Below are 55,893 nucleotides of genomic sequence, written 5' to 3'. Positions count from 1 at the left end.
GGCGGCAAGCACAACGACCTCGACAATGTCGGCTATACGGCCCGCCATCACACCTTCTTCGAAATGCTCGGCAATTTCTCCTTTGGTGATTATTTCAAGGAGCGGGCCATCGAGCTTGCCTGGAACCTGATCACCAAGGAATTCGGGCTCGACGCCAAGCGCCTGCTGGTCACGGTCTATCACACCGATGACGACGCCTTTAACCTCTGGAAGAAGATCGCCGGCCTTTCGGACGACAAGATCATCCGTATTCCCACCAGCGACAATTTCTGGGCGATGGGCGATACCGGTCCTTGCGGTCCCTGTTCGGAAATCTTCTACGATCACGGCGATCATATCTGGGGTGGCCCTCCGGGCTCTCCGGAAGAAGACGGCGACCGTTTCATCGAGATCTGGAATCTCGTCTTCATGCAGTTCGAGCAGATCACCAAGCAGGAGCGGGTCGACCTGCCGCGTCCGTCGATCGATACCGGCATGGGTCTCGAGCGCGTTGCCGCAGTTTTGCAGGGCAAGCACGACAATTACGATATCGACCTGTTCCGCGCGTTGATTGAGGCCTCTGAAGAGGCGACAGGCGTCAAGGCCGAGGGCGAGCATCGCGCCAGCCATCGTGTCATCGCCGACCACCTGCGCTCCTCCGCTTTCCTGATTGCCGATGGCGTTCTGCCGTCGAATGAGGGTCGCGGCTACGTGCTTCGCCGCATCATGCGCCGCGCCATGCGTCACGCGCAGCTGCTCGGCGCCAAGGAGCCGTTGATGTGGCGGCTGCTGCCGGCGCTGGTCCAGCAGATGGGCCGCGCCTATCCCGAGCTGGTGCGCGCCGAGGCGCTGACTTCCGAGACGCTGAAGCTGGAAGAGACCCGTTTCCGCAAGACGCTGGAGCGCGGCCTGTCGTTGCTGAACGACGCTACCTCGGAGCTGCACAAGGGCGATAGCCTGGACGGCGAAACCGCTTTCAAGCTTTACGACACCTATGGATTCCCGCTTGACCTGACGCAGGACGCCTTGCGCGCCCGCGGCATCGGCGTCGATATCTCTAGCTTCACCGATGCGATGGAGCGGCAGAAGGCCGAGGCGCGCTCGCACTGGACCGGCTCCGGTGACAAGGCGACCGAAACCATCTGGTTCGAGCTCAAGGAAAAGAACGGTGCGACCGAATTCCTCGGCTACGACACGGAATCAGCCGAAGGCGTTATCCAGGCGATCGTTAAGGATGGTGCCGCTGTCGGTAGCGCTTCGGCTGGCGACAAGGTGCAGATCATCGTGAACCAGACACCATTCTATGGCGAATCCGGCGGTCAGATGGGCGATACCGGCGTCATCTCCGGCGAGAACGGCAAGCTGACGGTGGGCGACACCCAGAAGAAGGGTGAAGGCCTGTTCGTTCATATTGCCGAGGTTTCGGAAGGTAAGATCAAGGTTGGCGACGCCGTGGTGCTGACGGTCGATCACGCAAGACGCTCGCGTCTGCGTGCCAACCATTCGGCCACCCATCTGCTGCATGAAGCTCTGCGCGAAGTGCTGGGTACCCATGTCGCGCAGAAGGGCTCGCTGGTTGCGCCTGAGCGCCTGCGCTTCGACGTTTCCCATCCCAAGCCGATGACGGCCGAGGAGCTGAAGGTCGTCGAAGAGATGGCCAATGAGATCGTGCTGCAGAATTCGCCGGTTACGACCCGCTTGATGAGCGTCGACGACGCGATTGCTGAAGGCGCGATGGCGCTGTTCGGCGAGAAGTATGGCGACGAGGTGCGCGTGGTGTCCATGGGGCAGGGCGTGCATGGCAGCAAGGCCGGCAAGCCCTACTCCATCGAGCTTTGCGGCGGCACGCATGTGTCCGCTACCGGCCAGATCGGCCTCGTCCGCATCCTTGGCGATAGCGCCGTTGGCGCCGGCGTGCGCCGTATCGAAGCCGTCACCGGCGAATCCGCGCGTAGCTATCTTGCCGAGCAGGACGAGCGCGTGAAGAACCTCGCCTCGACGCTGAAAGTACAGCCGGCTGATGTCGTTTCCCGCGTCGAAGCCCTGATGGACGAGCGCCGCAAGCTGGAGCGTGAATTGGCCGATGCCAAGCGCAAACTCGCCATGGGCGGCGGCCAGGCCGGTTCTGCCGATGCGGTTCGCGAGGTCAATGGCGTCAAGTTCCTCGGCAAGGCCATTTCCGGCGTCGATCCCAAGGATCTCAAGGGTCTGGCGGATGAAGCCAAGGCAAGCCTCGGCTCGGGCGTCGTGGCGTTGATCGGCGTCTCGGAAGACGGCAAGGCCAGCGCGGTCGTGGCCGTCACCGAAGACCTGATCGGCCGTGTAAGCGCTGTCGATCTCGTGCGCGTCGCGTCAGCTGCCCTCGGCGGCAAGGGCGGCGGTGGCCGTCCCGACATGGCGCAGGCCGGCGGCCCCGATGGCGCCAAGGCCGACGAGGCGCTTGAGGCGGTTGCGGCAGCTCTCGCCGGCTAATACGCCAATTTCCCATTTATAATCAAAAGTGGCGGATGCTTTGGTATCCGCCATTTTCTTTTGTGCACGCAACTCCGCAGGATTTGTCAAATCGGGTTATGGTCTTGTCGGGCCGATCGGTTTGCAAGAGGTTTGACATGAATGGTGGGACGGCGTGGAGGCTTTACGAGACCCGGTTGCGGCGGGTTTCGGCCTATATCCATGGGCATCTGGATGAAGAGCTCGATATGGAAAAGCTCGCCGAAATCGCCTGCATGTCCAGCTATCACTGGCACAGGATCTATCGGGCGATCTATGGCGAGACGGCGGCGGCCACGGTCAAGCGGCTGCGGCTGCATCGTGCCGCCGGCGATCTCGTCAACACCCGTCTATCCATCAGCGACATTTCAAAGCGGTCGGGCTATCCCAACCTCCAATCGTTCAACCGTATCTTCAGATCCGTCTACGGCATGCCGCCGGCGCGATATCGGAATGAGGGAAGCCATACGATCTTCGAACCCAGCACCCAAGGAAGGATCACTGTTATGTTCGACGTTACGCTTCGCACCATTTCGCCTATGTCACTCGTCGGTGTCGCCCATCGCGGCTCCTACATGCAGATCGGCCAGGCTTTCGAAACCCTGTTCGGCACCATCTTTGCCCGCGGCCTTGCCGGGCCGGACATGCGCATGATCGGCGTCTATCTCGACGATCCCGATGTCGTCGAGGCGGACAAGCTGCGCTCCGTCGCCTGCGTCACCGCCAGCGAGGGAATGGCGGCCGAGGCGCCGCTTGAGCGCCGCTCGCTCGATGGCGGCGAATATGCCGTGCTGCGCCACAAGGGACCCTACGCAGACATGCACAAGGCCTATCAGTGGCTCTATGCGCAATGGCTGCCGGCATCGGGCCGACAGCTGCGCGATACGGTCATGTTCGAGGAATATATCAACAATCCGCGCGACGTGCCGCCGACGGAGCTGTTGACCGACATCTACATGCCGCTGCAATAGCAGGATTCGTCCTTTATGAGGAAGTTGGCATAAACTATTGTCTTCTTAAGGGTTCGGCTTCTTTGGCATCGCTGCATTGTCGATGTCGTTGCCACGGCGGTAGGCGTCGCGGTCGCTCACACGGCTCCAATAGTCGATGAAGGCCGGGCGCTTTTCGATCGTCCCGAAATTCAGCGCGAAGCCTACATGCGAGCCGACATAAACGTCGGCGGCCGTGAAGCGGTCGCCGGCGATGAAGGGCGAGGTTGTGATCGCGTGCTCGATGGTATCGAGCACGTTTGTGAAGCTGCCGCAGCCGGCCATGCGCAGGCGTTCCGGCGGCACTTCGAAGCCAAGCGCACGGTTGGTGACCGCCATCTCGAATGGACCGGCTGCAAAGAACATCCAGCGGAAATAGCGGCCGCGTTCGGCTGCCGTCGGCGCAAGGCCCGCTTGCGGAAAGGTTTCAGCCAGATAGGCACAGATGGCCGCACCTTCGGTGACGATCGTATCGCCATGCTTGATGGCCGGTACCTTGCCCATGGGGTTCACCGAGAGATATTCGGGCGCCTTCATGGTCGTGCCGTAGTCGAGATATTCGGTGCGATAGGGCTGGCCGGTCTCCTCCAACATCCAGCGGGCGATGCGTCCGCGCGACATGGGATTGGTATAGAAAACGAGTTCTTCGGCCATTTCTCTCTCCCTTTGTTGGTCGCATTCTTGCCACTGCACGACCCCGGCGGCAAGATTTCCGGCAAAAGAAAACCCGGCGCTGAGGCCGGGTTTTCGCTAGTTCCAATCTTGGCGAGGCTTAGGCAGCCATTGCCTTCTGGAGATTTTCGTCGATCTTGTCGAGGAAAGCGGTGGTCGAGAGCCAAGGTTGGTCCGGACCGATGAGCAGGGCCAGATCCTTGGTCATGAAGCCGGCTTCGACGGTATCGACGCAGACGGTTTCAAGCGTGGCGGCGAACTTGGCCAGTTCGGCATTGTCGTCGAGCTTGGCGCGATGGGCGAGACCACGGGTCCAGGCGAAGATCGAAGCGATCGAGTTCGTCGAGGTTTCCTGGCCCTTCTGGTGCTGGCGGTAGTGACGGGTCACCGTGCCGTGTGCGGCTTCGGCTTCGACCGTCTTGCCATCTGGCGTGAGCAGAACCGAGGTCATCAGGCCGAGCGAGCCGAAGCCCTGGGCAACCGTGTCGGACTGGACGTCGCCGTCATAGTTCTTGCAGGCCCAGACGTAACCGCCGGACCACTTCAGCGCGGAAGCGACCATGTCGTCGATCAGGCGGTGTTCGTAGGTGATGCCGACTTCGTCGAACTTCGCCTTGAATTCGCTCTGATATACTTCTTCGAAGATGTCCTTGAAGCGGCCGTCATAGGCCTTGAGGATGGTGTTCTTCGTCGACAGGTAAACCGGCCACTTGCGCATCAGGCCGTACATCATCGAAGCGCGCGCGAATTCGCGGATCGATTCGTCGAGGTTGTACATAGCCATGGCAACGCCGGCGCCAGGAGCGTCGAAGACGTCCTTTTCAATGACCGTGCCGTCTTCGCCGACGAACTTGATGGTCAGCTTGCCCTTGCCGGGGAACTTGAAATCGGTCGCGCGGTACTGGTCGCCGAAAGCGTGACGGCCGACGACGATCGGCTTGGTCCAGCCCGGAACCAGGCGCGGCACGTTCTTGCAGATGATCGGCTCGCGGAAGATGACGCCGCCGAGGATGTTGCGGATCGTGCCATTCGGGCTCTTCCACATCTGCTTGAGGTTGAATTCCTTGACGCGGTCTTCGTCCGGCGTGATCGTCGCGCACTTGATGCCGACGCCGTGCTTCTTGATGGCGTTGGCGGCATCGACGGTGACCTGGTCGTTGGTCGCATCGCGGTTCTCGACCGAAAGGTCATAATAGTCGATATCGATATCGAGGTAGGGGTAGATCAGTTTGTCTTTGATAAACTGCCAGATGATGCGAGTCATTTCGTCGCCATCGAGATCGGCAACGGGGTTAGCGACCTTGATCTTCTTCATACTTCTGCCTCGTTTAAGCTGATGGGACCGGATGGTCCTGTGGTGAATGTGAAGTCCCGAGCGCTATAACACCGCAAGCCCGGAACGCAAAGCCGATAGAGCCCTCGACATCGCGTTTTTGATCATTCGCCGAATCACCTGCTTTTTACGATCGGGCCATTGCCAAAGCATTCGATGGGTCTAATGTCGCCGATGTTTTGCCTGCCGCAACGGAATCATATCATGCAGAAATTTGCTGTCTCCGCTCTCGCCTTCACGCTCTTTCACTTTTCCCTGGGCGCCCAGATGGCGCTGGCGGCCGATGCGACGGTCCCCGTCAAGGTCATCATGGATGCGACGGTCTCCAACTGGGCCGGCGGCGACAGCGACTGGCAGGATATTTTCGACGAAAGCAAGCTCAAGGAAGACTACAGCAAGGATTTCGCTGCGAAATATCAGGCTGCAGCCCAGTTTCCCGCAGCCGACGAGGATGGCATTTCGCCGTTCGACTATGACGTCATCGTCAATGCCCAGGACGCCTGTCCGCTGGAAGAGGTGAAGCTGGCTGCCCAGCCGCCAAAGGGCAATGTGACCGAGGTGCTGGCGACCTTCAAGAAATCCACCTGCATGGGCACCGATGCCGATTATCAGAAGACGACTACTGTGCGTTTCGAAGTCATCCAGGAAGCGGGAAAGCCCGTCATCGACGACATCGTCACGAACGACGACAATGGCAGCCCGAGTTCGCTGAAATCGGTCATGCAGGATCTCGTCAAGCAGCAACAACAACCTTCCGATCAGCAGAAGCCGGCCAACCCGCAATAGTTGGCGAGGTTTCATCGCGGCGCTTGCACTCAAAAACCTTGCCCATCGGCTGCTCTCTCGTTATTCCGACCGTGATTTGCGCGATTAAGGTTCGCGCGCGGAGATAAAGCGTCATGGCAGGCACGAATAGCGAGCGTCAACTTCTGGCCGAAGGGCCGGCCGTCATTCTGGTCGAGCCGCAGATGGGCGAGAATATCGGCATGGTGGCGCGGGCCATGGCGAATTTCGGCCTCGCTGAATTGCGCCTCGTCAATCCGCGCGACGGCTGGCCGAACGAGCGGGCGCAGGCGACTGCCTCCAAGGCCGATCACATCATCGAGGCGACGAAGGTCTACGATACGCTGGAAGAGGCAATCGCCGATCTGAATTTCGTCTATGCGACGACGGCGCGGGAGCGCGATGGCTACAAGCCGGTCCGCTCGCCTGTGGTGGCTGCGGAGACGCTTCGTGCGCGGTTCAAGGCGGGCGAGGGTACCGGCATCCTCTTCGGGCGCGAGCGCTGGGGCCTGACGAATGAGGAAGTGGCGCTGGCAGATGAGATCGTGACTTTTCCGGTCAATCCGGCCTTCGCGTCCCTGAATATCGCCCAGGCCGTGCTGTTGATGTCCTATGAGTGGATGAAGTCGGGCATGGAGGATGTTGCCGAAGTGCCTTTCCAGGCGATCGAGCAGCGGCCTTCCACGAAGGATCAGCTCTTTGGCCTGTTCGACCAGCTCGAGGAGGCTTTGGATGCCCGTAATTATTTCCATCCCGCCGGGAAAAAGCCGAAAATGGTCGACAATCTCCGGGCTGTCCTGTCGCGCAGGGCGTTTACCGAACAGGAAATCAGCGTGCTGCGTGGCGTGATCTCGTCCCTCGACCGTTTTACGCGGAATGCTCCTCGCGGCAGCGGCTCGCATCCCCGGCCCTCCAAAACGCCCAAGGAAACCACGAACGATGACAGCAGCGGCGAATGAGCTGAAACCGGTTCTGGTCTTTGACTCCGGTATTGGCGGGCTTACCGTTTTGCGTGAGGCGCGGGTACTGATGCCGGAGCGCGGTTTCATCTATGTCGCCGACGATGCCGGCTTTCCCTATGGTGGCTGGGAGGAGCAGGCGCTGAAGGAACGCATCGTCGGTCTCTTCGAAAAGCTGCTTGTGCAGTACGATCCGGAAGTCTGCATCATCGCTTGCAACACGGCCTTTACGCTTGTCGGCGCCGATCTGAGGGCTGCCTTTCCAACGATGACGTTTGTCGGAACGGTCCCCGCGATCAAGCCGGCGGCGGAGCGCACCCGCTCCGGTCTGGTCTCTGTGCTGGCGACACCGGGCACCGTGAAGCGTGCCTACACCCGCGACCTGATCCAGTCCTTCGCCACCCAATGCCATGTCCGGCTTGTGGGATCGGAGAATCTGGCTCGTCTGGCGGAAGCGTATATTCGCGGCGATGCGGTTTCCGACGAGGCAGTGCTCACCGAGATCGATCAATGCTTCGTCGAGATGGATGGGCGCAAGACCGACATCGTTGTGCTGGCCTGCACGCATTATCCGTTCATGGCGAATATCTTCCGCCGGCTGGCGCCATGGCCGGTCGACTGGCTGGATCCCGCTGAGGCGATCGCAAGGCGTGCGCGTAGCCTGGTTCCACAGGTGGCCGACGCCGTTCATCCCGACAATTTCGACTTTGCAATGTTCACCTCCGGCGCGCCGGATTTCCCGACCCGGCGGTTGATGCAGGGTTTTGGACTGAAGGCTTGATGATGACGGACAGAATATCGTTGCGTAAACTCGATCGCGTGGACATGCCGGCGGCAGCAGCAGTTCATCGCGCTTCCTTCGACGAGCGCCTCCCGACGCTCTCCGGACTGCACACACCGGAGGAGGATGTCGGCTTCTGGAGTGCAGTTGTGTTCAAGGACTGTCAGATCTGGGGCGCGGAAGAGGATGGCCGGCTCGTGGGCGTTATCGCCTTTCTGGAGGATTGGATCGATCAGCTCTACGTTCTGCCTGAAGCGCAGGGGCGTGGCATCGGTAGCCGATTGCTCGATGTCGCCAAATCGGCCTATCCGATGCTCTCGCTCTGGACATTCCAGAGAAACGAGCCTGCGCGCCATTTTTACGAAAAGCACGGCTTCTTCGTGGTTGACGAGTCGGACGGGGCGGGCAATGAGGAGAGGGAGCCGGATGTGCTTTACAAATGGGAAGCACGATTGCATCGGTTGTAAGTCGGATTGCGCGGCGGGATATTGGGAGATCGATATTTGATGTCTTTTGAAAATGGTTGCAGTTTCATCGTCGAGGCAAGCCATGCGCCTGCGTGACTGCCATAATTTCCATGATTTTCGCGCTCTGGCGAAGGGCCGTCTGCCTGGTCCTATCTTCAATTACATCGATGGTGCTGCCGACGACGAAGTGACGCTTCGGCGCAATACTGCGAGTTTCGAGAGCTGCGATCTCGTGCCGAACGTTCTTCGCGGCGTCAGCGAGATCGACATGTCTGTCACCGTCATGGGGCAAAAGCTCGCGACGCCCTTCTATTGCTCGCCGACGGCTCTGCAGCGACTTTTCCATCACCAGGGCGAGAATGCGGTTGCGGCGGCAGCGGCTTCGCTCGGCACCATGTTCGGCGTCTCTTCGCTTGGCACGGTCAGTCTTGAGGAAATCCGCAAGAGGCATGCGGGACCGCAGGTGTACCAGTTCTATTTCCATAAGGATCGTGGGCTGAACCGGGCGATGATGGAGCGGGCGAAGGAAGCGGGCGTCAACGTCATGATGCTGACGGTCGACAGTATTACCGGCGGCAATCGTGAGCGCGACCTTCGCACCGGCTTCTCCATTCCCTTCAAGCTCAATCTCGCCGGCATCGCACAATTCGCCATCAAACCGGCCTGGGCGTTGAATTATGTCACCCACGAGAAATTCCGCTTGCCGCAGCTCGACGAGCATGTGGACATGAGCGGCGGCGCGATGTCGATCGGCAAATACTTCACCGAGATGCTCGATCCGTCGATGAACTGGAACGATGTCGCCGAAATGGTGAAGCATTGGGACGGGCAGTTCTGCTTGAAGGGCATCATGTCGGTCGAGGACGCCAAGCGCGCCGTCGATATCGGATGCACCGGCATCGTGCTTTCGAACCATGGTGGCCGGCAATTGGACGGCTCGCGGTCGGCATTCGATCAACTGGCCGAGATCGTCGATGCCGTCGGTCACCGTATCGATGTCATGATGGATGGCGGCATCCAGCGTGGTACACACGTGCTGAAGGCCCTGTCGCTCGGCGCCAAGGCGGTTGGTCTCGGCCGCTTCTACCTCTATCCGCTGGCCGCTGCCGGTCAGGCGGGCGTCGAACGGGCGCTTCGGCATTTGCGCACCGAGATCGAGCGGGACATGAAGCTGATGGGCTGCACTTCCGTCAGCCAGTTGTCGCGGGCAAATCTGCGGTTTCGCTGACATCGCGATTGCCTGTGGGTTTTTTCAATCCACGGGCGCGAAGCTTGGAAATCTTTGCTAGACGGAGGCGCGTCCTTTCAGAAAGATAGGACGAATGCGCATTTGATTCTTGATCATAGGGGAAGTGCATTGCAGGTCGGCATCGACATGGGAACGGCGTCCGGCGGGACCAGCGCCCAGCTCGATATCGAGGAGCTGCTGGCGACCCGTTTGCTCGTACAGGGCAATTCCGGCTCCGGAAAATCGCATCTGCTGCGCCGCCTGCTGGAGCAGTCGGCGCAATGGGTGCAGCAGGTCATCATCGATCCTGAAGGCGACTTCGTCACGCTGGCCGACAAGTTCGGGCATGTGGTCGTCGATGGAGAGCGCACCGAGGCAGAGCTTGCCGGCATCGCTAACCGTATCCGCCAGCATCGTGTGTCCTGCGTATTGACGCTCGAAGGGCTCGATATCGAGCAGCAGATGCGTGCCGCGGCCGCCTTCCTTAATGGCATGTTCGATGCCGATCGCGAATTCTGGTATCCGGTGCTTGTCGTGGTCGACGAGGCCCAGATGTTTGCGCCGTCCGTGGGCGGCGACGTCTCCGAAGACGCACGCAAGATGTCGCTGGGTGCCATGACCAACTTGATGTGCCGCGGCCGAAAGCGCGGTCTTGCCGGCGTCATCGCCACGCAGCGACTGGCAAAGCTTGCCAAGAACGTTGCGGCAGAGGCTTCCAACTTCCTGATGGGCCGCACCTTCCTCGATATCGACATGGCGCGTGCCGCCGACCTGCTCGGCATGGATCGCCGTCAGGCCGAAATGTTCCGCGATCTGAAGCGCGGCAATTTCGTAGCGCTCGGCCCGGCGCTGTCGCGGCGGCCATTGCCGATCACCATCGGTTCCGTCGAAACCTCGGCGCGTTCATCGAGCCCGAAGCTGATGCCGTTGCCGGATGCGCCGCAGGATGTGGAAGATCTGATCTTCACGCCGGACCCGGAAGAGTTTTCCAAGGCCATCGTGCGTCGCACAGCGCCTGCGCCGCGTCCGACGACCGACATTCTGGCCGAGCTTTCCCGCTCCGTGCCGGCGGCAAGTTCGGCTCCGGCCGAGCCGAGGGTCAGCCAGCCGGAACTATCGAGCGAAGATCGTGAGGCGAGGGTGGGCACCGTGCTCTCCGAAATCCTGGACGATCCGGCTTCGGGTTTTCGCACGGATTCGGTGCTCTATCAGGAGTTCCTCGTCCGGTTGCGCATGCGCCGCGTTCCCGGTGCGCCGATGAGCCTCTCGGAGTTCCGTCGCCGCGTGGCGATCGTACGTTCCGGCGCCGACGAAGCGATCATGGCGACCGATCAGTGGGCAACGGCTCTTTCGCTCTCCACGAGCGTCACTGATGATCTGCAGGGTGTCTTTTTGATGCTGGCCAAGGCGGCGATCGGCAGCGAGCCATGTCCATCCGACGCCCGTATCGCCCGCGCCTACGGCACGCATTCGGCCCGTCGCGCCCGGCGTCTGCTCAGTTATTTCGAGGAGCAGGGCAGCGTTGTCGTCCACACGGACTTCTCCGGCAAGCGCATCGTCGCTTTCCCGGATATGGGATGCCAGACTGTGCCGGGCGACGCCAATGCGCCTGATCTTGATGACGGCGAGCAAGCGGCGGCGGAATAGCGGCCGTATTCTTGCTGAAGAGCGCCAGGCGCTGTTGACATTTTCATGACGACCCCTTAGAGACCGCCCCAACGCCGGGCAGAAATGTCCGGTGTTTCATTTGACATGTCCCGTGGCTTTCTCCGTTCGCTAATGTGAGAAGCCTGTCAGAGCTCGAAAACGGAGTTCAGAGGAGGGCGTGTTTCCTTCGCGGTTCGGCAACGGGCCGCGGCAACGTTTGAAAGGAAATGCGATGAGCAAGCGCGAATCGTCCAAGTACAAAATTGACCGCCGTATGGGCGAGAACATCTGGGGTCGTCCGAAGTCCCCGGTAAACCGTCGCGAATACGGCCCGGGCCAGCACGGCCAGCGCCGCAAGGGCAAGCTTTCGGACTTCGGCGTGCAGCTGCGCGCCAAGCAGAAGCTGAAGGGCTACTACGGCGACCTGCGCGAGAAGCAGTTCCGCGCCATCTTCGCTGAAGCTGACCGCCGCAAGGGCGATACCTCGGAAAACCTGATCGGCCTGCTCGAATCGCGCCTCGACGCGATCGTGTACCGCGCCAAGTTCGTTCCGACCGTCTTCGCAGCGCGTCAGTTCGTCAACCATGGCCACGTCACGGTCAACGGCGTTCGCGTCAACATCGGTTCGTTCCGCTGCAAGGCTGGTGACGTCATCGAAGTTCGCGAAAAGTCCAAGCAGCTGGTTACCGTTCTGGAAGCGGTTTCTCTCGCTGAACGCGACGTTCCGGACTACATCGAAGCCGACCACAACAAGATGGTTGCGACCTTCGCTCGCGTTCCGGCTCTTGCCGACGTGCCGTATGCCGTCGTCATGGAACCGCATCTGGTCGTCGAATTCTATTCGCGTTAATAAGCGGATATTCTTCTTGATGAATGGAAAAGCCGCTCCCTTCGAGCGGCTTTTTTGTCTTGGAGCGCTCTATGACCGATTTGCAGGCAGTTCTTGACAGCATCCATGCTGAGCTTTCGCCGCGCATCGGCGAAGGCAAGGTCGCCGATTATATTCCGGAGCTCGCCAAGGTCGATCCGAAGCAGTTCGGTATGGCGATCGCGACGGTCGACGGAGAGGTTCATAGTGTCGGCGATGCCGATGTAGCCTTTTCCATCCAGAGCATTTCCAAGGTGTTCATGCTGACGCTGGCGCTTGGCAAGGTCGGCGAAAGCCTGTGGAAGCGCGTCGGACGCGAGCCGTCAGGCACAGCTTTCAACTCGATCGTCCAGCTCGAGCGTGAAGAAGGCATTCCCCGCAATCCTTTCGTCAATGCCGGCGCCATTGCCGTCAGCGATGTGGTGTTGTCAGGTCATGCGCCGCGCGAGGCGATCGGCGAACTCCTGCGCTTCGTGCGCTATGTGGCCGATGACGAAACGATCACCATCGACGACAGGGTGGCGCGGTCGGAGACACAAACGGGTTTCCGCAATTTCGCGCTCGCCAATTTCATGCGTGCCTATGGCAATCTCGACCATCCGGTCGAGCACACGCTCGGCGTCTATTTCCATCAATGCGCTCTTTCGATGAGTTGCCAACAGCTTGCCAAGGCGGGGCTCTATCTCGCCGCACGCGGCAGCAATCCGATCGCGGGCCATTCGGTCGTCTCGCCGAAGCGGGCGCGACGCATCAATGCCTTGATGCTGACCTGCGGCCACTATGATGGCTCGGGCGACTTCGCCTATCACGTCGGCCTTCCCGGCAAGAGCGGCGTCGGCGGCGGCATTCTGGCCGTAGCGCCGGGCATCGGCTCCATCGCCGTGTGGTCGCCGGGCCTGAACAAGGTTGGCAATTCTCAGCTCGGCGCGGTGGCGCTGGAAATGCTGGCAGCACGCACGGGCTGGTCGGTATTCGGCGATTGATGCGGTGTCTTCTTGCCGTGCTTTCTGCTATCAGCGTGGCAAGATACTGAGGACTATGGAATGAATATCGCAACGACGGTGATGGACGAAATCGATATCGAGGCTGAAGACGCCAGCTCCGGCGTGCATCCGATGTTTTTCGACGCGCCTCGGTCCGTCTCCTTCAACAAGCTCCGCAAGCGGCTTTTGCGGCAGGTGCGTCAGGCTCTGGAGGATTTCCAGATGCTGAAGGGGCAGAAGCGCTGGCTGATCGGCATTTCCGGCGGCAAGGATTCCTATGGGCTGCTGTCGCTGCTGCTCGACCTGAAATGGCGCGGTCTGCTGCCGGTGGATCTGATCGCCTGCAATCTCGATCAAGGCCAGCCGAACTTTCCGAAACATGTCCTGCCGGAATATCTGGCCAAGATCGGCGTCGAGCATCGTATCGAATATCGTGACACCTATTCCATCGTGAAGGAAAAGGTGCCTGAGGGTGCCACCTATTGTTCGCTCTGTTCGCGTCTGCGCCGCGGCAATCTCTATCGCATCGCACGCGAAGAGGGCTGCGATGCACTGGTGCTCGGACATCACCGCGAGGATATCCTCGAAACCTTCTTCATGAACTTCTTCCATGGTGGTCGTCTGGCCTCGATGCCGGCAAAGCTTCTGAACGACGAGGGTGACCTGATGCTGCTGCGTCCGCTCGCCTATGCCGCCGAAGACGACCTCGCCAAGTTTGCCGCCGCCATGCAGTTTCCGATCATCCCCTGCGATCTCTGTGGTTCGCAGGATGGTCTGCAACGCAACGCGATGAAGGACATGCTTGCCGATATCGAGCGGCGGATGCCGGGCCGCAAGGATACGATGCTGCGCGCGCTGGCGCATGTGAATCCTTCGCATCTGCTCGATCCCAAGCTCTTTGATTTTGCTGGTCTGATGACCGGGCAAACAGATACCAATTAGGCAGTTTTGCCACACCAGCGTCATCGAATCGGTCATAAGAGGAAGCCCTTTCAAAACAGAGGCCTCCGATGACTTTCTCCGATACGGACTTCGACTATCTGATGACGATCGTTGCCGAGGCGGCGGCGCAGGAAATCCTGCCGCGGTTCCGCAATCTGGATGACGCCGACATATCGGAAAAAACCTCGGCCATCGATCTGGTGACGGAGGCCGATCTCCTTGCCGAGAAGCATATCACCGCGGCGCTGAAGGCGCGCTTTCCAGGCGCTCTTATCGTTGGCGAGGAGGCCTATGAGGCCGATAAGTCGGTGGTACCGGCGTTAGCACATGCGGATTTGGCCTTTACCATCGATCCTGTGGACGGCACGTTCAATTTCGCGGCGGGACTGCCGGTGTTCGGCACGATCGTCGCCGTTGTCGCCAAGGGCGAGACCATTGCCAGCCTCATCTACGATCCAGTCCTTGGAGATAGCGTCACAGCCATGCGTGGTGCCGGTACCTTCCTGCGTCGGCAAACGGGACAGGCTAGGCGGCTTTCGGTTGCGACACCTGCTCCGCTCAGCGCCATGACCGGCGCGATATCCTGGGGGCATATGGATGAGCCGGAAAGGTCGCGCATCTGCGCCAATCTCGCAAAGACACGCATGACGTTCTCGCTCAATTGTTCGGCTCATGAATATTGGATGGTGGCTTCAGGCAAATGGCATTTCATCGGCCATTCCAAGCTGATGCCCTGGGATCATCTCGCCGGCGTGCTGGCGCATCAGGAGGCCGGCGGCTATACGGCCAAATTCGACGGCTCACCCTATCGTCCCGGTGAAACGACGGGCGGCATTATCTCTGCGCCGGATAGGGATAGCTGGCAAACGATCCGCCGGGACATTATCGGCGACTGAAAGGAAGGACCATATCATGACATCGCTCGTTGACATCACCACCCTCGCTCATGTGTTGCGCCGCGCCGCGCAGATGGAAATCTTGCCGCGCTTCCGCAGGCTTGGCAGCGATGATGTCCGCGTCAAGAGCGAAGCGACGGATCTGGTGACCGAGGCCGACGAACGCGCCGAGCGGATGGTGAAGGCCGAGGTATCACGCCTCTGGCCCGAGGCGCTCTTCATCGGTGAGGAATCGGTGGCGGCCGATCCGACCCTGCTGGACAAGCTGTCCGGCGCGGATCTGGCCATCATCGTCGATCCCGTGGATGGCACGTTCAATTTCGCCTCCGGCATCCCGGCCTTCGGCGTCATGGCTTCGGTGATCTCCAAGGGCGAAACGGTTGCCGGGGTCATCTTCGATCCGATGGGCGATGACTGGGTGCTGGCGGAACGCGGCAGTGGCGCCTGGTTGCGCCGGCCGGATGGCGAGACGTTGCGCCTGAAGGTCGCCCCACCGGTTGCGCTGGAGGACATGATCGGCATGGCATCGACCGGCTTCCTGCCGAAGGGCAAGCGGGCGGAGATCATGGGTAATCTCGCCAAGGTGCGTTATTCCACCAACTATCGCTGTGCTGCGCACGAATATCGCACGCTCGCCGGCGGCCACGTCCATTATCTCATGTACAACAAGCTGATGCCCTGGGATCATCTGGCCGGCACGCTCATCTCGCAGGAATCCGGCGCTTATGCCCGTCGCTTTGACGGTTCGCCCTATCTGCCGCAGCATCTCGATGGCGGACTGTTGATCGCAGTCGACAAGGATTCCTGGGAGCTGCTGAGGCGCGAGGTTTTCACCGTATAGCCGGCCGCATCGTTCGGCTCGGCGACCGGCGTGACCACTTGGAAAGTCACGCCGGGAAGGCTATCTTCTTGGTAGAGGCAAGCGCCACGGTCGGCGCCTGCCGAGAGGATGAGGCAGATGTCCGAGACGAGCCGCAAGCTGACCACCATCTTCTGCGCTGACGTGCAGGATTACACGCGTCTGATGGGCAGGGATGAGGAGGGAACGCTTGCGACCCTTCGCCGATATCGCGATGCCATGACGCGGTTGATCGAGGCGCATGGCGGCCGGGTGATCAATACCTGGGGTGACGGCGTCTTTGCCGAGTTTCCAAGCGTCGTGGAAGCCGTGCGGGCAGCCGTTGACGTCCAGAACGAGCTTGCCGGCTACAATGCTGCGATAGATACTGAAAAGCAGATGCTGTTTCGCATCGGTCTCAACCTTGGCGATGTGATCGCCGATGGCAGTGATCTCTATGGTGACGGTGTCAATATCGCAGCGCGACTTCAGTCGCGGGCCGCTCCCGGCGGCATCGTTATCTCCAATACCGTCTACGATCAGGTCCGCAACAAGGTCGCTGTCGGCTTCGATTTCCTCGGTCAGCTCGAGGTCAAGAATATCGAGGGTGGCGTGCCAAGCTATGCGGTACGCGTCGGTGGCGTGCAGGTGGTTGATACCACGACCACCGAATATCGGCCCAACCCGCAGCCAGCTCCGTCGCGGGCGCCGGATATGGCAGCGAGAACACCGCTGCTGCAGGATTGGCGGCTTAATTACGGGACGCCGCTGATCATCTGCGTCGGTCTTGCCGTACTCAATGGACTGACCTGGAGCGGTGAGTTCTGGGCGAAATGGCCGATACTCATCATTCTCTGGGTCAACGCTTACCGCTTCGTTCGCAGCAACAAGCAGGTCGACATGGCGATTGCCAGCCTTGTGATCACCGGTATCGGCATCGTCGCAATCAATCTGTTCACATGGCACGGTACGCCATGGGCGGTCTGGCCGCTGTTCGGGCTGGCGATCGCCGCTGCGGTGCGCTGGGTCAGCCGTCCGCGCAGCGGCGTTTGAGGAAGGTCACGTCGATCAGACGTGACCCATGCCGGGCTCCAGCGCCGGCGTATCGCCGGGATGGGTGAAGAGCTTGCCGCGCTCGGCCCATAGGGTTGCTAGGATCGTGAGCGCACCGAATATGGTGAAGCCGGCGATCAGCGGCTGGGCAGTTCCATCGAACATCTGGCCGACGATACCACCAAGGAGAACGCCGACCGTCGTGGAAATCGAGCTGGTGATGGCAGCTGCCGTGCCCGCCAGATGTCCCATCGGCTCCAGGCTGATGGCCATGCAGTTGGTGGTGATGACTGCGAACATCATCAACATGATCGAGATCAGCACATAGATGAAGGTGAAGCTTGGCTGGCCGAACATGCCGACGATGTAGCCGACAGCGCCGAGAAGGGTGAAGACGATCATGGCTGCATGGGAAATGCGGCGCATGCCGAAGCTGCGGACGAAATAGCCGTTGGCGAACTGCGCCACCGCTGTACCGGCGGCCGTTGCCGCAAAGGCGATCGGGAATGTGTCTCCGAGACCATAGACTTCGCCGAAGACCTGCTGCACCGAGACGATGTAAGCGCAGATCACGCCGGTGTAGAGCGTCAGGCCGATCATGTAGCCGCAGGTGATGCGGTTGGTCAGGACCGTCTTGAAACCGGAGATCACGGATGCGACCGAAAGCGGCAGGCGCTCTTCGACAGGAAGCGTTTCCTTCATGCGGAAATAGGCGACGAGGAACAGGCCGGCGCTGACGATGCCGATCAGGATGAAGATCCATTGCCAGTTGGAATAGGCAACGATCAACTGGCCGACGAAGGGTGCAACCATCGGCATGATCATGAAGACGATCATGACGTAGGACATGACGCGCGCCATTTCACGGCCACCGAAGCAATCGCGGACGATGGCGAGCGTGGTGATGCGCACGGCTGCAGCGCCGACGCCTTGGGCGAAGCGCAGAGCAAGCAGGGCGAAGAGACTGCCGCTCCAGGCTGCTGCGAACAGCGTCACCGTGTAGAAGGCGAGGCCCCCGAGCAGAATGCGACGCCGGCCATAGGTATCCGACAGGCTGCCGAAGAAGAGCTGGCAGATGCCGAAGCCGAGGAAATAGACGCCGATGACAAGCTGCGTATCATTGGGGTTGGCGACATTGAGGGATTGGCCAATGTTCGGAAGCGCCGGCAGCATGCTGTCGATGCCCATCGAAATGCTCGCCGTCATCAATGCGATGATGAAGATGAATTCGACTATGCCGAGGCCGATGCGGTTGGAGCCGGATTGGGCCGGCGTATGGTCTTGAGGCGGGGTCATGTGAATGTGCCTGTCAATGCAATGCGAGGGATTGGTCGGCCGGTGGCGGCGCGTTGTGCGGGCGGAACAGCCGCCCTTTTTCGGCAATCAGCACGAACATCAGGCCGATCAGCGAGACGGTGAAATAACCGATGACCATCGGTGTCGCGGTTCCGTTGAAATACTGGCCGATGCCGGCGCCGATCGATGCGCCGCCGACCGTGCTCATGAAGCCGAGCACAGAGGATGCGGTTCCGGCGACGTGGCCTAGTGGCTCCATCGCGAGTGAGTTGAAATTCGAGCCGATCCAGCCGAACTGGAACATGGCCAGCGCGAAAAAGATCATGAACAGCGGGAAAGGCATTGGCGCCGGGCCGTAAAGTTGCACCATCAGCCAGATGAAGGTGATGAAGGAGAAGCCGAGCAGGGCGGCATGCGACAGCCGCCGCATGCCGAAGCGGCCGACGAGCTGCGAATTAATGAAGGAAGACAGGGCCATGAACAGCGCCACACCGCCAAAGGCGACGGGTGTATAGACGCCAAGTCCGTAAATGCCGCTGTAGATCTGCTGGGCGGAATTGATGAAGCCGAAGAGTGCTCCGAACAGGAACGTGCTGGCGATGGTGTAACAGAGCGCAACGCGGTTGGTCAGAACCATCTTGAACCCGGATGCGACCGACCTGACGGTCAGCGGCCTTACATTCTCGGGCCTCAGCGTCTCGGGAAGCCGGAAATACATCCACAGACCGACAAGCGTCGCCATGGTTCCGATGAAGACGAAGATCATGTGCCAGGTGCTGACGAGCATGATGATCTGGCCGCTTCCAGGCGCGATGACCGGAACGATCATGAAGACCATCATGATCAACGACATAACCTCGGCCATCAATCGGCCGCCAAAGACGTCGCGGACGATGGAGATGGTGATGACGCGCGTTGCCGCCGAGCCAAGGCCCTGAATGAAGCGCAGTGCAAGCAGTCCGGCAAAGGATGGAATGAGGGCGATGCCGAAGGCCGAGACGACATAGACGACAATGCCGATCAACAAGGGGATTCGGCGACCGAAACGATCCGACAGCGGCCCATAAATGAGCTGTGCCGAGCCGAAGCCGATCAGATAAGCGGTAACCACATATTGCCGATGGTTCTCGTTCTCGACGCCGAGACTGGAGCCGATCTGCTGCAGGGCAGGGAGCATGATATCGATGGCCAGCGAATTGATCGCCATCAGAAAGGCCGCGAGCACGATGAACTCGCGTTTGCCCATGGGCAGCTGCCCCTGGGACATAGCCTGGGATGAAGTCGTCACGGTTTTATTCCCATAAACATATCAAGGCGCTGCCCGGCGGCAGCGCCTTATCGATCGAATTGAACATGGAAACCGGACGAGAAGCCCGGTGACCGGTCAGGAGGCGGCGCGAACGGTGATGCCGCTTTCCTGGAAGTGCTGCTGCAACTCGCCCGCCTGGAACATTTCGCGCACGATATCACAGCCGCCGATGAATTCGCCCTTCACGTAAAGCTGGGGAATGGTCGGCCAGTTGGAATAGTCCTTGATGCCCTGACGGATCTCGGCGTCTGCGAGGACATTGATGCCCTTATAATCTACGCCGATATAGTCAAGAATCTGGACCACCTGGCCCGAGAAACCACACTGCGGGAACTGGGGCGTGCCCTTCATGAAGAGAACAACGTCGTTATTCTTTACTTCATTTGCGATGAATTCGTTGATGCCGCTCATTGTCCAGTTCCTTTCACATGCGGGGTCAAGGCCCGCAGCGTTAAATCTGTTCCCATAAATAGCAAGCGACCGATTGGATTTCCAGACGCAAAACGTACCGTATGTCTTTTTCATCGCATGAATGAATTTTCGATGCGCGCGACTGGGAGAGTTGCGGAATCTGTCGATTAGCCATTTTTCTTGAACAGTGCGTTTTGAAATCGCCTCTTCAACTCGAAGACTGAACAACACAAATAAATCGGAAGCAAGGGGCGATTAATATTAGGGTGCTATCTAATTTACAAACGGCCGGTATGTTTGTTAGAGTCGGTCGAGTGGTGCGATTTGGCGCGCATCGGTTCCTTGCTGAGGATTGCATTCGTATTTTGAGGGAGCGAACACCATGAGCCATCATCATTATTCCGAGGGCCAGGTTGGTGAAGAGCGTGAGTTTTATAGCTCTGAAGAGACGAGTGAGGGCGAGCGGGAGTATTATGAGCATGTCCGCACCCCAAAAGCATCGATACTAAACAGCACTGTTACCGTCAGTGCCATCGTGCTGATTCTCAGCATAGCATTCGGCTATCGCGCGTCGATCGAGCCAACGCCGCAACTGGCCACGCCGCCGATCGTCGAGAAGATCATGACGGCACCGCCGACGGATCCATGTGCGGAGATGTCGCCTTATCCTGGCCGGGAGTGCTGATCTGAACTGGTTTTCTCGTGTTCAAGCCGATGGTCCATGCCATTCCGTTTGGGGAACAGATGGGTATTTCTTCGGAATGCCCTTCGGTTTCGGGCGCGCATGACGATACTCTTTTGATTTTTCATGTTTTTCGAATGGCTTTGTGGAATACTGCCATGAAAAAGCCGATAGCGCGTGGTTTTCGCATCGCTCTGTGTATCTGACGCCGTAAGCCTGCCCCGGGGACTGACAACATTATGAACAATATCAGGAAGAGGGTAGTTCTCCACTTCCCTGGCTTCGAGCCATTGGATGCTACTGCGCATCGCGCCCGCTACGAACGTTCGGCGAGGCAGGCTGGTGCCGTGTGGGATTTTTCCGTTAGCCTCGGCGAGTTGAAGAATTTTGGCCGGGCGCCCTATTTCGACGTGAGTACGGCCGGTGGTGAGTGGCAGACCCAAAGCCGTGTTCACGTTGTCGATCACGACGATCTGGTTACGGCACTGAATGGCAGGCCCTTTTTTACCCGGATGGCGCAAGGTTATCTAGCGGCCGCGCGAGTTGCGTCTTCGGGAGGGATGACTGGCTATTTTCGCCATGCCTGGCGTTTTGGTCTGTTCTTCATCTTCCCGTTCCTGCTGATGCTCATCGGGCTTTTGCTCAGCCTTTCCATTGCATTTACGCCGTTCATGTTCGGATTGCCGGCCTGGAGTCATATTGGCAGCATCGCGTTGGCGGTGGCCTTCTTCGTCTACATTTTCCTGCCGCAGGCCGAAAAGCTGCATACGCTGCATCTCTTTTCCGATTGGGAGATGGCCGTTGCGATGGCCGGCCTGAATGGCATCGGCGGCGAGCAATGGATCGAGGCATGCGCGATCAGCGTACGACAGGCGCTGGATGAGTCCGATGCCGATGAAATCGTTATTTCCTCACACAGCATGGGATCGTCGGTGGCGACCCATGTCGTCGGCCTTCTGCTCGAGCGTGAACCTGAGCTCCTTCGCGGCAAGCGGGTGGTGTTTGTGACGCTGGGGAGCGCCATTCTGCAATGCGCCCTGATGCGGCCGGCAACGGTGCTGCGCTCGCGTGTCGGTCTGCTCGCGCGCTGCAAGGATATCTTCTGGCTGGATGTGCACTGTCTGACCGACGCGATCCATTTCTACAAGACGAAGGTTGTTGAGGTTTGCGGGCATCCGGATGCCGAACAGGCATCGATCCTGTTCATACGCTTCAAGCAGATGCTATCGGCAAAGCACTATGCCAAGATCAAGCGCGATTTCCTGCGGGTTCACCGGCAATATGTGCTGGGGCCGGACGTGCGCGCGTTCTTCGATTTTACCCTGATGACCTCAGGCCCGTTGCCGGCATCGCGCTTCGCGGAATTTTCTGTGAAAAACATGCCGGAGCTGACGGTCAACTCCGGCATTGAAGCGCAGGTCGTCTCAGTCGGGCGCTGACGTCTGCAGCGCCAGGGCGTGCAGGACGCCGCCCATATTACCCTTCAGGGCATCATAGACCATCTGGTGTTGCTGGACGCGGCTCTTGCCGCGGAAAGCTTCCGCGACAACTTCAGCGGCGTAGTGATCACCATCCCCAGCTAGGTCGCGAATGGTCACCTTGGCTCCGGGAATGCCGGCTTTGATCATGTCTTCGATATCGCCGGGGTTCATTGGCATGGGTGGTATACCTCGATCTATTCTGCTGCAGCGAGAGCGCTGCCATCCATGAAGGCAGGAAACCACGATTCATGCGCATCGCGCAACTGTTCAACCGGAAGCGACAGCACGCCATTGATGACAAGCGCATCACCGCCGATGGTGCCGAGGCGACGGAAGGGAACGCCGGCGCTTTCCGCATTGATGCAGACGAAATCGGCGACATCGGCCGGAACGGCGATGACGTAGCGCGCCTGATCCTCACCGAAAAGCGCTGCATGCGTCGGCGTTTTGCCTTCGCTCAGATCGATTTTCAGGCCCTTGCGGGATGCCATCGCCATTTCGGCAAGAGCCAATGCCAGGCCGCCCGATGAGATATCATGGCAGGCCGTGACCTGGCCGTTGCGGATCGCGGAGCGGACGAAATCGCCGTTGCGGCGCTCGGCAAAGAGATCGACTTCCGGAGCCGGACCTTCGGTTGAGCCGAGAATATCGCGCAGGTAGATAGAGGAGCCGAGATGGCTGCCGTCAAGGCCGATCATCAGGACACGGTCACCTTCAGAGGCAGAGCCGATGCGGGCCATCGCCTTCCAGTCCGGCAGCAGGCCGACGCCGGCAATGGTGGGGGTCGGCAGGATGGCGACGCCATTGGTCTCGTTGTAGAGTGAGACGTTGCCCGAGACGATCGGGAAATCCAGAGCGCGGCAGGCTTCGCCGATGCCCTTGATGGCGCCGACCAGCTGGCCCATGATCTCGGGCTTTTCCGGGTTGCCGAAATTGAGGTTGTCGGTCGCGGCAAGCGGCTCGGCGCCGGTTGCGGTGATGTTGCGCCAGCATTCGGCCACGGCCTGCTTGCCGCCTTCGAATGGATCGGCTTCGACGTAACGCGGTGTCACATCCGACGAGAATGCCAGCGCCTTGGTGGCATGGCCTTCGACGCGGACGACGCCGGCGTCGCCGCCCGGAAGCTGCAACGAATTGCCCTGGATCAGCGTATCGTACTGTTCATAGACCCAACGGCGGCTGGACTGGTTGGCGGAGCCGACCAGCTTCAAAAGTGCGTGGCCGTAGTCTTCCGGTGCAGCCACGAGATCGGAGGGCAAGGCAGCGCGTTTGTCGGCTTCGCGCCACGGGCGGTCATATTCCGGAGCCTGATCACCGAGATCCTTGATCGGCAGGTTGGCAACTTCCTCGCCCTGATGGATGACGCGGAAGCGCAGGTCGTCGGTCGTCTTGCCGACGATGGCGAAATCCAGACCCCACTTTACGAAGATCGCCTTGGCGACGGCTTCCTTTTCCGGCTGCAGCACCATGAGCATGCGCTCCTGGCTTTCCGACAGCATCATTTCGTAGGCGGTCATCTGCTCTTCGCGCACCGGCACCTTATCGAGCTCGAGCTCAATGCCGAGGTCGCCCTTGGCGCCCATTTCGACGGCGGAGCAGGTGAGGCCGGCCGCACCCATGTCCTGGATGGCAATGACGGCGCCCGTCTGCATAAGCTCCAGGCAGGCTTCCAGCAGGCACTTTTCGGTGAAGGGGTCGCCGACCTGAACGGTCGGACGCTTTTCCTCGATCGATTCGTCGAATTCGGCCGACGCCATGGTGGCGCCGCCGACGCCGTCACGGCCGGTCTTGGCGCCGAGATAGACGACGGGCAGGCCGACGCCCTTGGCTTCCGACAGGAAGATGGCATTGGACTTGGCAAGGCCGGCTGCAAAGGCATTGACCAGGATATTGCCGTTGTAGCGCGCATCGAACTCGACTTCGCCGCCGACTGTCGGCACGCCGAAGGAATTGCCATAGCCGCCGACGCCTGCGACGACGCCGGAGACGAGATGGCGGGTCTTCGGATGGTCCGGCTCGCCGAAGCGCAGCGCGTTCATCGCGGCAACCGGGCGGGCACCCATGGTGAAGACGTCGCGCAGGATGCCGCCGACGCCTGTGGCAGCGCCCTGATACGGCTCGATGTAGGAGGGGTGGTTGTGGCTTTCCATCTTGAAGACGACGCAATCGCCATCATCGATGTCGACCACGCCGGCGTTCTCGCCGGGGCCCTGGATGACGCGAGGTCCCTTGGTTGGCAGGGTGCGAAGCCACTTTTTGGAGGATTTGTACGAGCAGTGCTCGTTCCACATGGCCGAGAAGATACCGAGCTCAGTAAAGGAAGGCTCGCGGCCGATCAGATCCAGAATGCGCTGATATTCATCCGGCTTCAGGCCGTGGGAGGCAATCAGTTCGGGGGTGATCTGGATCGTATTGGAAATGGTCATGGGCGCTCGAGGGTCCTTGCCTGGAAAGGGTTTGAAGGCCGGTCAGGGGATCGAGGTCTCTTTAGCGCAAGTCAACCTGCCGTGCGACAGGAAAATCACCGGCGTTCACAACACGCCGGCATTCATAACAAGTAAGCAGCAGTGCGGCCATTTGCGGCCGCACGCCAACGATTAGAATTTGTAGCCGACCAGAAGGCCGACACGCGTCATGCCGCCGTTCGGACCATCACAAAGATTGGCATTCGAGGAATGCGCGATCTGCGCCATCATGTTCCAATGGCTGTCGAAATTATATCCGAGACCGGCATATTCGTGGAAAAGGAAGCGACAGCCGAGCATCGGGCCGTGTTCTCTCCAGTCATCGATATTGCCGGTATGTACCGTTCCGCCGAAGCCAGCTTCGGTGAAGATGCCGTTGCTGTGCGTCAGCGTCCAGGAAAGGCCGGCATAGACCTGGGTCGCCGATCCGGCGGTGCCGATCGAGGTTCCCAAATGGATGCGCGGATGGGCCAACTGATCTTTCCAATCAGCGGTCGGATTGTAGCCGAACGGATTGAAGAGCACTTCGACGTCAGGCAAAACACCCTTTTCGTGATCGTATCCATTCTGGATCGATCCACTCGCTCCGAAACGGAGTTCGTCGAAAATCTTAGGTGCCGGTGTGGCCGCAACCGCATCGGCGGCACTCGCGGCGGACTCACCTGCAAAAAATATCGAACTGATTGCCAGAAAACTCGCAACTAAACGCTTGCTCAAATTGCATGCTGAAACGCTATCGATGGCCATGCACTCCCCCTGGTATGGCGGGCGACTCATGACTTATTGATAGAATGGTAGGGTGCTAGGAGTCGAGATGGGAGAATCAAAATCTCACATGCCAGTTGTCGATAATTGCTAAGGCTTGCTTAAATGTGACTATCGTAGCCCGATGAGCCGTTTTCCAGCAGCCGACGCAGCGTCATAAAACCTGCAGCAACGTCCTCCCGTCGCTTCGGGGATGAGAAAGCGACTCGAACGCGGTGATAGACCTTCTCCATGCGCGCCGCCTTGAACTCGTCTTCATCGTCAATGAGGACGCCGTCGGCAATGGCGGCATTCTTGAAGGTGCCTGACAACCAGGGTTCAGGCAGCTTCAACCACAGGAACGGCAGATGCGGGTGGGAGTTGAACTCGAATCCTGCGAGCGCCTCCTGTGCAATTTGCTCACGCGCCCTGATTTCCTCGACCGATTTGCGGCGAAGATCCAGTGCGTGGCCGCCCAGCACCAGGCGGGCGCAGGTTTCGGCCAGAATGAAGGGCAGGCCTCCGGTGGTCATCTTGTGCGTGACCTTGATGCGCTGCGCGAAATGCGGGGGGCAGGCGACCCAGCCGCCGCGCACGCCGGCCGTCACGGATTTCGCCAGGCTGCTGACGACGAAAGTGCGCTCGGGTGCGATGGCTGCCATCAATGGATTCTGGTCGCCGGTCATGCCGCCGTAGAGATCGTCCTCAATCAGCCAGACACTGTGTCTGCGTGCAATGGCGGCGATCGCGCGCCGGCGCGATTCCGGCATTGTCACCAGAGTAGGATTATGTGCGGTCGGCATCAGGAAGGCCAGACGCGGATGCTGCTGCTGGCATAGCCGCTCGAAATCATCTGGAATCATGCCGTGCTCGTCGGAATCGACCAATATGGAGCGTCGTCCGAGGAGGCGGGTGGCTCGGCTGATCTGGGTGTAGGTCAGGTTTTCGAAGACAATCTTGTCGCCTGGCGAGGTGACGGCCGAGATGACGGCAATGGCGCCGGCATGGGCGCCCAGCGTCGGCACGACGGTCTCAATGTCGGGCTTCCAGCCGTTGCGGGCAAGCCAGATCTGTCCTGCCTCAAACCAGCTCGTCGGAAAATTCCTGGAATAGGAGGAGATTTCCGACTGATGCTCGCTGCTGATATCAGCGAACAATTTGCCAATGATCTCGCCCTGGCCGATGTCCGGAGCGGCCGTCGTATCGAAGCGTATCCTCGCATCGGGCGTATTGAGGCCGCGGGTGCCGGCAAGCGCCTGGGTGATCGGGTCCACCTGTTCGATCTGCTTGCCGTTCGAACGCTCCAACACATAGGTGCCGCGACCGACCTCGCCGGCGACAAGACCGCGCTCGTGCACCAGCGCATAGGCGCGGCTCACCGTGCCGATGGTGACGCCGATATCGTAGGCAAGGTTGCGTTGAGGCGGCAATTTCGTGCCGGGCGGCAGAACGCCATGGGTGATCGCGTTCTCGATGCTGTCGGCAACGCGGATATAGACCGGTCCGTTGCCACTGGAAATGTCAGGGAGCCAATTTGTCATAATGACAATTTCCTAGATTGTCTTGGTTATGGAGTCAATACTAAGTGTCAATTGTATCGTTTGGCTCGGTACGTAACCTAATGTCACCATCAAGCGAGCAGTGAAATGAGTACAATTGATACAATCTGTCGGACCGACGGCAAGAAGGCCTTTACTCCGGCCCGAGATGCAGGAGTGGCGCAGCCAAAGTCCCGTGTCGCGTATAGTCTCTGGACGTCCTTGTTGCTGTGGGTGCAGAAACGCGAATGTCGGCGGGCGCTGCGGGACTTGACGAATGATCAGTTGAGCGATGTCGGGCTGACACGAAGCGAGGCCAGGGCCGAGGTCAGCAAGTCGTTCTTCTGGGATTGAAGCGAGACGGCGCGCCAGTACCACGGCGGCTTGTGTTCTGCTTAACCCAGCCCCAGAATGGAATGAACGAAATCGGCGCGTTCCTCCACGCCGATTTTCGGCAGGATATGGGCCTGATAGCCGAGTGCAGGATAATCGATCGTCAAGCGATCATACTCGGTGATGGCGTCGGAGAGGTCATGTCTTCGCTCGTGATCCCCGACATATATCTCCGGCCATGGCGGCGTGAGGAAGACATGCCTGTTATAGCGATGCGACTGACCGAGGGTCGTCAAGGCCGGCTCGCCGGTAAGCTGTTGGAGTGCCGACGCCGCGTCGATCAATCCTCTGTCGAAGAAGACGATGCCGGGAAGCTTCGCGGCTGCCTCGCGGTCGGCGAGTGATACATCGATCGCCCTGCGGACGAAGGCGGTGACATCCACCCATGGTAACGCGGAGCCGCCGCTATCCAGCTCCTGAGTGACAATGCGCCGACCCGGTTCCTCGACCACACGGTGGCCGCGCAGCCTTAGCGCTTCCAGCAGCGTCGATTTACCGCCGCCCGAGCAACCTGAAAGAATCACGAATCTATCCATGACAATGGTCCCTGAAGTTGAGGGCACGTCATGCTTTGGCTGCGGCGTCGCAGAATGCGAGCGGGCTATTGGCCTAGGTGCAGCTCTTCGAGCCCGCAGCCCAGCGATTGACGTCGCCTGTGATACGGCCGCCGGAGGCGCCGTTCATCATCGGACCGAAGGCCTGCAATTGGGCCGGGCTGCCTTCCGCCTGAACAACCAGGGATGGACGGCCGGTCGGATGTTTCTTGTCGACCACGAGAATGCGCGGACGACCGGTAAAGGAATTAAGCTCCGGAGAGAGCTGATAACCGGCAAAGGCCGGGTCGGATGACTTGAACCAGCAGGCGCTGGCATTGAGCATGACGCGCTCCATCGTCGACAGCGCGCTGTGATCGGTCGCGATTATGCTCGGCGGACGCGGACCGCACGAAGTTACCAGAAGCCCAAGCATCGCGATGGCAGCGGCGGAGTAAAGTCCTGTCAGGAGGCGAGGGCGCATCAATCTCTTTCCAATAAGCGGTTAGGTCCGGCTTTGCCGAAGGAGCAGAACGGCTTTTTTACCGACGCCCTGCTCTTTTGTGCAAAGACGTCGATTTTATGGTTTTTTCCGTACCAGACCTGGGGATTTATCAGGCCGCGATCACGCCGAGTGCGGAGGCGAAGAGGCCACGGCCATCATTGCCACCATGCGCAGCCTCGATCAGGTTTTCCGGATGCGGCATCATACCGAGGACATTGCCCTTGGCGTTGATGACGCCGGCAATGTCATTGACAGAGCCATTTGGGTTGGTGCCTTCGGCATAACGGAAGACCACCTGGCCATCGCCCTCGATTGCCTTTAGCGTCTCCGGCTCGACGAAATAATTGCCGTCGTGATGCGCAACCGGGCTGCGGATGACCTGGCCTTTGGCATAGGCGCTGGTGAATTCCGTTTCGGCGTTGACGACCTCCAGCTTCACTTCGCGGCAAACGAACTTCAGCGAGGCATTGCGCATCAGCGCACCGGGCAACATTCCGGCTTCGAGCAGGATCTGGAAACCGTTGCAGACGCCGAGAACCTTAACGCCCTTGTCGGCCTTGTCCTTGATCGCCTGCATGATCGGCATGCGGGCCGCGATTGCGCCGCAACGCAGGTAATCGCCATAGGAAAAGCCGCCGGGAATGACGATCAGGTCGACATCCGGAATCTCCGTCTGGGTCTGCCACACGGTCACCGGCGCATGGCCGGAAATCTTGGTCAGCGCCGCGATCATGTCGCGATCACGGTTGAGGCCGGGGAGTTGGACGACTGCTGATTTCATGATGCTGTTCCCGAGAGAGGCGAAAGATACAGGCTTGGAACGTGATCGGTGAGCCATACTCCATTGTCGCTGACAAAGAAAGAATGACCTTCCGAGTGCATGAGTGCCGCGTCGATTTCAAGGATGATGTAGTCACCCTTGCGTCTCGTCGCGACGATTTTGGCTGTTTCGACATCCGGCGAGAGATGAACGTGATGACGCTGCATCTTCTTCAGCCCAGAATCTCGGATTGCCGGCCAGCTTTCGAGCGATGTTCCGTGAAATAGCCTCAATGGCGGAATCGCCGGGCTCAGCGCCAGATCGACGGTGACACTATGACCCTGTGCTGCACGGATACGATGATCCAGCAAGGTGAAGCGTTTCTTCGGATTGGACTCGATTACTTCGAGAATATCGGCTTCGGTGACATCGAAGCGATCGAAGATCACCTTTTTCAGATCGTCGAAAGACACCCAACCTTCCGAATCCAGGACCAATCCAGCCTCATGCGGCGCGTGCCTCAGCACGTAGCTCATGAATTTCGAGATTTCGGTCTGGAGTTTGGTGGATGCCATCGATGCCGTCAGTCGATCGAAATGCTGAAGTTCTCGATTACCGTGTTGGCGAGGAGCTTTTCGCACATGGCTTTCAGCTCTGCCTCGGCCTTGCTCTTGTCGGTGCCTTCAAGCTCGAGGTCGAAAACCTTGCCCTGGCGGACCTGATGAACGCCGTCAAAGCCAAGCGCGCCGAGCGCGCCTTCGATTGCCTTGCCCTGCGGATCGAGAACGCCGTTCTTCAGCGTGACGGTTACACGAGCCTTGATCACGATTGTCCTTCCTGAACTTACTTGACGAGAACCGGTCCCGTGCCGCGCACGGGTTCGTTTTCATTGATGATGCCGAGGCGGCGGGCCACTTCGGAATAGGCTTCCAGCAGGCCGCCCATATCGCGGCGGAAACGGTCCTTGTCCATCTTCTCGCGGGTCTCGACATCCCAGAGACGGCAGGAGTCGGGCGAGATCTCATCGGCAAGGATGATACGCATCATGTCGCCTTCGAACAGGCGGCCGCATTCGATCTTGAAATCGACAAGCTGGATGCCGACGCCGAGGAAAAGGCCGGTCATGAAGTCGTTGACGCGGATGGCAAGCGCCATGATGTCATCAAGCTCGGCAGGATTTGCCCAGCCGAAAGCGGTGATGTGTTCCTCGGAAACCATCGGGTCTTCGAGCGCGTCGGACTTGTAATAGAATTCGATGATCGAGCGCGGTAGCACCACGCCTTCCTCGATACCGAGGCGCTTGGAGAGCGAGCCGGCAGCAACATTGCGCACGACGATCTCGAGCGGAATCATCTCCACTTCCTTGATCAACTGCTCGCGCATGTTGAGGCGACGGATGAAATGCGTGGGAATGCCGATCTTGTTCAGATGGCTGAAGATATATTCGCAGATGCGATTGTTCAGAACACCCTTACCATCGATAACTTCGTGCTTCTTCTTGTTGAAGGCGGTGGCATCGTCCTTGAAGAACTGGATCAGCGTGCCCGGCTCAGGTCCCTCGTAAAGGATCTTGGCCTTGCCCTCGTAGATACGGCGGCGACGGTTCATTGGTATTGTTCTCTGTCTTTGGCGCTCACGGGATAGCGCAAGTGGATCGTATGTGGGCGTCCCCATAACGGATAAGAAGCGAATTCACAATCCGCCAACGCCTCCTTACTCGGAATTCCGGCCATGGCGGGGTGCCAAAGCAAGAATCGGGATCCGGTCATCACCTGTTTTACAGGCTTTTATCTAACGATGGAATGAAGGTGGCCGGTACTTCACAGGCTAGTGAGCCGGTCTGCATCCATCGAGCGTCCGTTTCACCTATATCACGGCTTCAACTGGCTGAGGAACTTGGCAAAGACCATCGTTCCCTCGGGCCACGGTCCGTGGCCGGATTCGCTGTTGATATGGCCGGACTCGCCGGCATCGATCAGCAGAGAGCCCCAACTGTTGGCGATGTCATCGGCGTGCTCGTAGCTGCCGAAGGGGTCGTTGCGGCTTGCAATCGTCATCGAAGGAAACGGCAGGGGTTCGCGCGGATAGGGGCCGAACGTCATCAGATGTTTCGGGCGGATGTCGGGATTGGCGACATCGGGCGGCGCGACCAGGAAGGCGCCGGCGACCTTGTTGCGGAAATGCGGGATCGCATGGATGACGGAGGGTACGCCAAGCGAATGCGCCACGAGCACGACCGGCTTGTCGCAAGCATTCACCTCTTCGGCAATGCGCGCGATCCAGTCATCGCGAACCGGCTTTGACCATTCGGCCTGTTCCACGCGCCGCGCCGTCGAGAGCTTCTGCTCCCAGCGCGTCTGCCAGTGATCCGGGCCGGAATTGGTGTAACCGGGGACTATGAGGATATCTGCGTCGGAGACTTTCATGATGCGCCGATGTGGAAAGTGTGAACCCAACTGTCAAGGGAAAAAGGCGACAATTGCGGCAAAATTTGTTAGGCTGGCCTTTGCCGGTAGCGAATGACGATGTCGGCGCCTGTTTTGCCGCCATTTTGCACCGCCAGCCGAGCACCACGGTTGAGGAGGAGAGCATTATGACGGCATTTCACGTCATGGCTGGAGCGGACCATAGCTTTACGCGCCCCGCCATCCGCAAGATCGGGATCGCCGATCTCGTCGACGCCCTGAAGATGGGGCTGGACGATTTCAGCGAAAAGCCTTCGCACTACGTTTTCCTGTGTCTGATGTATCCGATTGCCGGCATTGCGCTGGCGATCTGGAGCACCGACCGGAATCTGTTGCCGCTGCTGTTTCCGCTGATGTCCGGCTTTGCCTTGCTCGGACCCATTGCTGCGATCGGTCTCTACGAGATCAGCCGGCGGCGCGAGAAGGGACTGGATACGTCCTGGAGCCATGCCTTCGATGTGCGCTTTTCACCGGCACTGCCGTCGATCATCGTCGCGGGCCTCATGTTGCTCGGCCTTTTCATCGTCTGGCTCTTTGTGGCTCAGAATATCTATTTCCTCTATTTCGGGGATGGCGTAGCGCCTACGCTCTCTTCGTTCGCCTCCAGTGTCCTGACCACGCCGGAAGGGATGGCCATGATGCTTTGGGGTGACGCGATTGGCTTCGTCTTCGCACTCGTCGCGCTGGCGACCACGATCGTTACCTTTCCATTGCTGCTGGACCGTGACGTCGGTGTCGTCGCGGCGATCGATGCGAGCATCCGGGCGACACTGACCAATCCGGTTCCGGTGGCTGTCTGGGGGCTGATCGTGGCGGCACTTCTTGTCGTCGGCACCATCCCGATCTTCGCGGGGCTGGCGGTCGTCATGCCGATACTTGGCCATGCATCCTGGCATCTCTACCGCAAGCTGGTGGTGGCTCAGGATTAGACGCCGGCATTCTCAGCGGCTCCTGTAAATGGTTGGAACCGTAACAGCGTTGCCACGTTGATCCGCATCATCAAGGAGATGCGGATCATGGCCTGGCTTACGCATATCTTCACTCGTTTTGCGATCACGGTCTCGGAATGGACGGGCAAACCGGCCATATTCGTGCTGGCCTTGTTATCCGTCATCCTCTGGGGCGCCACCGGGCCGATCTTCGCTTATTCCGATACCTGGCAGCTTGTCATCAACACCAGCACGACGATCGTCACCTTCCTGATGGTATTTTTGCTGCAAAACGCCCAGACGCGCGACACGCGGGCAATCCAGGCCAAGCTCAACGAGCTGATCCTGACAAGCGCGGCCGAAAACCGCTTCATCGGCATCGAAAATCTCGATGACGAAGACCTCAAGCATCTGGACCGGCTGGTTGAGAAGGCAGCGAAACGCCATCACGAGCGGCATGCGGGCGATGCGGGTGAAAGCGTCGAGCACAATCGCACGGTCGCCGCCAAATCTGCCAACAAACGAAAAAGGCGGCGCACTAGCGGCACCGCCTCAACTCGCAGTCAGAGCAATCCAGCCAAATCTTAGCCGAAGACGCGCTTGAAGATCGTGTCGACATGCTTGGTATGGTAGCCGAGGTCGAACTTTTCGCGAATCTCTTCTTCGGACAGTGCTGCACGCACTTCCTGGTCGGCGAGCAGTTCCTCGAGGAAATCCTTGCCTTCCTCCCAGACCTTCATCGCATTGCGCTGAACGAGACGATAGGAATCCTCGCGGGAAACGCCTGCCTGGGTGAGCGCCAGCAAGACGCGCTGTGAGTGAACAAGTCCGCGGAACTTGTTCATATTCTTCATCATATTGTCCGGGTAGACGAGCAGCTTATCGATAACGCCGGTCATACGGGCAAGAGCAAAGTCGAGCGTCACGGTCGCGTCCGGACCGATCATGCGCTCGACGGACGAATGCGAGATATCGCGCTCGTGCCAAAGCGCAACGTTTTCCATGGCAGGGATGGCATAAGAGCGAACCATGCGGGCGAGGCCCGTCAGGTTCTCCGTGAGAACCGGATTGCGCTTATGCGGCATGGCCGAGGAACCCTTCTGGCCGGGCGAGAAATACTCCTCGGCTTCGAGAACCTCGGTGCGCTGCAGGTGGCGGATTTCGGTCGAAAGACGCTCGATCGAGGACGCGACGACGCCGAGGGTGGCGAAGAACATCGCGTGACGGTCGCGCGGGATGACTTGCGTGGAGACCGGCTCCGGCTTCAGGCCGAGTGCAGCGGCGACATGTTCCTCGACGCGGGGGTCGATATTGGCGAAGGTGCCAACAGCGCCGGAGATGGCGCAGGTTGCGACTTCCTCGCGGGCGGCGATCAGACGCTGCTTGCAGCGCTCGAATTCGGCATAGGCGAGCGCCAGCTTGACGCCGAAGGTGGTAGGCTCGGCATGGATGCCATGCGAGCGGCCGATGGTGACGGTATCCTTGTGCTCGAAGGCGCGGCGCTTCAGGGCTTCCAGCAGCTTGTCGATATCGGCGAGCAGCAGGTCTGTAGCCCGCACGAGTTGGACGTTGAAGCAGGTATCGAGCACGTCGGAAGAGGTCATGCCCTGGTGCACGAAACGCGCATCGGGACCGACGATTTCGGCGAGATGCGTCAGGAAGGCGATGACGTCGTGCTTGGTGACGGCCTCGATCTCGTCAATGCGGTCGACATCGAAGGTTGCCTTGCCGCCCTTTTCCCAGATGGTGTCGGCGGCCGACTTCGGAATGACGCCGAGAGCTGCGAGCGCGTCACAGGCATGGGCCTCGATCTCGAACCAGATACGGAACTTGGTTTCGGGCGACCAGATGGCGACCATTTCCGGTCGGGAGTAGCGCGGGATCATGGGCTCAAAGCTTTCTTGGCTAACGGTAAAGGAAACCTCGGCGCCCCCATAACAAAGACGGGCGGCAATCACAATGTTTGTCGCGTCGATCTTTCACCGCAACGCCTATGTCGCGCAAGATATGTGGCGGCAGCGATCAGGAAAAACAGACCGAAGGGCAGAAACAGGGTCAGGCCGAGGACTGCGAACTGGTATACGGCGCTGGCGCCGGTAAACAGGAACTGGAATATCCAGACCAGCGAGCCGAATGGAGCGTGCCAGCGCGCGTAGAACCAGCGATAGTCCATGGCGAAGAGGAAAGCCGTCGCGGCTACAGTGCCGACTGATAATACGAGGAAGAATGCGGCGAAACGTGCACTGGGCGGCCGGTGCTTGGTGAAATGCCCGGTAAGCGGCACCATGACGAGCCAGGAGAGGGTGCCACCGAAAAAATAAACGAGGGTGAGGGCGGTCAGGTGGCTCGTCAGAAGACCATTGCGCAGATACAGCGCCGCTAGCGCCGAAATCGCCATTGCCAGGCCCCAAAAGGCTGCACCACAGAAAAGTCCAAGGCAATAAGAGGCGGCGGTCCGCGCTCGGCCCGCCGCCTTGATGGTGCTGGTCGGATTAGTTCGATCCAACGCGACCTCGTTCGGCCGCAGCCCTGAGATCGCCGATCGTTTGCTTGTAGGCGTCGACTGATTCGCCCTTGAAGATCGCGGACCCCGCAACAAGGACATTGGCGCCGGAGGCGATGATGAGCTCGGCCGTATCGGTGGAGACACCGCCATCGACCTCCAGTTCGATAGGCCTGTCACCGATCAGGGACTTGGCATTGCGGATCTTGTCGGCCATGGCTGAAATGAATTTCTGGCCACCAAAGCCTGGATTGACCGACATGATGAGGATCAGGTCGATATCGTCGAGCACGTTTTCCAGGATCGAGAGCGGCGTTGCCGGATTGAGGGTGACGCCGACCTTCTTGCCGAGATGCCGGATCGTCTGCAGCGAACGGTGCAGGTGGACGCCGGCTTCGGCATGCACGGTAATCCGGTCGCAGCCGGCCTTGGCGAAGGCTTCGAGATAGGGATCGGCGGGCGTGATCATCAGATGGCAGTCGAAGGTGGCGGTCGTGTAGGGACGCAAGGCTTTGATCACGTCGGGGCCGAAGGAAATGTTCGGCACGAAATGCCCATCCATGACATCGAGATGGATCCAGTCGGCTCCGGCTTCGGTCACATCCTTCACTTCCTGGCCGAGCTTGGCAAAATCGGCGGCAAGAATGGAAGGGGCAATGCGGATCGGCAAGGTCATGGGAAAGCTGAGCTCCATCTGATTTTTTCAGTTTGGATTAGCACCGCTTCGGCGGGCAAACAATGCAGATGACGTTGATGCGGCGCGCGGATTCGACGGATGCTCGCTATTTCTTCGCGAGTGCGTCGCCACTTTCTTCGATCTTGAACGCCCATTCCGCAGCAAACAAATCACTCCAACGAGATAGAACATTGTAGAAGACCTCTGCGTCGAGCCATTCCTCTGCGACAGTGCTCACCAATCCCTCAAGATAGCCGGTGTTTTTGAAAGCGATGAGGCGAACTTTGCTCTCGACGTCGAATTGAAGAATATAGTTTCCGTCATCGAAGGCCTCATCGCCATCCGGAGCCCAGACCACCGCGCTCTTATGTATAAGGTCCGCAAACTCGGCCTTTGACAGACCAAAATAGTTGGTTCGTTCTGTATCGGTATAAACAGCCTCCAAGTAAGCTTCGGCGATCAAAGCTGCTTCTATGTTCGACAGAAGCGGAATTTGATGCGTTCCTTGTTGCTGCAAGCGGCCGTTAACGCCATCGAACGAGCAGCCCAACATTGAGGCGTCCGGTTTCCGGACTCCGTGCAACTTCCCTCCGATGTGGATGACGAAGTAGCCTAATGCTCTTTGGCTGAGGTTTGGAAATGCCCGTGTTATCGAGCTTTCAATCGCGAAGAATTTGGTGTCGCCAACAATCATGGAGTTCACGTCTATCTCCGGTCATTCGCTGTGGCGGATCATCAAATTTGGATTTCGCTCTGTCCTACCGTTAAAGAAGCTTCGTCTTGCTCGGCTGAATCGCCTCAATTCGATGGCAGAGTTGCCGGCACGAAAGCACTGCCGCGCCACTCCAGCAGCCGATAGGCATTTTCGGTCAGTTCATGGTTCTGACCGAAGGTGATGGGGCCGATGGCCGTCTGGAACGCCGTGCCGATGAGCTTGTCGGCTATCGCTTTGTTTTCCGCTTTGGCGCTTTCGGCTGCCTGATTGGCGATCTGGACTGCGGCGGCCGACGGCAGGATATAGCCGTCCGGTTCGATGCCGCCGGCGCGCATGGCTTGCACGGTCGGCTGTGCCGCGGGCAGGCTGGTGTAGTCGGACAGTGCGATGGCCTGTACGCCCTCCTGCAGCGGTACCGGTTGATCGGCGGCGCGCATGGCATCGCCGCCGATGATCGCAAGCGGAATATTCTCGCTCTTGGCGTCGCGGGCAATTACGGCCACGTCGCTGCGGTCACCACCGATGAATACCCGTGTGGCACCGGCTTTCTTCAGGCGGCGCACGAGGGCGATCTGCTGATCCTGGCCGGGGCGGTAGGTATCCGTGAAGACGGGCTTCAAGCCCTTTTCCTCAAGCGCAGTGCGGATCGCGCCCACCAGTTCGCGACCGTGGATCGTGCCGTCGTCGATCAGGGCCAACGGCTCGGCCGCCCAGTTCTTCAGGATGGTGTCGATGGCCATCGCGGCCTCGGCCGTGTCCACTGGCGCCAGGCGAAATAGCGGCCAGCCGTTCTTCACGGCATCTTCCATCAGGATGCGTGAACGCACGGAGACGGTAATGGCTGGAATGCCGGCATCCTTGAGGCGGGGCAAGGCGCCTTCCAGCGTCTCGGTGCAGAGAAAACCGATGGCTACCTGCACCTTGGCGGCGATCATTGCCTCGGCCGCAGCCCGCCCGCCATCCTCCGTGCAGGGTTCGTCGACGATGGTCGCCGTATCCTTCTGTGCCTGGATCTCGAAATTGGCGCCGGCAGTAATCTCGGCACCCAGCGTGGCGAAATTGCTGTCCTGCGGTGCCACGACACCGATATGAACATCTGCGGCGTAGCTGCTGCCGGCCGCGGAAAGCAGCACAAACAGAAGCGGAAGGCGACGCAGAACGTTCATCGATTGCTTATCCCGGACAATTTTCTGCTCTATTTATCCGTCTGAAGGAGATCGTCAAAGAAAAAGCAGCAGAATCCCTCTGTTTTCAATAGAGCTATTGTAGAAAAGCTAACACCTGCCCGCCATATTGAACGAAGACGGGGTATCACAGGAAGATGGAGACGGTGGTGCTAGACAGGCAGCGTATGGATCCGGCGCTTTATCGCGATGCCATGAGCCGCTATGCGGGGCATGTGCAACTGGTGACGACGGCGCTCGGGGGTGAACGGCGGGGCGTGACGATCACGGCAGCCTGCTCGGTATCGGACAGTCCGGCGACGGTGCTGATCTGCCTCAACAACAGCAACATCAAGAACGAGATCTTCTTCAATAGCGGCATCTTCGCGCTGAATACGCTCGGTGCCGATCACCAGTCGCTGGCCGACGCCTTTTCCGGCAAGACGCAGATGACGACCGACGAGCGCTTTGCCGCCGGCAAATTCGAGACTCTGGCCACCGGCGCGCCTGTCCTTGCGGATGCGCTGGCCGCCTTCGATTGCCGCGTGATCGAGATCAAACAGGCTTCGACCCATAACATCATCTTCGGCGAGGTCATGGCCATACGCTATAGCGAGCCAAAGCCGGCATTGCTGTATATGAACCGCGGCTACCACGCGCTATAACTCCCTCGAGGGAGTTATCATGGCGGATCAAGAATCATCACCTTCACTGCCGAGTTCGATCGAAGAGACGATAGCGCTGCTCGGCGCTCATGATTATCTGGCCGGGCGTGCCCTCGGCACGGTACTTTTTCTGGCTTTGAAGATGAAGCGGCCGCTTTTCCTGGAGGGTGAGGCCGGCGTCGGCAAGACCGAGATCGCCAAGGTCCTGTCCAAGGCGCTCGACCGGCCATTGATCCGTCTTCAATGTTACGAAGGTCTGGATGTCTCATCGGCCGTCTACGAGTGGAATTATCCGGCCCAGATGCTGGAGATCCGCCTCGCGGAAGCATCGGGTATCACCGATCGCGAGCGCATAGAGGCCGATATTTTCTCCGAACGTTATCTGATCCGCCGGCCGGTGCTGCAGGCGCTGTCGGGCGTCGGCGGCCGAGCGCCGGTGTTTCTGATCGATGAGCTTGATCGTACCGATGAGGCATTCGAAGCGTTCCTTCTCGAAGTGCTTTCCGACTTTCAGGTGACGGTGCCGGAACTTGGCACCATCCGTGCGAATGAACCGCCCATTGTCATCATCACCACGAACCGCACGCGCGAGGTACACGACGCGCTCAAGCGGCGTTGTCTCTACCATTGGGTCGATTATCCACAGGCGGAGCATGAGCTGGAGATCATCCGCCGCAAGGTGCCTGATTGCAGCGAGGCTCTATCGCGGCAGATCGTTGCCTATGTGCAGAAGCTCCGTGCGCTCGATCTCTACAAGAACCCCGGCGTTGCCGAGACGATCGACTGGGCGACGGCCCTGACCGAATTGGATCGACTGGTGCTCGATCCTGAGACAGTTTCGGACACTTTGGGCACATTGTTGAAATACCAGGATGATATCGCTCGCATCCAGGGCGCCGAGGGCAGGCGCCTGCTTGATGAAGTGAAATTGGAGCTGCTTGCAGCAGGTTAGGCTATGGAACCGGGTGAGCAAGATGGCATCGTCGTCGCGCAGTCACCGACCGGTGATGGACGTCTTGCAGACAATATCGTCTTTTTCGGGCGTGCGCTCCGAAAGGCCGGCCTGAAGATCGGACCTGGCGCCATTGTGGATGCTATCGAAGCCGTAGAGGCGATCGGTATCGGCTCACGCGACGAGTTTCACGCCGCTCTCTGCTCCGTCTTCGTCAAGCGGCATGACGATCTGGCGGTTTTCGAGGAGGCGTTTCGGCTGTTCTGGAGCCCTCGGGATCTCGTCGCAAAGATGATCGCGATGATACCGTCGGAGGCGCTGGATCGCAGCGACGTCAAAAGGCCGAATGCCGGTGAGACCCGCTCGGGTGATGTCCTGTCGAATGACCGCGAAGACTGGCGCCCACAACGCGAAACTCCCGGCATCGCGATTGACACCCGCTTCACAACGTCAGGCAGCGATGTCCTGCGCCGGCTGGATTTTGCGCAGATGTCGGCGGCTGAGATCGCTGTTGCCAAGAAGGAGCTCGCAAAGCTGAGGCTGCCGCTGGATCGCGTCCGTACGCGCCGCTTTGCACCCTCGCATAGACCAGTCAAGATCGATCCGCGTGCAACAATACGATCTGCCCTGCGCACCGGGGGAACCTTGATCCTACCGCGCTTTCGGCAGCCTAAGCATATACAGCCGCCACTGGTGGTGCTGGCGGATATTTCCGGTTCGATGAGCCAATATACGCGCATCTTCCTGCATTTCCTGCATGTGCTGACCGAACGGCGTCGGCGGGTACATACGTTTCTCTTCGGTACGCGGCTCTCCAACGTTACCAGGGCCATGCGCCACAAGGATCCCGATCAGGCGCTCAATGAGTGCGCCGCGGTGGTGCGCGATTGGTCTGGAGGGACGCGCATCGGCGAGACGCTGAGGGAATTCAACCGGCTTTGGGCGCGCCGGGTACTCGGGCAGGGCGCGATCGTGCTTCTGATCACCGATGGGCTGGAGCGTGAGGGCGTGGAACAGCTCGCCGAGGAAATGGATCGTCTGCATCGCTCCTGCCGGCGGCTCATCTGGCTCAATCCACTCTTGCGCTTCGATGGCTTCGAGGCGCGCGCTCGCGGCGTAAAAGCCATGCTGCCGCATGTTGACGAATTCCGTCCGGTTCACAATCTATTATCTCTGGCCGATCTCGTATCGGCTCTCACCGCCGGCCGCGCGGATGCCTACGATCCCCGCCGGTTTCTCAGCAAGTCATGAGGCTCCGATGTCAGACATATTCGAAAGCCTGGATCCGCTTGTCATCGCGGAGGAATGGGTGTCGGCGGGCCGTGACGTGGCCATGGCGACGGTCATTGATACCTGGGGGGCGGCACCACGCCCAGCCGGCAGCCATCTGGTGATAGACGGCGAAGGCAATTTTCACGGTTCGGTTTCGGGTGGCTGCGTGGAAGGTGCCGTGATCACCGAGGCGCTCGATGTTATCGCAACAGGCAAATCGCAAATGCTCGAATTCGGCGTCGCCGACGAGACTGCATGGCGCGTCGGTCTCTCCTGCGGCGGCCGAATCCGCATTTACGTGGAAAGGCTGACCTGATGGATCGTCAGATACTGGCGCGGCTGAATGCGTTGCGGCATGGGCGGCAAGCCGCGATCCTCGTCACTGACCTGTCGGGCGGCGCGGACAGGCTGATTGTCGAGGGTGACAGGCTGGAAGGTGTGATGGCCGATGCTGTTGCCTCGGCATTCCGGTCGGGCAGGTCGTCGGCCGTGGAAATCGAGGGGCAGAGCTTTTTCCTGAACGTCCATCTGCCGCCACCGCGCATCGTCGTCATCGGGGCCGTACATATCAGCCAGGTTCTGGCGCGCATGGCGACGCTTGCCGGTTTTGATATCACCATCATCGATCCCCGCACGGCGTTTGCGACGCAGGAACGCTTCGAGGGTATCGACCTGATTGCCGATTGGCCGGCGGATGCGCTCAAGGAACGGCCGCTCGATAGCTACATGGCGCTGGTGGCCGTAACACATGATCCGAAAATCGACGACGAGCCGATCATGCAGGCGTTGAGGACCGGCTGTTTCTATGTCGGCGCGCTCGGCAGCCGCAAGACCCATGCCGGTCGTCTGGAACGTTTGAAGCGGGAGGGACTGACGGAGGCAGATCTTGTCCGCATCCACGCCCCGATCGGTCTTGCAATCGGTGCCTCAAACCCGGCGGAGATTGCAGTTGCCATTATGGCCGAAATAATCGGTTCTCTTCGTGGTCGCGATGTGTCGTTGCCCAAGGGCGCAAGACCATGATCTTCGGCGAGTTTCAGACGGTTGAAGCCGAGGGGGTGGTTCTCGCGCATTCTGTTCGGCTATCCGACGGCGGCTTTTCCAAGGGTTACAGGCTGAACCGTGCCGATATCGAGCGTCTGGTGGCCGCCGGGATCGACCATGTTATCGCTGCGCGCATCGAACTTGGCGATCTGATGGAGGACGAGGCAGCAGAGCAGCTCGCGCGCGCGGTTGCCCCCGATCATTTAACCTTCTCGGAGGCAACGACGGGTCGCGTCAATATTTATAGCGCTGTCGATGGTCTCTTTGTCGCGGATCGAATGGCCGTGGATCGGTTGAATGCTGTCGACCCGGCAATCACGCTCGCCTGTCTCGCCGATCATGTGCCGGTGCGTGCGGGCGATATGGTGGCGACTTTCAAGATCATTCCACTGGCTGTTTCAGGATCTAAGGTCGCGGCCGGCATCGAGATCCTGAGGCGGATGCCTGTCTTCGAAGTCAAGCCATTCCAGGCGCATGCCGTGTCGCTCGTCGCCACGGAGCTGCCATCGCTGAAGACCAATGTCATGGACAAGACGACGCGCGTTCTATCGCAACGGCTGCAGCTCGCCGGCAGCACATTGCAGCGGGAAGAGCGTGTCGCCCACCGGGCGAATGCGGTTGCCGACGCGATCTGTCGCGCGCTGGAAGCTCCCGACCGGCTACCGAAGCTGATGATTGTTTTCGGCGCATCGGCCGTCATCGATGCCGGCGATGTCATCCCGGCAGCAATCCGGCTTGCTGGCGGCGAGGTCGTTCAGGTCGGTATGCCCGTGGATCCTGGTAATTTGCTGGTGCTGGGAAGAATTGGTGATGTCCATGTTGTCGGGGCGCCGGGATGCGCGCGCAGCCCAAAGGAAAATGGTTTCGACTGGGTGCTGGATCGTATCTTAGCCGGCGAACAACCGACGCCCCAGGATATCAGCGGCATGGGTGTTGGAGGATTGTTGATGGAAATTCAGTCGCGGCCCCGGCCACGCGATATCGCCGCCAAGCCGGCCTCGCAGATATCGGTTGCGGTGGTGTTGCTGGCAGCGGGCAGGGCGAGCCGTATGGGCGAGGCCGGCTTGCACAAGCTGCTGGCGGAATTCGGGGGTGTACCATTGGTTCGGCGATCCGCCTCGACGGCGGTTACGAGTGGAGTGTCCGCCGTCATTGTCGTGACGGGGCACCGCCGCGACGAGATCAACCAGGCACTAAGTGGTCTTGCCCTTGAGCAGGTATACAATCCGGATTATGCATCCGGCATGGCAAGCTCTCTGGTCGCAGGTGTCGGCGCAGCGGCCGCCCAGCGCGCGGATGGTGTTCTTGTCATGCTGGCCGATATGCCCGGCGTCACCAGCGACGATCTGAAAAGCCTGATTGCAGCCTTTCGCGGGGCTGGCGGCCACGCGATCGTGCGGGCGGTATCGGCTGGCAAGCGTGGCAACCCCGTGATCCTGCCACGTACCGTGCTGAACGCCGTCATGCGCCTTGAGGGCGATGTCGGCGCGCGACATATCATCGAGACATCCGGACTGCCGGTTCTTGACGTCGATATCGGTGAAGCGGCACATCTCGATGTGGATACGCCTGAAGCCGTCATCGCTGCTGGCGGTGTCTTGAAGGGATAGGGAATGGACAATAACGATATCGAAGACATGTTTCAGTCGCTTGGGCCGGTAACCATCAAGCGGATGTTCGGTGGCAAGGGGATCTACCACATGGGGCGCATCCTCGCGCTCGAAGTCGATGACGAGATACTGCTGAAAGCCGATGACGTCAGCGCCGGGGAATTCGAGGCGGCCGGCGCGCGGCGCTGGGCCTATGAGGGAAAGAAGGGCAAGGCTATCAACATGCCCTATTGGTCGATCCCCGAGGATGCTTTCGACGACCCGGACATCATGGCGAATTGGGTGAGATTGGCCTACGAGGCTGCCTTGCGTGCCGATAAATAGGCGTCAGCGGAAGTCTGATTCGCTAAGATGCGCGATCGTTGCCCTGGCAAAGTCCGAGAGTTGAGCCGGCAACTCATCGCGGCCGAACCAGCCGAAATCAGAGAGCTTGTCCGGCTCCATCAGGCGCGGCTCGCCGGAGAAATCCTTGCAGACATAGATCAGCGAAATCCAGTGCTGCCGATCCGCCGCAACGATGACTTCCGTTGCGCAGAGATATTCGATCTTTCCGATGGAAAGGCCGCTTTCCTCTTCCGCCTCACGGATGGCGGCGTGGGCGGCAGGCTCCATATGGTCGACTTTGCCGCCGACGATGCTCCAGAAGCCGGCTTCCGGCGCCTTGAGGCGCCTGTAGAGCAATAATTTGCCGTCCCGCAAAATTGCGAGACCCGTTCCTAGTCCTGGGAAATCAATGCCGGGCTTGCCCATGCGTACATCCCGAGATGTGCGGCAAAATGGGAGCTATCAGCCCTTGGCGCTTGCCACGATGAGCATGAAAGCCGGGATATCGTCGCCGAAGCCGACAGGAGTCGGGCCGTCATCATGGTCACGGTAACGGTTGCGGCGCTCGCGATTGTCGTCGTTCGCAGCAGGGAAGGGCCGGTTGTTGTTATTACGAGAACCGTTGTTGGATTTGTTGTTGTTCTCGGACTTGCGCTCGTTTCTCACGCTTTCAGCCTTTGCTGGTGCTGCTTCGATCACTGCAACGCCATTATCTTCGACGTCGATATCAGTTTTATGACTCGAGGCACTCCGGCCTCTGGGGCTGCGATCACGATCGCGGCCTTTGCCTTTCGGCTCGCGGCGGCGAGGAGAACGATTGTCGTCCCCACCTTCTTCGGCTGGCGGCAATGCCGACAGATCACCGTTCAGCCATTGCACATCTTCTCCGATCAGCTTTTCGATCGCGTCGATATGCTTGGTGTCGCGCTTCGTCACGAGGGTGAAGGCGGCACCGGAGCGGCCGGCACGGCCGGTACGGCCGATACGATGAACATAATCTTCCGAATGGATCGGAACGTCGAAATTGAAGACGTGGCCGACATCGGGAAGGTCGAGACCGCGTGCGGCGACGTCGGAAGCGACGAGAAGCTGGATCTGGCCGTCGCGGAAGTTCTGCAACATCGTCGTGCGCGAACGCTGGTCCATGTCGCCATGCAATGCACCGACCGAGAAGCCGTGGCGTTCAAGCGAACGGAAGAGGTCGGCCACATCCACCTTGCGATTGCAGAAGATGATGGCGTTCTTCAGATCCGTCTGGGCGCGGATGAGGTCGCGCAGCGTGGCGCGCTTCTCATAATCCTTGCTGTGCGAAGCGACGAAGCGTTGCGTCACGGTCTTCGCCGTCGATGCAGGCTTGGCGACTTCGACACGTTCCGGGTTCTGCAGGAAGCGGTCGGCCAGCTTCTGGATTTCCGTCGGCATGGTGGCCGAGAAGAACAGCGTCTGGCGGGTAAAGGGAATGAGCTTGGCGATGCGCTCGATATCCGGAATGAAGCCCATATCCAGCATGCGGTCGGCTTCGTCGATGACGAAAATCTCGACGGCGCTCATCAGCAGCTTGCCGCGCTCGAAATGGTCGAGCAGGCGGCCGGGCGTGCAGATCAGCACATCGGCACCGCGTTCCAGCTTGCGATCCTGTTCCTCGAACGACACGCCGCCGATCAGCAGTGCGATGTTGAGGCGGTGGTTCTTGCCGTATTTCTCGAAGTTCTCGGCGACCTGGGCCGCCAGCTCACGCGTCGGCTCCAGGATCAGTGTGCGCGGCATGCGGGCACGCGCACGACCCTTTTCAAGCAGGGTCAGCATCGGCAGCACGAAGGAGGCTGTCTTGCCTGTACCCGTCTGGGCGATACCACAGATATCGCGGCGCTGCAGCGCAAATGGGATGGCACCGGCCTGAATCGGAGTCGGTGTGGTGTAGCCCGCGTCAGTAACCGCGGAAAGGACTTTTTGGCTCAAGCCAAGGTCAGCAAATGTTGTCAAAGGGAAAACTAGTTCCGTCTTGGTTCGGTCGAACACTATGAATCGACACGCAAGAACGTGCCGGAATGCAGCGCGACATAGAACCAAATACCCGTGAAGTCAAGGAAAGCAGCCGCTTCTGTGGGCTCGAAGTTCATTCATGACGCAATTTTTAGATTAGTGCCACATTTGTTGCGCCTTTGTCACAACTTCGGCGGCTAAATTGCCCCAAGTCCCTGAATGTAGCTTGCGAGTTTCGTGCCGGCATTGATGAAATACATAGGATCTATGGGGTGTCCGTTTTCGCGAACTTCATAGTGCAAATGCGTGCCCGTCGAACGTCCGGTACTGCCAGCGAGACCGACGACATCGCCTGTGCCGACCTTGTCGCCGACCCTGACCAGCACTTGCTCCATGTGACCGTAGCGCGTGGATATGCCGTCGCCGTGGTCGATCTCCACCATATTGCCATAGCCGCCTGTCCAGCCCGCCGAAACTATCTTTCCGGGAGCCGTTGCCTTGATCCGTTCGCCGGGGCTGAAATGAAAATCGGTGCCGGTATGAAGGGCCAGCGTGCCGAAGAATGGGTCCTTGCGATTGCCGAAGGGGCTGGTGATGAGCTTGCCCGGCGCAGGATTTCTGAATGGCAGGCTTTCGGCGGTTCCCCGCACCGTTTCCAATCGCGTCAGTGCAGTATCGAGATCGGCCATTGACTGTTCGAACTGATCGACATTCTCAGGCGCGACATAGGGGCCACCGACGCCACCATCCTCATCCTCTTTACTGGCAACCTCGTCCGGAACCTTGACGCCGACATTGTGCATGATCGCCTGAATCTCGTTCGTCGTTCCCGATGCGTCAGCCGTAAGGTTGCGGATGCGGGTCAGCTGATCCTGCTCGATATGCTTCAGGGACAGCGTCACTTTCGAAAAAACACGGTCGGCGCGGTCGGCGACGGTTTCGGGGGCGGGGACATAGGCGAGGGTGGAGTTGTCGGGAGTAACGTCGGCGGGTTTGCCGCCTGAGAGAAGCTTTTCGATTGCCTTCGGCGCCGTCAATTGCGCATGGTCGTTCTTCGCCCCTTGCGCATTCACATCGGTATGTGGGCTCTTGTCGGTAAGGCCGGAACTCTCGGCTCTGTCGAGCAGCGCATTGAGCTTGCCGCCGCGCGACGATAGTTGCTGCTGCTGCTCGATGAGCTTGTCGACCTTCTCTTCGACGACCTGCTGATCCAGGAGCTGGCGGGAGGTGACGCGATCGACCTGGGCGCGCAGTGCGGCAATGCGGTCCTCATAGTCATATTGCATGCGGGCCTGGCGAGCCATGGTTGCGCCGATCAGGTCGTCACGCAGGACGAGGTAGGAGGTCGCCAGGAGATAGCCGATCGAGAAGAGGCCGACCAAGCAGACGGCAATTGCGGCCATCCACGGGCGCACGGTCATGTGACGCACGGTGTCACCGCTCGCCAGAATGATCGTGTGGTGCCGCTGCTGCTTGCCGAAAACCCGGTTCTGAGGTCTTGCTGTCACCGAGACTCTCCCAATTGATACCATTTGGCATCTGTTGGAACTACACGGCATTATGGTTAACGAATGCTTTCTATCTCAGTATTAGATACCTGAAAAGTCGCTTTGCGTTAGTATATCAAGCATTGCTTGTAGATGTCAGCGATCGGTAGAAGGAAGGCGTCAACCCAGCTTCCGCGCGGGCTATGTCGTTGAACGGCGCCTTGAGCGAGCCGCGGAAGTTCGCCCGTACCAGCTCCTGGAATGCACGGGCCGGATCGCGCTTTTCCCGGGCGCAGAGAAAGCGAAACCACTTGGCGCCAACGGCGACATGGCCTTTTTCGTCATTGTAGATGACATCGAGCACGGCGGCACTTTCCATATCACCGGTCTCGCGCATCTTCGCCTGCAGCGCCGGGGTCACGTCCAAGCCTCTTGCTTCGAGGATCAACGGCACCACGGCGAGGCGGGCGGTCAGATCGGTGCGGGTTGCGTGCGCTGCCTGCCACAAGCCGTCGTGGGCGGGCAGGTCGCCATAATCAGCGCCGAGTTCTTGCAGCCGCACTCGCACCATGCGGAAATGCTTGGCTTCCTCGAAGGCGACCTGCATCCAGCCGTCGAAGAAGGAATTGGGCACTGGTTCAGTTGCGAAGCGTGCGACGATATCGAGCGCAAGATCGACTGCGTTCAGCTCGATATGGGCAATTGCATGCAGCAAGGCGATACGGCCCTTGAGCGTATGCAGCGAGCGCTTTTCCATATGCTTCGGCGGCACCAGTTCGGGCCGTTCCGGTCGCCCGGGCCGATCGGCCAGCGGTGGGTCGAGCGGCGAACGCAATGACAGCGTGCGGGCAAACCAGCGCGTTGCGGATTCCTGGGCGAGCGCGGTCTTGCGATCGAGATCTGCCGAGCGAATGGCGGCGATGGCGCCGCCGCGTAGCGACGTGATCGTATCTGGATTGCCGCCCATGCCGTCAAAGCTCCTTGGCGGCAGCCAGAACGGCGTCGGCATGTCCGGCGACCTTGACCTTGTCCCAGACCCTGGCGATCCGGCCGTCCGAGCCTATCAGGAAGGTCGAGCGGACGACCCCCATATAAGTGCGGCCGTACATGCTCTTTTCCCGCCACACACCATAGGCGGTCGCCATCGTCTTTTCTTCGTCCGAAGCGAGCGGCACGGTGAGCGCATATTTTTTGACGAACTTGTCATGGCTCTTCACCGTGTCGGGAGATATGCCGAGAATGGCGGCGCCAGCCCTGGCGAAATCGGCCTCAAGCGCCGTGAAGGAAATCGATTCGGTTGTGCAGGCCGTTGTGTCGTCCTTGGGATAAAAGAAGAGGACGAGGGGCTTGCCGGCAAAATCGGCAAGACGTATCCGTCCGCCGCCGTCGCGCGGAAGATCGAAATCCGGGGCCTTGTCACCAACATTCAACTCAATGGGAGAAACTTCCGTCACGGGAAAATCTTTCTTTTGCCGGGTTTTTAGACGATACTAAGGTTGAGCCATATATGCTGCTCAGGTATGCCGTCCACATGGGACGCAGCGTCACCAACAAAATTGCTGAGAATGAAAGGGACGCACAGGAGTGATCCGAGGCGAAAAGGTTACATTCCGCAAAAAGGATCTTGTGTCACTCGACCATCTGCCGTCTGCTCAGGTCGATGACCCCCTGATTGTGCATGTGCCCGAGCGTACCAGCCGCAATCGCTCGCATGTCTGGCACGTCTGCCGCATGACGCTGGTTTTCATCGCATTTCTCGCCATCATCCTCGGAGCGGTGATCGCCACGATCGAAAGCGGCATCTTCGATGAGCCGTTGTCCCAGAAGGCGCAGACGGCTCTCGATAAGGCAATCGGCCCGCGTTACAAGGCGGAAGTCGGTGCAACCGTCGTCCGTTTCACATCCGATCTGCGGCTGGCCCTGGAGGCACGCGACGTCAATGTGGTCGATCAGGATAGCGGCAAGCACCTGTCGACCATGTCGACGGTTAACATGGAACTTGATCCGCTGGCTCTCCTCGAAGGCCGGGTGGAAGTGGCAAGCGTTGCCGCAGAGGGTATAGCACTCGATACTTCGCTCCTACCTCAGGGCAATCCCGTCGATCTCACGGCATTGCGCGTCGATGCGCTGCCGCAGGCGCTGACTTCAGCCTTCGACAACCTCGACTTTCTGGAACGCTTCGTGCAGCGCGGCGGTACGAATTCGGTGCGTATTTCCGGGTTTTCGGTAAAGCTGGCCCGTCAGGAAGGCGATCCCATCTCTCTGGTGGTCGATAATCTCACTTTCGAGCGCAACGAACCGAATTCACTGCATCTGTACGGACAGGTCGCCGTCAACGGGTCTGTTGCGACACTCGACATCAAGGCAGCGCAGCAAGAGGCCGGCCATACCTCTTCGCTCATCGCGAAAATCTCCAATCTTGATCTCAAGCCGCTGACGATGGCGTATGATCCGAACGGCACCCCGCGACAAGGTCTCATGAGCTTTGCCGATGTGACGCTTTCCGCTGTGAAGGGAGCTCCAGGCACCGATCCGAAGCTGGAAACGGCCGTCGCGATCCAGCCGGGCGTACTCTACATGGATCGCGATCCGCAGGATCTGACGCAGGGCGATATCAATCTCGCCTATAATTTCGATCATCAGACACTCGAAATCGCGCCGTCGAAAGCGGTATTCGTGGGTACCATCGTGCCGTTCTCCGGCGCGCTCATCGATCTCGACCGCGTCGACGCCAATGCGGGCAAGGGTTTCGGCATCGACTTCCTGATCAAGGAAGGTACGGCCGCTTCCTCGATATCGGGAGAAAAGCCCGTCAGCTTCGACGGTCAGGCGACCGGACGCTTTCTGTCGGCGACCAAGGAATTCCAGTTCGACAATATCGGCATATCGACGCCCCAGGGTGCCTTGTTCGGCTCGCTGCACATGAAGCTCGGCGACAGCTCGCCGGAAATCAGCTTCGGCGGCCGCGCCGACAAGCTCGACACCACCGTCGTCAAGCAGCTATGGCCATTCTGGATGGCTTCCAAGCCGCGGGTTTGGGTCGAGAACAATCTATTCGGCGGTTCGGTGACGAATGCCGTCATATCCGTCTTCATTCCGGCTGGCCGGCTTCGGGAGGCATCGCAGACCGGCAAGCTGCAACTCGGCAAGAACGAGTTGCATATCGCCTTTGATATTGACGGAGCACGCCTCAACGTTCCCGGGGAAATACCGCCCCTGCGCGATACCAAGGCGCATTTCGACCTCACGGGCCCGACGATGGGCGTCGAGATCGCCACTGCAACTTCCTATTTCCCGACGGGACGCACGGTTACACTGAACGACAGCCGTTTTTCGATACCGGCGACCTATGACAAGCCCCTGATGGCCGATCTGGACCTGACGATTTCGGGCACCGGTGACGCGGTCGGTGAACTGCTGACATACAAGCCTCTGGAAGTTCTTCAGCGCACCGAATTCAAGCCTGAGGATTTTAACGGCAAGATCGTTGCCAAGGTCGACGCCCGTATCGGTCTGATTGCCGACCAGAAGCCGCCGCCGCCGGATTGGGGTGCAAAGCTGACGCTTAACAATGTCGACCTGCTGAAGCCGATGAACAATCGCAAGATTGACAATATGACCGGCGAGATTGATGCCGATCCGCAATCGGTTCATCTGCAGGCACAGGCGCAGATCGACGGTATTCCCGCTCAGATCGATATGGTCGAGCCGACGGACAGCAAATCGACCGTCAAGCGTAGTCGGGTGATCACGGCAACGCTTAGCGATGCTCAGCGCAATACGGTTATGCCGGGTCTTCGCGATATGATCGACGGGCCCGTGAAGGTGGAATTGACGCGCATCGACGATGATCGCCAGGGTGTGAAGGTCGATCTGGGCAAGGCGGCGCTCACGGTTCCATGGATCGGTTGGTCGAAGGGCGTCGGCATCCCGGCAAGCGCCCAGTTCGAGGCGTCCGGCCCCGACAGTCAGACCACGCTCAAGAGTTTCACGCTGAAGGGTGACGGCTTTGGTGCCAGCGGTGATCTGGTGATCAGCAAGGGAGCCTTGTCGTCCGCGAGTTTCGACAGCGTGAAGCTTTCGGCAATCGATGATTTCGGATTGTCGCTGAAGCACAGCAAGGGAGGGAGCTATGACGTCCTCGTGTCGGGAAACTCCGCCGACATCCGCCCCATCCTTGCGCGGTTGAAGACGTCCTCGTCCGGCGGACGACAAAGCGGGGGTGACGACGATTCGGCGAGCGCGACAGTTCGCGTCAATCTCGACAAGGTTGTCGGTTTCAACGATGAGGCGATCGGCAATCTCAAGGGGACCTATTCGATCGCTGGCGGCAAAACGACGGCCGCGGATTTCTCCGGCGTAACCAGCAGCGGCGAGGCGCTCGTTACGCAGATGAGCAAGGGCAGCAATGGCGTGATCCGCATCACCAGCGGCGACGCCGGCGCGGTCGCGCGCTTCACCGATCTCTACAAGCATCTCAAGGGCGGTCTGCTCAATCTGTCGCTGCGCTCGACCGGCCAGGACAATTGGGATGGCTCGCTCGATATCCGCAAGTTTGCCATCATCGATGAAAAGAAGCTTTCCACCATTGTTTCGACCCCGAGCGGCAAGAATGGAAAGAGCCTGAATGCGGCTGTCAAAGACAATATCGACACGCGTTCGCAGAATTTCGAACGCGGCTTTGCGCGCCTGGTGATGCGCGACGGAGCGCTCTCCGTTGAAAATGGCGTGGTGCGTGGCGTTCAGGTCGGCGCGACGTTCCAGGGGACGCTGAAGGATGCCAGCGGCAAGATGGACATGACCGGGACCTTCATGCCCGCTTATGGCCTGAACCGCCTGTTTGCCGAGGTTCCGATTGTGGGCTTCATCCTCGGCAACGGCAGCGACCGCGGACTGATCGGCATCACCTTCCGGCTGACCGGCAGCTTCGATAAGCCGAACATGCAGATCAACCCGCTGTCGATCATCGCACCGGGTGTTTTCAGGCAGATCTTCGAGTTCTGAGGCAATGCCAAGCCGAGGCGATGTCTTCGCATTGCGTGAAGACCATAAGGGCAGGCTATCTTTCTTGCGCTAATCGCTGGCGTATGCGTTCCGGCCCGCCGCTCATACGTTGCGCGAATGGTCGATCCGGATTGACGACGCGCCAGAACGGAGCGTCGCCGCTTTCGCTGATCTGCACGAGATGTCGCTGAACGGTGACAGGACAGCAGGCGTCGGCGCCATATTGCTCGGCAAGCGACTTTCGCAGTTCGCCGATATCCGATAATCGACCCGGTGGTGCTGCCCAGAGGGCATGGGAAACCATATCTTCGCTTGGAATCAACATGCTCTGCGTGGCGCTTCGTCCTTTAGCTCTCGTCTTGATGACGGGTAATTCATCCATAATCCACCTCCAGAGTTTCGGATCCTGACAGAGGACGAACGGGTCGTCTGCGACCCGACACACGGGTGCAGAAAATTCACCGGAGGATCAGGCCGTGAATATTTGGAGAAATGCTCTGGTCCCTTGTCGACGCTCTGATGAGGCTATATTGCCAGGCAGCTATCGTCGATCTCGCCTGAAACAGTTATAATCCGGACGTTGCATGCTGGCCTTTTCGTCGCCAATATATTTGCCGGCGGTTTCGATTTTCGGCCAGGTGTAATTCCGTGAGAATGTATTTGTCTTCCTATCGCCTCGGCGATCATGTCGATCGTTTGTTCGATCTTATCCGAGGGAAGCGGCGTGTCGGCATCATTGCCAATGCTCTTGACTTCATTCCCGACGACGCGCGGCAAAGATACGAAGAGACGATCTACAGTCCCCTAAGGGAACTGTCGGATTTGGGCGCAGAGCCTGAATATCTCGATCTCAGACGATACTTCGGAAACTCAACTGCCTTGGAACAAGCGCTGAGAGAATTCGATCTGGTGTGGGTGCTTGGCGGCAACGTTTTTCTTCTTCGCCGTGCCATGAGGCAAAGCGGGTTCGACGATCTGATAGCAAGATTGCTGGAAGAGGATAGCATCGTCTATGGCGGATTCAGCGCCGGCGCTGTTGTCGCGACCAAGACATTGAAGGGAATCGACCTCATGGATGATCCCAATGAGTTGGCCGAAGGATATGAGCCATCGGTTCTGTGGGAGGGATTGGGCCTTGTCGAGTTCTCGATTGTGCCGCACTATCGATCGGACCATGGCGAAGCGGAGATGGCCGAAAGGGCGGCCACCTTTTTCAAGCAACACGCACTGCCGTTTCAAGTGCTACGTGATGGCGATGCAATCCTCGTCGAACATGGCGTTATTTCCCTGCTTTCCGATCCCATCAAGGATTGAATTTCTTGAGCCACTCCAGCGTTGCCGGAACCATGTGGTTATCGATCACTTGCGGCCCGGTAAATGCGCTGAAAACGTGATCCGTGTCGAAAACGTCCAGACGCTCCTCGCCATCGTGATAGTTGAGAAGGGCCTGACCGGATGCCGGTTGCGGCGTGACGGTCGTATCCTTGCTGCCGACGATGACTTGCAGAGGGCCTGGGTAGTGCGCAATCGCCGCGATGGTGCTGGTGGTCGGCATTTCCTGGTAGAACGACGCCTTGAGCGTGGTATCGGCGCCCCAAGGCAATTTGGAGGTGATTTCAGTCTCCGGCGGGCTGGCCAATCCCTTGGCGACACTGTCGGCGCCAAGCAGGCCGGCATAGGTATAAAGCGGCGTCACCACCGGTGCCCATAAGGTCACCGATTTGACCTCCGGCCGGGCCCTTGCCACATGGGCGCCGACAAGGCCGCCCTGGCTCCATCCGAGGATCGATATTCTGGCGCCGTCGACCTTGTCGCTGGCCTTGAGCCAATCGACAGCGGCAATGCCATCCTTGATTTGACCGGAGAAAGTGGTGTCGGCCCATTTGCCGTCGCTGTCGCCGGAGCCGCGGAAGTCGATCCTCAGGCTGGCATAGCCGCTTTCCGCGAAAAGCCGTGCGCTACGGGAAAATACGCCTTCCTTGGTGTCCTTGATCGCCAATTCATCGCGCGTGCCGCCGAAACCGTGGAACATGACCACGACCGGGGCCTTGGGATTGCTGTCGATGGTGGACAGGGTGCCGATGACCTTTTGTCCATCGACATTGAAGGAGATTTTCGTCTCCGCCGCAGAAGCGAAGCTCGCGATGGTGACCGCAAGAATGCACGTAAAACCCACTCCGAATGCCTTTAGTCCAAGCATCTGCCGTCCTCCCATATCGCGATTTGTGGAGGCTAGTGAAGGTGGGCATAGCGGTCAAGGATATGGGCGCCAAACCTATCGACAGCGGTAGCCGATGGCTCACGTCGAAAACGAGAAAGGCCGGCAGAGTGTGCCGGCCTTTCCTGTTTCATGCAGCACTCGGCAACTCAGGCGGCCGGGCGGATCAGGATGTGTTTCTTCTTGCCCAGCGACAGCTTGATGACGCCATCAGCGGTGATTTCACCGCTGCCGATCGTCCGACGCTCGTCGCTGACGGCCTCGTCGTTGATGCGTACCGCACCGCCCTGAACATGGCGGCGTGCCTCACCGTTCGAGGCGGCAAGACCGGCGCGCACGATCAGCGACAGAAGCCCGATACCGGCTTCGAGTTCGGACGCGGGGATTTCGACGGACGGCAGGTTTTCGGACAGGCCGCCTTCCTCGAAGGTCTTGCGCGCAGTTTCAGCCGCTTGTTCGGCCGCTGTGCGGCCATGCAGGATCGCCGTGACCTCGGTCGCCAGGATCTTCTTGACCTCGTTGATCTCGGAGCCTGCAAGGGCTGAGAGGCGAGCGATCTCGTCCATCGGCAACGTTGTGTAAAGCTTGAGGAAGCGGGAGACGTCAGCATCCTCGGTGTTGCGCCAGTACTGCCAGAAGTCATAGGCCGAGAGCAGGTCGGCGTTCAGCCAGACCGCGCCGTTGGCGGATTTGCCCATCTTGGCGCCCGACGAGGTCGTTAGCAGCGGTGAGGTCAGGGCGAAGAGCTGCTTCGTCCCCATGCGGTGACCAAGATCGATGCCGTTGACAATATTGCCCCACTGATCCGAGCCACCCATCTGCAGGCGGCAATCGTAACGCTTGGCCAGCTCGACGAAGTCGTAGGCCTGCAGGATCATGTAGTTGAATTCGAGGAAGGACAGTGACTGCTCGCGCTCCAGGCGCGTCTTGACGCTGTCGAAGGACAGCATGCGGTTGACCGAGAAGTGGCGGCCGACATCGCGCAGGAATTCCAGATAGTTCAGCGAGCGCAGCCACTCGGCGTTGTTGATCATCAACGCCTCCTTCGGGCCTTCGCCGTAGGTGAGGTAGTTCGAGAAGCAGCGCTTGATCGAGGCGATATTGCTTTCGATCGTGTCGACCGTCATCAACTGGCGGGACTCTTCCTTGAACGAGGGGTCGCCGACCATGCCGGTGCCGCCGCCCATCAGCGAGATCGGCCGATGACCGGTTGCCTGCATCCAGTGCAGCATCATGATCTGGATCAACGAGCCGGCATGCAGGCTCGATGCCGTGGGATCGAAGCCGATATAGGCCGTCACGGTTTCCTTGGCGAAGAGGTCGTCGAGGCCCGTTTCATCGGAAATCTGATGAATGAAGCCACGCTCTTGCAGGGTGTGCAGGAAATCGGATTTGAACTCAGCCATGATCTTGGTCTCTCGAAGCCGCATCGATGGAGGATGCGGCGAAGTCGCTGTTGTTGAATGTTGCGGGGCGCGTTTAGCATTGATTTGCCGGCGCGTCACCATTTTGGTGACATGCGGACGCCAAGTTTCGGTTGGAAGAGAAGGCATGAGACGCCATTTGTGAATTAAAGCATCTCAACGTGAATAGACCGCCACTTCGCCTCGAAGCCGCCGGGAAGATGCCGCGCATTCGCCCAAATCAACTCCTAGTCATTTATTGTTGATCCCCGCAGTGCGCCACATGTTTCCTGAAAGAAACCGGTATGTCACCTTTGCTTTCGATGATGGGATTGTCATCCAAGAAGACGATCTGGGCATTTTTTGCGATGATGTTGGTTTTGGCGGGGGTCGCGGTTGCGAGTTCGGCCGAGGCGCAGAACTCTCCTGAGAAGCGCATAGCGCTTGTCGTCGGC

58 protein-coding genes and 1 pseudogene (1 of these 59 only partly in view) are annotated in these 55,893 nt (G+C 59.4%); 28 read left to right on the top strand and 31 right to left on the bottom strand.

Going from position 1 to position 55,893, the window contains the following annotated elements:
- A protein-coding gene (gene alaS, locus ACQZ6F_RS06770) for an alanine--tRNA ligase (protein ID WP_449092345.1) crosses the window boundary here: on the top strand, positions 1-2,451 show its 3' portion. Its footprint begins 210 nt before the window's first position; the window shows 2,451 of its 2,661 coding nt (coding positions 211-2,661); the start codon falls outside the window, past its left edge; it ends in the stop codon at positions 2,449-2,451.
- A gap of 137 nt (positions 2,452-2,588) precedes the next feature.
- Entirely contained in the window at positions 2,589-3,440 is an 852-nt protein-coding gene (locus tag ACQZ6F_RS06765; RefSeq protein WP_449092346.1) for an AraC family transcriptional regulator, read from the top strand.
- A 45-nt stretch (positions 3,441-3,485) separates the two neighbouring features.
- Here the strand turns inward: ACQZ6F_RS06765 and ACQZ6F_RS06760 are convergent, their stop codons facing one another.
- Both ACQZ6F_RS06760 and ACQZ6F_RS06755 read right to left on the bottom strand, forming a co-directional pair.
- A complete protein-coding gene (locus ACQZ6F_RS06760; RefSeq protein WP_449092347.1) occupies positions 3,486-4,112 on the bottom strand; it encodes a glutathione S-transferase family protein in 627 nt (208 codons plus the stop codon).
- 118 nt (positions 4,113-4,230) lie between these two features.
- The gene (locus tag ACQZ6F_RS06755) at positions 4,231-5,445 is read right to left on the bottom strand and encodes an NADP-dependent isocitrate dehydrogenase (RefSeq protein WP_449092348.1); all 1,215 of its coding nucleotides are present in this window, start codon (positions 5,443-5,445) and stop codon (positions 4,231-4,233) included.
- Between the two features lie 285 nt (positions 5,446-5,730).
- On the opposite strand from ACQZ6F_RS06755, the gene ACQZ6F_RS06750 reads away from it, so the two are divergent.
- The 12 genes from ACQZ6F_RS06750 to ACQZ6F_RS06695 all read left to right on the top strand — a co-directional run bounded on the left by ACQZ6F_RS06750 (position 5,731) and on the right by ACQZ6F_RS06695 (position 16,908).
- Positions 5,731-6,249, top strand: a complete 519-nt coding sequence (locus tag ACQZ6F_RS06750) for a hypothetical protein (RefSeq protein WP_449092412.1) — start codon at positions 5,731-5,733, stop codon at positions 6,247-6,249.
- Between the two features lie 113 nt (positions 6,250-6,362).
- The gene (locus ACQZ6F_RS06745; protein WP_449092349.1) at positions 6,363-7,205 is read left to right on the top strand and encodes an RNA methyltransferase; all 843 of its coding nucleotides are present in this window, start codon (positions 6,363-6,365) and stop codon (positions 7,203-7,205) included.
- Positions 7,186-7,986 carry a glutamate racemase gene (gene murI / locus ACQZ6F_RS06740; RefSeq protein WP_077472698.1) on the top strand — a complete coding sequence of 267 codons (801 nt, stop codon included), beginning with the start codon at positions 7,186-7,188 and terminating at the stop codon, positions 7,984-7,986. The genes ACQZ6F_RS06745 and murI overlap by 20 nt, the downstream gene beginning before the upstream one ends.
- A gap of 2 nt (positions 7,987-7,988) precedes the next feature.
- On the top strand, positions 7,989-8,453 hold the full coding sequence (locus tag ACQZ6F_RS06735) for an N-acetyltransferase family protein (RefSeq protein WP_449092350.1): 465 nt from the start codon (positions 7,989-7,991) through the stop codon (positions 8,451-8,453).
- An 82-nt stretch (positions 8,454-8,535) separates the two neighbouring features.
- Entirely contained in the window at positions 8,536-9,681 is a 1,146-nt protein-coding gene (locus ACQZ6F_RS06730) for an alpha-hydroxy acid oxidase (protein WP_449092351.1), read from the top strand.
- Between the two features lie 129 nt (positions 9,682-9,810).
- Positions 9,811-11,328 (top strand): helicase HerA domain-containing protein, encoded by a 1,518-nt coding sequence (locus tag ACQZ6F_RS06725; RefSeq protein ID WP_077472700.1) that lies wholly within the window; start codon positions 9,811-9,813, stop codon positions 11,326-11,328.
- 232 nt (positions 11,329-11,560) lie between these two features.
- Positions 11,561-12,178, top strand: a complete 618-nt coding sequence (gene rpsD, locus ACQZ6F_RS06720) for a 30S ribosomal protein S4 (RefSeq protein ID WP_068387281.1) — start codon at positions 11,561-11,563, stop codon at positions 12,176-12,178.
- A 71-nt stretch (positions 12,179-12,249) separates the two neighbouring features.
- A complete protein-coding gene (locus ACQZ6F_RS06715) occupies positions 12,250-13,179 on the top strand; it encodes a glutaminase (protein WP_449092352.1) in 930 nt (309 codons plus the stop codon).
- A gap of 60 nt (positions 13,180-13,239) precedes the next feature.
- Positions 13,240-14,121, top strand: a complete 882-nt coding sequence (ttcA, locus tag ACQZ6F_RS06710; protein ID WP_077472702.1) for a tRNA 2-thiocytidine(32) synthetase TtcA — start codon at positions 13,240-13,242, stop codon at positions 14,119-14,121.
- A 68-nt stretch (positions 14,122-14,189) separates the two neighbouring features.
- The gene (locus ACQZ6F_RS06705) at positions 14,190-15,017 is read left to right on the top strand and encodes an inositol monophosphatase family protein (protein WP_449092353.1); all 828 of its coding nucleotides are present in this window, start codon (positions 14,190-14,192) and stop codon (positions 15,015-15,017) included.
- Between the two features lie 16 nt (positions 15,018-15,033).
- Entirely contained in the window at positions 15,034-15,858 is an 825-nt protein-coding gene (locus ACQZ6F_RS06700) for an inositol monophosphatase family protein (RefSeq protein ID WP_449092354.1), read from the top strand.
- Positions 15,859-15,975: 117 nt separating this feature from the next.
- Complete coding sequence (locus ACQZ6F_RS06695) at positions 15,976-16,908, top strand: adenylate/guanylate cyclase domain-containing protein (protein ID WP_449092355.1); 933 nt, start codon at positions 15,976-15,978, stop codon at positions 16,906-16,908.
- A 15-nt stretch (positions 16,909-16,923) separates the two neighbouring features.
- On the opposite strand, the gene ACQZ6F_RS06690 is transcribed toward ACQZ6F_RS06695, so the two are convergent.
- The 3 genes from ACQZ6F_RS06690 to grxD all read right to left on the bottom strand — a co-directional run bounded on the left by ACQZ6F_RS06690 (position 16,924) and on the right by grxD (position 19,924).
- Positions 16,924-18,204: a multidrug effflux MFS transporter gene (locus tag ACQZ6F_RS06690; RefSeq protein WP_449092356.1), complete on the bottom strand. Its 1,281-nt coding sequence runs from the start codon at positions 18,202-18,204 to the stop codon at positions 16,924-16,926.
- Between the two features lie 13 nt (positions 18,205-18,217).
- On the bottom strand, positions 18,218-19,450 hold the full coding sequence (locus ACQZ6F_RS06685; protein ID WP_077472706.1) for a multidrug effflux MFS transporter: 1,233 nt from the start codon (positions 19,448-19,450) through the stop codon (positions 18,218-18,220).
- Between the two features lie 138 nt (positions 19,451-19,588).
- Positions 19,589-19,924, bottom strand: a complete 336-nt coding sequence (gene grxD, locus ACQZ6F_RS06680) for a Grx4 family monothiol glutaredoxin (RefSeq protein WP_077472707.1) — start codon at positions 19,922-19,924, stop codon at positions 19,589-19,591.
- 382 nt (positions 19,925-20,306) lie between these two features.
- Here grxD and ACQZ6F_RS06675 point away from each other — a divergent pair, with 382 nt between their 5' ends.
- Positions 20,307-20,609: a hypothetical protein gene (locus tag ACQZ6F_RS06675; RefSeq protein ID WP_077472708.1), complete on the top strand. Its 303-nt coding sequence runs from the start codon at positions 20,307-20,309 to the stop codon at positions 20,607-20,609.
- Between the two features lie 236 nt (positions 20,610-20,845).
- Complete coding sequence (locus tag ACQZ6F_RS06670) at positions 20,846-22,045, top strand: hypothetical protein (RefSeq protein WP_449092357.1); 1,200 nt, start codon at positions 20,846-20,848, stop codon at positions 22,043-22,045.
- On the opposite strand, the gene ACQZ6F_RS06665 is transcribed toward ACQZ6F_RS06670, so the two are convergent.
- The 4 genes from ACQZ6F_RS06665 to ACQZ6F_RS06650 all read right to left on the bottom strand — a co-directional run bounded on the left by ACQZ6F_RS06665 (position 22,031) and on the right by ACQZ6F_RS06650 (position 26,837).
- Positions 22,031-22,264 (bottom strand): BolA family protein, encoded by a 234-nt coding sequence (locus ACQZ6F_RS06665; protein WP_004108912.1) that lies wholly within the window; start codon positions 22,262-22,264, stop codon positions 22,031-22,033. The genes ACQZ6F_RS06670 and ACQZ6F_RS06665 overlap by 15 nt on opposite strands.
- Positions 22,265-22,281: 17 nt before the next feature.
- Positions 22,282-24,513, bottom strand: coding sequence for a phosphoribosylformylglycinamidine synthase subunit PurL (purL, locus tag ACQZ6F_RS06660; protein ID WP_449092358.1), 2,232 nt, complete (start codon positions 24,511-24,513; stop codon positions 22,282-22,284).
- Positions 24,514-24,684: 171 nt separating this feature from the next.
- The gene (locus ACQZ6F_RS06655; protein ID WP_449092359.1) at positions 24,685-25,299 is read right to left on the bottom strand and encodes an acyloxyacyl hydrolase; all 615 of its coding nucleotides are present in this window, start codon (positions 25,297-25,299) and stop codon (positions 24,685-24,687) included.
- 119 nt (positions 25,300-25,418) lie between these two features.
- Positions 25,419-26,837: an aminotransferase-like domain-containing protein gene (locus tag ACQZ6F_RS06650; RefSeq protein WP_077472712.1), complete on the bottom strand. Its 1,419-nt coding sequence runs from the start codon at positions 26,835-26,837 to the stop codon at positions 25,419-25,421.
- A 105-nt stretch (positions 26,838-26,942) separates the two neighbouring features.
- On the opposite strand from ACQZ6F_RS06650, the gene ACQZ6F_RS06645 reads away from it, so the two are divergent.
- A complete protein-coding gene (locus ACQZ6F_RS06645) occupies positions 26,943-27,188 on the top strand; it encodes a DUF1127 domain-containing protein (protein WP_449092360.1) in 246 nt (81 codons plus the stop codon).
- Positions 27,189-27,229: 41 nt separating this feature from the next.
- On the opposite strand, the gene ACQZ6F_RS06640 is transcribed toward ACQZ6F_RS06645, so the two are convergent.
- From ACQZ6F_RS06640 to ACQZ6F_RS06610, 7 genes are all read right to left on the bottom strand, one after another.
- Entirely contained in the window at positions 27,230-27,763 is a 534-nt protein-coding gene (locus ACQZ6F_RS06640; protein WP_449092361.1) for an AAA family ATPase, read from the bottom strand.
- Positions 27,764-27,836: 73 nt separating this feature from the next.
- The gene (locus ACQZ6F_RS06635; RefSeq protein ID WP_449092362.1) at positions 27,837-28,244 is read right to left on the bottom strand and encodes a hypothetical protein; all 408 of its coding nucleotides are present in this window, start codon (positions 28,242-28,244) and stop codon (positions 27,837-27,839) included.
- Between the two features lie 130 nt (positions 28,245-28,374).
- A complete protein-coding gene (gene purQ, locus ACQZ6F_RS06630; protein ID WP_449092363.1) occupies positions 28,375-29,046 on the bottom strand; it encodes a phosphoribosylformylglycinamidine synthase subunit PurQ in 672 nt (223 codons plus the stop codon).
- On the bottom strand, positions 29,043-29,600 hold the full coding sequence (locus tag ACQZ6F_RS06625) for an RNA 2'-phosphotransferase (RefSeq protein ID WP_449092364.1): 558 nt from the start codon (positions 29,598-29,600) through the stop codon (positions 29,043-29,045). Before ACQZ6F_RS06625 ends, purQ begins: the two co-directional genes overlap by 4 nt.
- Positions 29,601-29,608: 8 nt before the next feature.
- Positions 29,609-29,851: a phosphoribosylformylglycinamidine synthase subunit PurS gene (purS, locus tag ACQZ6F_RS06620; protein ID WP_068387239.1), complete on the bottom strand. Its 243-nt coding sequence runs from the start codon at positions 29,849-29,851 to the stop codon at positions 29,609-29,611.
- 17 nt (positions 29,852-29,868) lie between these two features.
- Positions 29,869-30,633: a phosphoribosylaminoimidazolesuccinocarboxamide synthase gene (gene purC, locus ACQZ6F_RS06615; RefSeq protein WP_068387236.1), complete on the bottom strand. Its 765-nt coding sequence runs from the start codon at positions 30,631-30,633 to the stop codon at positions 29,869-29,871.
- Positions 30,634-30,896: 263 nt separating this feature from the next.
- A complete protein-coding gene (locus ACQZ6F_RS06610; protein WP_068387233.1) occupies positions 30,897-31,451 on the bottom strand; it encodes an RBBP9/YdeN family alpha/beta hydrolase in 555 nt (184 codons plus the stop codon).
- 167 nt (positions 31,452-31,618) lie between these two features.
- On the opposite strand from ACQZ6F_RS06610, the gene ACQZ6F_RS06605 reads away from it, so the two are divergent.
- On the top strand, positions 31,619-32,419 hold the full coding sequence (locus tag ACQZ6F_RS06605) for a DUF2189 domain-containing protein (protein WP_449092365.1): 801 nt from the start codon (positions 31,619-31,621) through the stop codon (positions 32,417-32,419).
- Positions 32,420-32,506: 87 nt separating this feature from the next.
- Positions 32,507-33,007 (top strand): low affinity iron permease family protein, encoded by a 501-nt coding sequence (locus ACQZ6F_RS06600; RefSeq protein WP_449092366.1) that lies wholly within the window; start codon positions 32,507-32,509, stop codon positions 33,005-33,007.
- On the opposite strand, the gene purB is transcribed toward ACQZ6F_RS06600, so the two are convergent.
- The 5 genes from purB to ACQZ6F_RS06575 form a co-directional block, all read right to left on the bottom strand.
- On the bottom strand, positions 33,004-34,305 hold the full coding sequence (purB, locus tag ACQZ6F_RS06595) for an adenylosuccinate lyase (protein WP_449092367.1): 1,302 nt from the start codon (positions 34,303-34,305) through the stop codon (positions 33,004-33,006). The genes ACQZ6F_RS06600 and purB overlap by 4 nt on opposite strands.
- A 68-nt stretch (positions 34,306-34,373) precedes the next feature.
- Positions 34,374-34,817, bottom strand: a complete 444-nt coding sequence (locus tag ACQZ6F_RS06590) for a hypothetical protein (protein ID WP_449092368.1) — start codon at positions 34,815-34,817, stop codon at positions 34,374-34,376.
- Positions 34,818-34,911: 94 nt separating this feature from the next.
- Positions 34,912-35,598, bottom strand: coding sequence for a ribulose-phosphate 3-epimerase (gene rpe, locus ACQZ6F_RS06585; RefSeq protein WP_449092369.1), 687 nt, complete (start codon positions 35,596-35,598; stop codon positions 34,912-34,914).
- A gap of 106 nt (positions 35,599-35,704) precedes the next feature.
- Positions 35,705-36,292, bottom strand: coding sequence for an Imm42 family immunity protein (locus ACQZ6F_RS06580; protein WP_449092413.1), 588 nt, complete (start codon positions 36,290-36,292; stop codon positions 35,705-35,707).
- Between the two features lie 104 nt (positions 36,293-36,396).
- Positions 36,397-37,479 carry a branched-chain amino acid ABC transporter substrate-binding protein gene (locus tag ACQZ6F_RS06575; RefSeq protein WP_449092370.1) on the bottom strand — a complete coding sequence of 361 codons (1,083 nt, stop codon included), beginning with the start codon at positions 37,477-37,479 and terminating at the stop codon, positions 36,397-36,399.
- A 167-nt stretch (positions 37,480-37,646) separates the two neighbouring features.
- On the opposite strand from ACQZ6F_RS06575, the gene ACQZ6F_RS06570 reads away from it, so the two are divergent.
- The 7 genes from ACQZ6F_RS06570 to ACQZ6F_RS06540 are packed head-to-tail and all read left to right on the top strand — an operon-like array spanning position 37,647 to position 43,343.
- Positions 37,647-38,141, top strand: a complete 495-nt coding sequence (locus ACQZ6F_RS06570; protein WP_068387975.1) for a flavin reductase — start codon at positions 37,647-37,649, stop codon at positions 38,139-38,141.
- A gap of 19 nt (positions 38,142-38,160) precedes the next feature.
- Positions 38,161-39,093, top strand: coding sequence for an AAA family ATPase (locus ACQZ6F_RS06565; RefSeq protein WP_449092371.1), 933 nt, complete (start codon positions 38,161-38,163; stop codon positions 39,091-39,093).
- Between the two features lie 3 nt (positions 39,094-39,096).
- Positions 39,097-40,344 (top strand): vWA domain-containing protein, encoded by a 1,248-nt coding sequence (locus ACQZ6F_RS06560; RefSeq protein ID WP_449092372.1) that lies wholly within the window; start codon positions 39,097-39,099, stop codon positions 40,342-40,344.
- A gap of 7 nt (positions 40,345-40,351) precedes the next feature.
- Positions 40,352-40,681 (top strand): XdhC family protein, encoded by a 330-nt coding sequence (locus ACQZ6F_RS06555; protein ID WP_449092373.1) that lies wholly within the window; start codon positions 40,352-40,354, stop codon positions 40,679-40,681.
- Positions 40,681-41,388: an XdhC family protein gene (locus tag ACQZ6F_RS06550; RefSeq protein WP_449092374.1), complete on the top strand. Its 708-nt coding sequence runs from the start codon at positions 40,681-40,683 to the stop codon at positions 41,386-41,388. Before ACQZ6F_RS06555 ends, ACQZ6F_RS06550 begins: the two co-directional genes overlap by 1 nt.
- On the top strand, positions 41,385-43,019 hold the full coding sequence (locus ACQZ6F_RS06545) for an NTP transferase domain-containing protein (RefSeq protein WP_449092375.1): 1,635 nt from the start codon (positions 41,385-41,387) through the stop codon (positions 43,017-43,019). The genes ACQZ6F_RS06550 and ACQZ6F_RS06545 overlap by 4 nt, the downstream gene beginning before the upstream one ends.
- 3 nt (positions 43,020-43,022) lie before the next feature.
- Complete coding sequence (locus ACQZ6F_RS06540; RefSeq protein WP_077472724.1) at positions 43,023-43,343, top strand: TfoX/Sxy family protein; 321 nt, start codon at positions 43,023-43,025, stop codon at positions 43,341-43,343.
- 3 nt (positions 43,344-43,346) lie between these two features.
- Here ACQZ6F_RS06540 and ACQZ6F_RS06535 read toward each other — a convergent pair whose 3' ends face one another.
- From ACQZ6F_RS06535 to ACQZ6F_RS06510, 6 genes and pseudogenes are all read right to left on the bottom strand, one after another.
- Complete coding sequence (locus ACQZ6F_RS06535; RefSeq protein ID WP_449092376.1) at positions 43,347-43,769, bottom strand: NUDIX domain-containing protein; 423 nt, start codon at positions 43,767-43,769, stop codon at positions 43,347-43,349.
- Positions 43,770-43,805: 36 nt separating this feature from the next.
- Positions 43,806-45,326 carry a DEAD/DEAH box helicase gene (locus ACQZ6F_RS06530; RefSeq protein ID WP_077472726.1) on the bottom strand — a complete coding sequence of 507 codons (1,521 nt, stop codon included), beginning with the start codon at positions 45,324-45,326 and terminating at the stop codon, positions 43,806-43,808.
- 197 nt (positions 45,327-45,523) lie between these two features.
- Positions 45,524-46,015, bottom strand: a complete 492-nt coding sequence (locus tag ACQZ6F_RS06525) for a M23 family metallopeptidase (protein WP_449096331.1) — start codon at positions 46,013-46,015, stop codon at positions 45,524-45,526.
- Positions 46,016-46,158: 143 nt separating this feature from the next.
- Positions 46,159-46,858, bottom strand: a pseudogene (locus ACQZ6F_RS06520) (M23 family peptidase); the annotation flags it as partial.
- Positions 46,859-46,949: 91 nt separating this feature from the next.
- A complete protein-coding gene (locus ACQZ6F_RS06515) occupies positions 46,950-47,780 on the bottom strand; it encodes a ferritin-like domain-containing protein (protein ID WP_068387970.1) in 831 nt (276 codons plus the stop codon).
- Positions 47,781-47,784: 4 nt separating this feature from the next.
- Positions 47,785-48,267: a peroxiredoxin gene (locus ACQZ6F_RS06510; RefSeq protein WP_449092377.1), complete on the bottom strand. Its 483-nt coding sequence runs from the start codon at positions 48,265-48,267 to the stop codon at positions 47,785-47,787.
- A 130-nt stretch (positions 48,268-48,397) separates the two neighbouring features.
- Here ACQZ6F_RS06510 and ACQZ6F_RS06505 point away from each other — a divergent pair, with 130 nt between their 5' ends.
- On the top strand, positions 48,398-51,817 hold the full coding sequence (locus ACQZ6F_RS06505) for a YhdP family protein (RefSeq protein WP_449092378.1): 3,420 nt from the start codon (positions 48,398-48,400) through the stop codon (positions 51,815-51,817).
- Between the two features lie 55 nt (positions 51,818-51,872).
- Here ACQZ6F_RS06505 and ACQZ6F_RS06500 read toward each other — a convergent pair whose 3' ends face one another.
- Positions 51,873-52,199 (bottom strand): hypothetical protein, encoded by a 327-nt coding sequence (locus ACQZ6F_RS06500; protein ID WP_077472730.1) that lies wholly within the window; start codon positions 52,197-52,199, stop codon positions 51,873-51,875.
- Between the two features lie 272 nt (positions 52,200-52,471).
- On the opposite strand from ACQZ6F_RS06500, the gene ACQZ6F_RS06495 reads away from it, so the two are divergent.
- Positions 52,472-53,131, top strand: a complete 660-nt coding sequence (locus ACQZ6F_RS06495) for a Type 1 glutamine amidotransferase-like domain-containing protein (RefSeq protein ID WP_449092415.1) — start codon at positions 52,472-52,474, stop codon at positions 53,129-53,131.
- Here ACQZ6F_RS06495 and ACQZ6F_RS06490 read toward each other — a convergent pair.
- The 3 genes from ACQZ6F_RS06490 to ACQZ6F_RS06480 all read right to left on the bottom strand — a co-directional run.
- Complete coding sequence (locus ACQZ6F_RS06490; protein WP_449092379.1) at positions 53,121-54,017, bottom strand: alpha/beta hydrolase family protein; 897 nt, start codon at positions 54,015-54,017, stop codon at positions 53,121-53,123. The genes ACQZ6F_RS06495 and ACQZ6F_RS06490 overlap by 11 nt on opposite strands.
- Positions 54,018-54,184: 167 nt before the next feature.
- On the bottom strand, positions 54,185-55,441 hold the full coding sequence (gene tyrS / locus ACQZ6F_RS06485) for a tyrosine--tRNA ligase (RefSeq protein ID WP_449092380.1): 1,257 nt from the start codon (positions 55,439-55,441) through the stop codon (positions 54,185-54,187).
- Between the two features lie 253 nt (positions 55,442-55,694).
- A partial coding sequence (locus tag ACQZ6F_RS06480; protein ID WP_449092381.1) for a hypothetical protein occupies positions 55,695-55,893 on the bottom strand: 199 nt, incomplete at its 5' end.

It is taken from the genome of Rhizobium sp. A22-96 (genome assembly GCF_053521805.1).
Note: the sequence above shows the minus strand (reverse complement) of the source record. Positions and strands in the feature narration are given on the sequence as shown.

Bases quoted from the DNA above. Each gene is read 5' to 3' on its own strand.
- ACQZ6F_RS06580 (WP_449092413.1), bottom strand. From the start codon at position 36,292: ATGATTGTTGGCGACACCAAATTCTTCGCGATTGAAAGCTCGATAACA.
- ACQZ6F_RS06565 (WP_449092371.1), top strand. From the start codon at position 38,161: ATGGCGGATCAAGAATCATCACCTTCACTGCCGAGTTCGATCGAAGAG.
- ACQZ6F_RS06690 (WP_449092356.1), bottom strand. From the start codon at position 18,204: ATGACCCCGCCTCAAGACCATACGCCGGCCCAATCCGGCTCCAACCGC.
- ACQZ6F_RS06730 (WP_449092351.1), top strand. From the start codon at position 8,536: ATGCGCCTGCGTGACTGCCATAATTTCCATGATTTTCGCGCTCTGGCG.
- purC (WP_068387236.1), bottom strand. From the start codon at position 30,633: ATGAACCGTCGCCGCCGTATCTACGAGGGCAAGGCCAAGATCCTTTAC.
- ACQZ6F_RS06765 (WP_449092346.1), top strand. From the start codon at position 2,589: ATGAATGGTGGGACGGCGTGGAGGCTTTACGAGACCCGGTTGCGGCGG.
- ACQZ6F_RS06500 (WP_077472730.1), bottom strand. From the start codon at position 52,199: ATGGATGAATTACCCGTCATCAAGACGAGAGCTAAAGGACGAAGCGCC.
- ACQZ6F_RS06670 (WP_449092357.1), top strand. From the start codon at position 20,846: ATGAACAATATCAGGAAGAGGGTAGTTCTCCACTTCCCTGGCTTCGAG.
- ACQZ6F_RS06575 (WP_449092370.1), bottom strand. From the start codon at position 37,479: ATGAACGTTCTGCGTCGCCTTCCGCTTCTGTTTGTGCTGCTTTCCGCG.
- ACQZ6F_RS06735 (WP_449092350.1), top strand. From the start codon at position 7,989: ATGACGGACAGAATATCGTTGCGTAAACTCGATCGCGTGGACATGCCG.
- ACQZ6F_RS06760 (WP_449092347.1), bottom strand. From the start codon at position 4,112: ATGGCCGAAGAACTCGTTTTCTATACCAATCCCATGTCGCGCGGACGC.
- purQ (WP_449092363.1), bottom strand. From the start codon at position 29,046: ATGAAATCAGCAGTCGTCCAACTCCCCGGCCTCAACCGTGATCGCGAC.
- ttcA (WP_077472702.1), top strand. From the start codon at position 13,240: ATGAATATCGCAACGACGGTGATGGACGAAATCGATATCGAGGCTGAA.
- rpsD (WP_068387281.1), top strand. From the start codon at position 11,561: ATGAGCAAGCGCGAATCGTCCAAGTACAAAATTGACCGCCGTATGGGC.
- ACQZ6F_RS06700 (WP_449092354.1), top strand. From the start codon at position 15,034: ATGACATCGCTCGTTGACATCACCACCCTCGCTCATGTGTTGCGCCGC.
- purB (WP_449092367.1), bottom strand. From the start codon at position 34,305: ATGATCCCGCGCTACTCCCGACCGGAAATGGTCGCCATCTGGTCGCCC.
- ACQZ6F_RS06600 (WP_449092366.1), top strand. From the start codon at position 32,507: ATGGCCTGGCTTACGCATATCTTCACTCGTTTTGCGATCACGGTCTCG.
- ACQZ6F_RS06545 (WP_449092375.1), top strand. From the start codon at position 41,385: ATGATCTTCGGCGAGTTTCAGACGGTTGAAGCCGAGGGGGTGGTTCTC.
- ACQZ6F_RS06610 (WP_068387233.1), bottom strand. From the start codon at position 31,451: ATGAAAGTCTCCGACGCAGATATCCTCATAGTCCCCGGTTACACCAAT.
- ACQZ6F_RS06490 (WP_449092379.1), bottom strand. From the start codon at position 54,017: ATGCTTGGACTAAAGGCATTCGGAGTGGGTTTTACGTGCATTCTTGCG.
- ACQZ6F_RS06750 (WP_449092412.1), top strand. From the start codon at position 5,731: ATGGCGCTGGCGGCCGATGCGACGGTCCCCGTCAAGGTCATCATGGAT.
- ACQZ6F_RS06625 (WP_449092364.1), bottom strand. From the start codon at position 29,600: ATGGCATCCACCAAACTCCAGACCGAAATCTCGAAATTCATGAGCTAC.
- ACQZ6F_RS06705 (WP_449092353.1), top strand. From the start codon at position 14,190: ATGACTTTCTCCGATACGGACTTCGACTATCTGATGACGATCGTTGCC.
- ACQZ6F_RS06495 (WP_449092415.1), top strand. From the start codon at position 52,472: ATGTATTTGTCTTCCTATCGCCTCGGCGATCATGTCGATCGTTTGTTC.
- ACQZ6F_RS06560 (WP_449092372.1), top strand. From the start codon at position 39,097: ATGGAACCGGGTGAGCAAGATGGCATCGTCGTCGCGCAGTCACCGACC.
- rpe (WP_449092369.1), bottom strand. From the start codon at position 35,598: ATGACCTTGCCGATCCGCATTGCCCCTTCCATTCTTGCCGCCGATTTT.
- ACQZ6F_RS06675 (WP_077472708.1), top strand. From the start codon at position 20,307: ATGAGCCATCATCATTATTCCGAGGGCCAGGTTGGTGAAGAGCGTGAG.
- ACQZ6F_RS06635 (WP_449092362.1), bottom strand. From the start codon at position 28,244: ATGCGCCCTCGCCTCCTGACAGGACTTTACTCCGCCGCTGCCATCGCG.
- ACQZ6F_RS06605 (WP_449092365.1), top strand. From the start codon at position 31,619: ATGACGGCATTTCACGTCATGGCTGGAGCGGACCATAGCTTTACGCGC.
- tyrS (WP_449092380.1), bottom strand. From the start codon at position 55,441: ATGGCTGAGTTCAAATCCGATTTCCTGCACACCCTGCAAGAGCGTGGC.
- ACQZ6F_RS06535 (WP_449092376.1), bottom strand. From the start codon at position 43,769: ATGGGCAAGCCCGGCATTGATTTCCCAGGACTAGGAACGGGTCTCGCA.
- ACQZ6F_RS06745 (WP_449092349.1), top strand. From the start codon at position 6,363: ATGGCAGGCACGAATAGCGAGCGTCAACTTCTGGCCGAAGGGCCGGCC.
- ACQZ6F_RS06665 (WP_004108912.1), bottom strand. From the start codon at position 22,264: ATGCCAATGAACCCCGGCGATATCGAAGACATGATCAAAGCCGGCATT.
- ACQZ6F_RS06525 (WP_449096331.1), bottom strand. From the start codon at position 46,015: ATGGCCGATCTCGATACTGCACTGACGCGATTGGAAACGGTGCGGGGA.
- purL (WP_449092358.1), bottom strand. From the start codon at position 24,513: ATGACCATTTCCAATACGATCCAGATCACCCCCGAACTGATTGCCTCC.
- ACQZ6F_RS06590 (WP_449092368.1), bottom strand. From the start codon at position 34,817: ATGGCGATTTCGGCGCTAGCGGCGCTGTATCTGCGCAATGGTCTTCTG.
- ACQZ6F_RS06650 (WP_077472712.1), bottom strand. From the start codon at position 26,837: ATGACAAATTGGCTCCCTGACATTTCCAGTGGCAACGGACCGGTCTAT.
- ACQZ6F_RS06685 (WP_077472706.1), bottom strand. From the start codon at position 19,450: ATGGGCAAACGCGAGTTCATCGTGCTCGCGGCCTTTCTGATGGCGATC.
- ACQZ6F_RS06655 (WP_449092359.1), bottom strand. From the start codon at position 25,299: ATGGCCATCGATAGCGTTTCAGCATGCAATTTGAGCAAGCGTTTAGTT.
- ACQZ6F_RS06640 (WP_449092361.1), bottom strand. From the start codon at position 27,763: ATGGATAGATTCGTGATTCTTTCAGGTTGCTCGGGCGGCGGTAAATCG.
- ACQZ6F_RS06755 (WP_449092348.1), bottom strand. From the start codon at position 5,445: ATGAAGAAGATCAAGGTCGCTAACCCCGTTGCCGATCTCGATGGCGAC.
- ACQZ6F_RS06645 (WP_449092360.1), top strand. From the start codon at position 26,943: ATGAGTACAATTGATACAATCTGTCGGACCGACGGCAAGAAGGCCTTT.
- ACQZ6F_RS06515 (WP_068387970.1), bottom strand. From the start codon at position 47,780: ATGGGCGGCAATCCAGATACGATCACGTCGCTACGCGGCGGCGCCATC.
- ACQZ6F_RS06715 (WP_449092352.1), top strand. From the start codon at position 12,250: ATGACCGATTTGCAGGCAGTTCTTGACAGCATCCATGCTGAGCTTTCG.
- ACQZ6F_RS06555 (WP_449092373.1), top strand. From the start codon at position 40,352: ATGTCAGACATATTCGAAAGCCTGGATCCGCTTGTCATCGCGGAGGAA.
- ACQZ6F_RS06695 (WP_449092355.1), top strand. From the start codon at position 15,976: ATGTCCGAGACGAGCCGCAAGCTGACCACCATCTTCTGCGCTGACGTG.
- ACQZ6F_RS06540 (WP_077472724.1), top strand. From the start codon at position 43,023: ATGGACAATAACGATATCGAAGACATGTTTCAGTCGCTTGGGCCGGTA.
- grxD (WP_077472707.1), bottom strand. From the start codon at position 19,924: ATGAGCGGCATCAACGAATTCATCGCAAATGAAGTAAAGAATAACGAC.
- murI (WP_077472698.1), top strand. From the start codon at position 7,186: ATGACAGCAGCGGCGAATGAGCTGAAACCGGTTCTGGTCTTTGACTCC.
- ACQZ6F_RS06550 (WP_449092374.1), top strand. From the start codon at position 40,681: ATGGATCGTCAGATACTGGCGCGGCTGAATGCGTTGCGGCATGGGCGG.